This window comes from Azospirillum sp. SYSU D00513, from assembly GCF_017356015.1.
Taxonomy (GTDB): domain Bacteria; phylum Pseudomonadota; class Alphaproteobacteria; order Azospirillales; family Azospirillaceae; genus Azospirillum.
In genome coordinates this window covers 54,308-109,261 of the sequence record NZ_JAFIQV010000019.1, presented here as the reverse complement: position 1 = coordinate 109,261, position 54,954 = coordinate 54,308, and the positions used below count along the sequence as shown (strand labels likewise).

The window sequence follows — 54,954 nt, the reverse complement described above, 5'->3', positions numbered from 1 at the left end:
CCCGTCAACGTAACGGTGCGCTGCTGGCGGACGCCCGCGACGTTGGCGACCGAGAAGGAGCCGGTCATCGCGTTCGCCGCCGGCGAGGAGTTGTCGACGTCGTGGGAAACCAGGGTGAACCCGCTGCCCGCCGTGTTGTCCTGGATCGACAGGACGTTGTTGGTCACCGAAGCCGTGACGCCGAGGCCGGCCGCGTTGATGCGGTTCGCCAGCTCCTGGACGACGCCCGTGGTGTTGCCGTAGGTCGCGTAGGTCTGGGCGCGGATGGTCACGGCGATGTCCGTGGGCGTGCCGTTGTCGATGCGGACCCGGAACACGTCGCCGATGTCGATCTGCGGCTGCGGGAAGGTGATCTTGGTGATCGCACCCGCCGTGGAGCTGGCCGGGGTGGTCACCGCGGGGGTCACGGTGTTGTTCGTCGGGGTGACGGACTGGACGCTCTGGCTCACCCTGAAAGGCGTGCCGGCGTTGCGCGCCACCAGCCGGATGGTGTCGCCGGCCACGGTCGCCATGACGGGGGCCGCGGGCGACGCCGAGTTGATCTGGTTCGCCAGCGCGCCGGCCAAGCCTGAGAAGGTGTTGATGGACGCGATGTTTTCGTTCGTAAGCTTCAGGCTGTAGACCGTGCCGTCGACATTGACGCTGTAGGTCTCGCCGACGCGCAGGTTGTCCTGACCGCTGGTGTTCTGGCCCGAGATGCGCACGGTATTGACCTGGGCGACGGCCGTCACGCCGGGGATGTTCTGGCCGAAGGCGATCGTGGCGGGATAACCCTGGAAGGTCCCGTCGACCGGCTTGGCGCTCGAACCCGGCGTGTCGATCGCCAGACGCCAGTCGCTGGCACCCTGCTGGCGCCAGTTGAAGTTGATGGTCCGCGGGTTGCCCTGCGTGTCGAAGATCTGGATGCTGGAGGTCGGGATCTTCACGCCCGGCGCCGGGTTCGCCGGCAGGTTGGCCGACAGGTCGATCTGGTTCGTCGCGACCGGCTTGTCGATCAGCGTGTTCACCTGGATCGGCGCGACCTGGTCCCGGCGCAGTTCGTTGGTGAGCGGATCGACCACCCAGCCGTTCAGCGCGTAACCGGCGCTGTTCACCAGGTACCGGCTCTTGTCCAACTCGAAATCGCCCGCGCGGGTGTAGAAGGTCGCCGAGGCGTCCACCGTGCCGGTCTGGGTCTGCACCGTGCCCGAGGTGTTGCCCTGGGTCGCAAGCTTGGTGACGCTGAAGAAGCCCTGCCCCTGGATGGCGATGTTGGTCGGGCTCTGCACCTGCGTCAGGCTGCCCTGGATGTTGTTCATGAAGACCGGCTGCGCGACCACGCCGCCGGGCGCGTGCAGACGTTGGCTGGACTGCAGCACGAGCGTTTCGAAGGCCGTGTTGACCCGCTTGTAGCCGGTGGTCGAGGCGTTGGCGATGTTGTCCGAGATGTGGCCAAGCGCTTTCGACTGGGCGTTCAGGCCGAGAACGGCGGTTGTCATCGAACCGAAGATGCTCATGGCCGGGGGTCTCCACGGGAAGGGCAAAAGAACGTTGCGCCCCTACAAGCAAGCCGGATGCCAACCGAGAGACATTTCGCAAGATGTTGGAATCTCTTGTTTTTATCCGCTCAATCCGTGTTGGCCTTCCGGAATTTGCCGACCACCGGGAAAGTTTGGCCTAGCGCGGGAGAGGCGGGACGGAAGAAAGCTCCTCCGGCGGCAAGGCAGCCGTCCTTGCGCGCCCCTTGCCGGCTGCGACGCCACGCAGGACCGCGGCGACGGTCGCCAGCGCCGTGTCCCAGTCGCCCGGGCGTGGCTGACGGAACAGCCGCAGGCTCGGGTACCAGGGACTGTCCGGCCGGTCGAGCAGCCAGCGCCAGTCGGGCGCGTAGGGAAGAAGAAGCCAGGCCGGCACGCCCAACGCTCCGGCGAGATGCACGACGGCCGTGTCCACGGCGATGACGAGGTCGAGATGCGCGAGGATTCCGGCCGTGTCGGCGAAATCCCGAACACCTTCCATCACATCGGTGACGGAGCCGGGCAGGCGGGGCAGGGCGGCACGCGAGGGCCCGGCCTGGAGGCTGAAGAAGCGCACCCCCGGCACCGCGAACAGCGGCCGCAGCCGCTCCGGCGCGATGGAGCGGTTGTGGTCGTTCCGGTGCTTCGGATTGCCTGCCCAGACCAGACCGACGCGCAGGGGCTTGGCGTCGCCTGAGGCCGCCTCGGCGTCGAACGGGGCGCCATCGAACCGGGCGCGGGCGCGCCGGACGTCGGACGGGTCGGCGGCGAGATAGGCCTTGGGCGCCGGAATGCCGTCCAGGTCCGTTCCGAAGGCGAGGGGAAGGGTTATCAGCGGGCAATGGCGGTCGTGCGGCGGCGGCTCCGGCCCCTGGACGACGGTTTGCACACCGGGGAGCACGCCCAGGAGGCGGTAGAGCGGGGCAGGGACCTCCAGCACCACCCGGCCACCGGCCTGTGCGACGAGCGGGACATAACGCGCGAACTGGATGGTGTCGCCGAATCCCTGTTCGGCGTGCAGCAGGATGGTCTCGCCCTTCAGCGGTTCGCCAAGCCAAGGCGCCGAATTGAAGCGCTTCCAGCGCCAGGATTCGAACAGCCGCCAGCCGCCGCGCAGGTCGCCCCGCACCAGCCGGCTCACCGCCAGCGCCATTCCGGCGTCGGTGGCGGTGGCGGTGGGGTGGCGGGCCAGGACGGAGGACAGCACCGCCTCGGCTTCCGCGAAGCGGCGCTGGTCGCGGAGGACCGTGCCCAGATTGGTGAGGGTCGCGGCATGGCCGGCGCGCAGGAGCGCCGCGCGCGACAGCCACGCCACCGCCGGCCCATAGCAATTCTCCGCATGGTCCACCGTACCGAGCGTGTCGAGCCCGTCGGCCTGCGTCGGGTCCAGTGCCAGCGCTCGGCGGAGGGCGTGCCTGGCCTCCACCATCCGGCCGAGGCTCCGCAGGGCGCCGCCGAGATGGGCGCAGGCGGCGGCCGAAGAATGGAGGCGGAGGGAGCGCCGGATCCGCGCCACGGCGACGTCCGGCCGGCCGCGCTGGGCTTCCAGGACGCCATGAAGATGCAGGGCGTCGGGCTGTCCCGGCTCCACGGCCAGGACGAGCCGGTACAGCCGTTCCGCGTCGCCGAGGCGGCCGGCCACATGGTGATTGACGGCGGCGTCGAGAGCGTCCAGGAGTGTCGCCATGACCCATCTCTACATCGGGGAGCAATTCAAGGCGAGCGCCGTTTCCCGATGCGCGGGCACGGACCTCCGGATGCTCTGCAAGGTGAGATGCGGCCAAGGACGGACGGGTGCAGGAACGGAATGGACGAGCGGCTTCCCACGGGCCTCTGGGTAACGGCGCACATCCGCGCCGCCGATTCCCAGGGCGTGCCGATGATGGTCCTGCGCAAGGGAGAACCCGGCCGGGGCACCGTGATCCTGAAGATCAACAGGCTGGACGGACGCTTCGCCGTGCTGGTCCAGGTGCGCGAGAAGGAACGGCTGTCCTGGTCGCGCGGCACCGGTCCCGAACCGGTCGAGGAGTCGGTCGCCGATGCCTACATCGCGCGCCAGACGCGCTACGACCCCGACGTCTGGGTGATCGAGGTCGAGGATCGCCAGGGCCGGCACTGGTTCGAGGGCGAGGTCCTGTGACCAAGGCCCGGCAGCGTTCGCCCACCACCTACCCGCCTCACGATGTTTTCCATAATTATGCTTATGCGACTTTTTATCCGCAGCAGGGCGCGTCCGGTCCGGATCGGCGCGGGCGGCCTTTTCCATGATGGACATCGCCGCCTATGGCGGACTGTTCCTGACGGCCCTGCTGGCCGCAACGGTCCTGCCGGCCCAGTCGGAGATCCTGCTGGCCGGGATGCACGCGTCTGGCAAGTACGATGTCGCGGCGCTGGTCCTCGTGGCGACGGCGGGAAACGTGCTGGGCTCGGCCTGCAACTGGGCGATCGGCCGTTACCTCATGCATTTCCAGGACCGGCGCTGGTTCCCCATCCGCCCTGCCCTGGTGGAACGCGCGACCCGCTGGTACAACCGGTTCGGGCTGTGGTCGCTCCTGCTGGCCTGGGCGCCCTTCATCGGCGATCCGCTGACCCTGGTGGCGGGGATCCTGCGGGTGGACTTCCGGGTGTTCCTGCTGCTGGTCACGGTGGGCAAAGCCGCGCGCTACGCGGCGCTGGTGGCCGTGCTTTGACGGCCGCGCACTGATGGAACAGCTCCCCCCGGATCACGCCCACGGCCACCAGGACGCCGCTACAGGGTCCGAGGTGCCGGTCGGAACGGTGCCGCCGGTCCGTCGCCGTCTTTTCCTGGCGCTCGGCTACGCGTTCCTGGGGCTCGGCGCGGCCGGCGCGGCATTGCCGCTGCTGCCGACGACGCCCTTCCTGCTGCTGGCCGCCTGGGCCTTCACCCGGAGCAGTCCGGCCCTGCGCGACCGGCTGTATGCCGACCCGCGGTTCGGGCCGCTGATCCGGGACTGGCAGGTGCATGGCGCCATTCCGCGCCGGGCCAAGGCGGCAGCGCTGGCCGGGCTTCTGTCCAGCTGGACGGTCCTTCTGTTTTTGGGAAGCGGAACGCTGGTCCTCGCAGGGGTTGGCTGCGTGATGGCGCTGGTTGCCGCCTTCATCCTCACCCGGCCGGCAGGGCCGCCACCCGCCGGAAGCGGTTCCGAAGCAAGGCCGTAGCGCGAGCCAGCCGCCGGAGCGGCCGCGGCTGGCCGGAGCAAGAGACCTGCCCAAAGAGGGGGTAGTCTCTTTGCGGGGTTGCGGCGCCGACCACGCGCCTCACCTGAATAGCACCGGTGACGGATATCCGGCACGAGGGTGAGGCAAGCATGCTCTTCGATTTCGAGCCTTCGGGCATCAACGACACCTATCTGCGCCTCACGCGGCGCGGCCTGTCCTGCATCGTAGCACCCGCTGGCGTCTGGAACGGCCTGCTTCGGGTCAACTACATCGTCGCGGGCTCGCCGGGCGGCGCCGACCCGCACATGGTGTTCCGGTCGCCGGATGTCGGCTGGGACGACGGCCGCTTCTGCTGGAAGGGCCGCACCACTCCGGTGACGACCAGTGCCGCCATGGTGGAGATCATGCTGGAACGCGGGCTTGTCACCGATCAGGAGGCGGAGAGCCTGCTGTTCGGCGCGCCCGCCAGCGCCGGCGATGCCGCGACCGACGAGGCATTGATGTTGCGCGCGACACTGCGGGGATGCAGCTTCACGCCGCTTTATGGCGACCGTCCGCTGGCCGAGGGCCCGCCCCCCGTCGTCGGATACGCCCTGCGGACGCTCTCGGACAGCAGCGCCCTCGTGCTGGAGGCACGCGACGGGCTTCCCGTGCTTGATGAGGCCGCCCGTACCGCGTTGAAGCGGCAGCTCGCCTGAGGCCGTCAAGCCGGGCGCCCTGCCCGGCCCATGTCCCGATCAACCTTGCGCGCGGATCCGGCCGTCTATCAGCCGGTCCAGGTTGCGCAGGAGATCCTCCGGATCCCCGTAGACTTCGGCGCATCCTGCCTGCCGCAGTTCTTCCTCGGGGAAGCCGCCGCACAGCACGCCGATGATCGGAAGCCCGGCCTTGGTCGCCGCCTTGGCATCCCAAGGCGTGTCGCCGACCACGACGGCCTGGTCCGGCCCGAGACCGAGCTGTTCGAGTGCAGCCAGGAAGATGTCGGGATGGGGCTTGGAACGATCGGTGTCGTCGGAGGAGGTCTCCGCGTCCGCGAGGCCGGTGATGTCGGCCACGCGCTTGTAGTGCTCCAGCTCGTCCCCCTTGGCCGAAGAGGCGAGCGCGATCCGGATCCCGTCCCGGCGCAGCCGCTCGAACAGCGGGCGGACTCCCGGAAAGCCGCGGACGCGGTCCAGGTATTTCCGGGCGAAGAGGTCATGGCGGAAAGAATCCATGTCCTTCTCGATCCGCTCCAGATCCGCCCGCGGCACGAAGACGGGCATGAGCTGGTCGCCGCCCTTGCCGATCTGCGCCCGCACCTCGTTGAACCCGACCTCGTAGCCGAAATGGGCCAAGGCCTCCTGCCAGGCTTCGGCGTGCAGATCGACCGAATCGATCAGCGTTCCGTCCACATCGAAGATCACACCCCGGATCGCTTCCGCCATCACCCACTCCCCTTGCCGGTCTGCTGCGAACAGCGGGACAGGGCGCGGGTTCCCGCCCGGTGGGTTCCGTGCTACCGTCCGGCACCGATCCGTGTCACGACGCAGAGACCATGGCCGACATCCACCACTTCCGCCGCCCGGCGCCGCCCCGCCGGCCCTTCATCAACAAGGACAAGCTGGTCTGGCTGCTCCTGCTCGCCGGCGGCGTCGCCGCCACCGCCAGCAAGTTCCTGCCGCCGCTCGGGCTTTACAGCACGCTGATCGGCTGCGCGGTGATGTTCGGCGGCTACGCGGCGCTTTTCGACCGGACGCGCGGGTAAGTCCAGCGCCCCGACCGGCGGACTTGGCGCGGCCCCACCACGACGGTGAAATCGAAGCCTGCCGTCACATCGCTCCTTCGTAAGGAACTTGCCCGCCGGCCGGGGCGCGACGCGGAAGAAACCGGCCAAGAGAAAAAGCGGGCAAGAAAAAAGGCCGCTCCCTGCGGGACGGCCCATCACATTCGAATTTTCAAGGACTGGCCGGTCAAGGATTGGCCGGCGCTGGTGCCGGCTGATCCGGAAACTGGAGCGGGCGAAGGGATTCGAACCCTCGACCCCAACCTTGGCAAGGTTGTGCTCTACCCCTGAGCTACGCCCGCAAGCGCTCCAAGCTCCGGCGCGGACTTTCGATCCGCACCGTCCCGGCGTCTCCACCGGTGCGGTGCGGGGCTTATAGGCGGTGCCGAAGGGGAAGGCAAGCGGAAAAAACTACTTCAGTTCCTGGCTGCTCAGGTCCGACGGATTGCCCGACCGGGTCGGTTCCTGCGGGTTGTCCGGGCTGCTCGCCCAGCTGTTCGGGCGCGGCACCGGCCGGCCCTGGAGGTCCGGCGGCGCCTTGCGGACGGCGGCCAGGGCCTGCTGGAGGTCCATGGCGTCGGTGTTCTCCGCAGTCCCGGCGCTCGGCGAACGGACGCCCTGCGCGTTGGGACCGTCGGGCTGATTCTGCTGGACGTTCGGGTCCTTCGCCAGCTCCTGCCCGCGCGTCTCCTGCGACATGGCCGGGGAGATGGCCGAGGAGATGGACAGAAGGGCTGCGACGGTCAGGGACAGGACGGCGCGCACGGGAGATCTCCTTTGCATGACAGCCTCGCTCTCGGAAGAACAACGCGCGACCGCAACAAGTGTCCCGCGCGCGCGTTTCATTTCCGATCTTTTCCACGCGCCGCTCACGAGAATGGCCCCATCCATGTCTTCACCGGACGCCCTTCTGGACACCCCTTCCCTGGACGGAAGCGGCCTGCCGCAGCTTCCACCCTTGTTCCGGCTGGTGCCGCGGCGCGACGGCGGCGCCTTCGCCGCCGCCTGCCGCGATGCGGAGGCCGGTGCGGAGGCCGGAACGCTGCATTGGACGCGCCGGACCGACCTGCTCGACGCCGCCGTCGTGCTGGAACCGGACCGCCCGCTGGCGGACACGCGGCTTGCCCCTTGCGTGGCGATGCTGGCGCTCGCCGACGCGCTGGTGGCGCATGGGCCACCGAACGTGAAGATCGCTCTCGGCGGCCCGGAGGGCGCGCCGGACCGGCTGCTCGTCAATGGGGGGTGGATCGGCGGCGTGCGCTTCGCGGTGCCGGACGGCACGCGGGATCCGGACGTACCAGGCTGGGCGGTCGTCGGCTTCGGGGTGGACACGCTGGGCGACCCGGACGACGACTCGCCCGGCCGGGATCCCACCCGCACGGCCCTGCGGGAGGAGGGGTTCGGGGAACTGGACGCGGCCGAACTGCTGGAGAGCGTCGCCCGCCACTTGCTGGCCTGGATGGACGTCTGGGAGAATGACGGCGACGCGCCGATCCTGCGCGCCTGGAGCCGCGCGCTCGGCGGGAAGGCTGGGGCTGGAACGGCCGCCTTTCCCGCCCGGCCAAGCTGGACCCTGCCGGAAAGGAGCCCGCGATGGACCCGACCGAACGCATGAGCGTCGGCGTGCTGGTCGAGCGCCGGCGCATCGACAGCCTTTGGCAGCCGGAACGCTGGCAGGCCGTGACGGTCCTGCCCGACGCGCTTCCGCTGCCGCCCTGGACCATCCTGGAGGAGGGCGACGGCTGGACCCGCTATTACGCGGGCGCGGTGGAGCTGGAGCTGTTCCGCACGGAGACGGACAACTACAAGCACAATCTCGAAAGCACCCGCCCCTCCGTCTATGTGATCCTGCGCCGTGGCGGCGAGGGGCCGGGCGTCACCCTGCTGGAGGCGACCGTCGATCCCGGCGAGATCGACGCTCATTCCGACGCGGGCGACGACCTGATCGACGCCCTGCCCCTGCCCGCCCCGATCGCCGCCTGGATGCGGGACTTCCTCGCCCGGCACCATGTCGAGCGCCCCTTCCACAAGCGCCAGCGCGACCGCGCCGACACCGAGGCGCTGGGCCGGCGCGTTCCGGTCTCATTCCCGGAGGACGACGATGCCTGACAGCACGGAAGGTTTTCTCGACCGCTGGTCCCGCCTGAAGCAGCGGGCCAGGACCACCGAGGCCGAGGCACCGCTCCCCGCCCTGGTTCCGGACGGGGAAGCGGCGCGGGAGGAGGCCAGGGCCGTGCCGGCCATCCCGCCGGTTCCCGATGAAGCGATGGCCGATTCCGCGCCGGCCATTGCCGGTCCGGAAGCCCTGCCTCCCGTCGAAAGCCTCGGCGAGGGAAGCGATTACACCGCCTATCTCGCTCCCGGCGTGCCGGAATCCCTGAAGGTCGCCGCCCTGCGCAAGGCCTGGTGCAGCGATCCCAAGATCGCCGATTTCCGGGGCTTCGCCGAATATGACTGGGACTGCAACGCCCCCGGCTTCGGGCAGCTCCTGCCCTCCGACAACATCCAGGAGCTGCTGAGCAACTTCTTCCGCGAGGAGGAGCCGGAAGAGCCGGAAACGGCGCCGGCGGCCGAACCGGCGGAGGATCCGCTGCTGGCCGAGGCGGCGGGCACGGACGGCTCTCCCCTCTCCGATCCGGACTCCGATGGCCGGGCTTCCGAGGAGCTGGCCCCCTTGCCACCGCCGGACGGCCTGCCGATGGCCGGCGTCGAGATACCTCCGGAAGGCGATCCCGAAAGCGTTCGCCCAGCATGACCACGGCCGTGAAACCTTTGGGGCGCGGCGCTGTTTGCGCAAGCACGCGGAGAATCTTGGCATCCGGGGTGATGAATGGGGACGCTGGCCGATCATGAGGGCGCCATCGACGATCGCGCCGCGGGACTCGACGATGTGAGGGAGGAGTTCGGCGCGGATGCCGGTGCCGACGAGGCCGATCTGCTGAGGGCGCGGCTCTACACGCTCCTGGCCCAGCTCCTGGCCCGCCCGCCGTCGGCCGAACTGCTCGCCGCGGTCGGCGCGCTCCAGGGCGACGGCGAGACCCCGCTGGGGCGCGCCTTCGATGTCCTGGCGGCGGGTGCGCGCGGCGCCGACACGCAGGCGCTGGAGCACGAGTACAACGCCCTGTTCATCGGCGTCGTGCGCGGCGAACTGGTGCCCTACGCCTCCTACTACCGCACGGGCTTCCTCAACGACCGGCCGCTGGCGCGGCTGCGCGAGGACCTGAGCCTGCTCGGCGTCGAGCGGGCGCCCGGCGTCGCCGAGCCGGAAGACCACATCGCCAGCCTGTGCGAGGTGATGGCCGCCCTGATCGGGGGAGACCTCGGCCCGCCGGACCTGGACGTCCAGAAACGCTTCTACGACCGCCACATCGCCCCCTGGGCGGACCGCTTCTTCGGCGACCTGGAACGGGCGGCCGCGGCGGACTTCTATCAGCCGGTCGGGGTCATCGGCCGGCTTTTCCTGGAAATCGAAACGGACGCCTTTGCCCTGGTCCCGATCGGACCCGACGCGTCCGGCAAAGCAGAACGGCTGGAGGAGCACCCGTCATGAGCCGAGACGACAAGAAGCCGGGAATCGAACGCCGCGCTCTCCTGAAAGGCCTGGGGCTCGGCACCGCCGGCGCCATCGGCGCCGTCGCCGCGGTCAACGCCGCGGCACCTCCCGAGCCGCAGGCCGAAACCCCGGAGGAGCAGCTGAAGGCGCGCTACCGCGAAACCGACCACGTGAAGCGCTACTACGCGCTCAACCGGCTCTGAGGGGAGACGCCCGTCCATGTTGATCAAGCGCAACTCCGGCAAGGCCGCGCGCGGGTCGCTCGCCCGCACCATCGTGGCGGCATCCGCCGCCTCGTCCGAGGGCGGCGGCATCAACCGCCGCAGCTTCCTGCGCCGGTCCGGCATCGCCGCGGGCGGCATGGCGGCGCTGGGCGCAATGCCCGCCGTCATGACCCGCAAGGCGGAAGCCCGTGCCCTCATGCCCAACACCGAGGTGGTGACGCGCAAGAACATCTGCACCCATTGCTCGGTCGGCTGCACCGTCATCGCCGAGGTGCAGAACGGCGTCTGGGTGCAGCAGGAGCCGGGCTGGGAAAGCCCCATCAGCCAGGGCACCCACTGCGCCAAGGGCGCCTCGGTGCGCGAACTGACCGGCGGCGAGCGGCGCGTCAAATACCCGATGAAGCTGGTCGACGGCCGGTGGCAGCGCATCAGCTGGGAACAGGCGATCGAGGAGATCGGCAACGAGCTGATGGCCATCCGTCAGCAATCCGGGCCGGATTCCGTCTTCTGGCTCGGCTCCGCCAAATTCTCCAACGAGGGTGCTTATCTCTACCGCAAGCTGGCGGCCTTCTGGGGGACCAACAACGTCGATCACCAGGCGCGCATCTGCCATTCCACCACTGTCGCCGGCGTGGCGAACACGTGGGGCTACGGCGCCATGACCAACAGCTACAACGACATCCAGAACTCCAAGTCGCTGCTGATCATCGGCGGCAACCCGGCCGAGGCGCACCCCGTCTCGATGCCGCACATGCTGCGCGGCAAGGAGCGCAACCGCGCGCCCTTCATCGTCATCGACCCGCGCTACACCCGCACAGCCGCCCACGCCACCGACTTCGTGCGCATCCGCCCCGGCACGGACATCCCGATCATCTGGGGCCTGCTCTGGCACATCTTCAACAATGGCTGGGAGGACAAGGAGTTCATCCGGCAGCGCGTCTATGGCATGGACGAGATCCGCGCCGAGGTCGCCAAGTGGGATCCGGAGACGGTCGAGCGTGTCACCGGCGTGCCGCGCGAGCAGCTCTTCGTCGTCGCCGAGAAGATCGCCAAGAACCGGCCGGGCACGCTGATCTGGTGCATGGGCGCCACCCAGAAGACGGTGGGCACCGCCAACGTGCGCGCCTTCAGCATCCTGCAGCTCGCGCTCGGCAACATCGGCGTCTCCGGCGGCGGGGCCAACATCTACCGCGGCCACTGCAACGTGCAGGGGGCCACCGACCTCGGGCTCGACGTCTCCACCCTGCCCGCCTATTACGGGCTGGCCGAAGGCGCGTGGAAGCACTGGTGCCGCGTCTGGGACGTCGATTACAACTACATGCAGAGCCGCTTCGCCTCCAAGGACCTGATGGAGAAGAAGGGCATCCCGACGACCCGCTGGTTCGACGCCGTGCTGGCGCCGCGCGACCAGATCGAACAGCCCGACAACCTGAAGGCCATGGTCTGCTTCGGGCACGGCGGCAACACCGTCACCCGCATGCCGGAAATGGTGAAGGGGCTGGAGAAGCTGCGGCTTCTGGTCATCGCCGACCCGCACCCGACCTCCTTCGCCGCGATCCCGGAGCGGCGCAACGGCACCTACATCCTGCCGACCGCCACCCAGTTCGAGACGGACGGCTCGCGCACCTGCTCCAACCGCTCCATCCAGTGGGGCGAGAAGGTCGTCGAGCCGCTGTTCGAATCCAAGGACGACTACGAGATCATCCACCTGCTCGCCCGCAAGCTCGGCTTCGCGGACGAGATGTTCAAGCACATCACGGTCGAGAACGGGCGGCCGGTCCCGGAGGACCTGCTGCGCGAGATCAACCGCGGCGCGCTCGCCATCGGCATGACCGGCCAGTCGCCGGAACGGCTGAAGCTGCACATGAAGCATCAGGCCGACTTCGACAAGATCACGATGCGCGCCTCGACCGGCCCCTGCGCCGGCGACTATTACGGCCTGCCCTGGCCCTGCTGGGGCCATCCGGAGCTGCGCCATCCCGGCAGCGCCAACCTGTACGACACGTCCAAGCACGTGATGGACGGCGGCAGCACCTTCCGCGCCCGATTCGGCGTGGAACGCAACGGCGTCAGCCTGCTGGCCGACGGATCCTACTCCGTGGGTTCGGAGATCCAGGACGGCTATCCGGAATTCACCATGGCCGTGCTGAAGAAGCTCGGCTGGGACCGGGACCTGACACCGGAGGAGCGGCGCGTCGTCGAGCTGATCGGCGGCGACAAGATCGACGAGGTGAGCTGGCAAACCGACCTGTCCATGGGCGTCATACGCGTGGCGCTGAAGCACGGCTGCGTGCCGCACGGCAACGCCAAGGCCCGGGCGGTCGCCTGGAACCTGCCGGATCCCGTGCCGATCCACCGCGAGCCGATCTACACGCCGCGCACGGACCTGGTCACCGAATTCCCGGCCATTCAGGACCGGCGCGACTTCCGCCTCGTCCAGCTCGCCCAGTCGCTTCAGAAGAAGGCGGTGGACAGTGGCATCGCCTCGAAGTTCCCCTTCGTCCTCACCTCCGGCCGCCTGGTCGAGTACGAGGGCGGCGGCGAGGAGACGCGCTCCAACCGCTGGCTGGCCGAGCTTCAGCAGTCGATGTTCGCGGAGATCAATGTCAGGGACGCCGAAAGGCTGGGCATCCGCGACAGCGGCTATGTCTGGGTCTATGGGCCGGAGAACAACTCCAAGGCCAAGGTCCGGGCGCTTGTCACCGAACGGGTCGGGCCGGGCACCATCTTCATGCCCTTCCACTTCTCGGGCTACTGGCAGGGCGAGAGCCTGCGCGACCAGTACCCGCCGGGCACCGACCCCATCGTGCTGGGCGAACCGGTGAACGGGATCACGACCTACGGCTACGACCCCGTGACCTTCATGCAGGAAACCAAGGTGACGCTCTGCCGCGTCGAGCCGGCGTAAGAAAGGACCACTTCCATGGCCCGCATGAAATTCCTCTGCGACTCCGAGCGCTGCATCGAGTGCAACGCCTGCGTCACCGCCTGCAAGAACGAGCATGAGGTCCCCTGGGGCATGAACCGCCGCCGCGTGATCACGCTGCACGACGGCGTGCCGGGTGAACGGTCGATCTCGATGTCCTGCATGCACTGCAACGACCCGCCCTGTGCCGCGGTCTGCCCGGTGGACTGCTTCTATCAGACGGCCGACGGGGTGGTGCTGCACTCCAAGGAGCTGTGCATCGGCTGCGGCTACTGCTTCTACGCCTGCCCCTTCGGCGCCCCGCAGTTCCCGAAGACGACCAACTTCGGCGGGCGCGGCAAGATGGACAAGTGCACCTTCTGCGCCGCCGGCCCGATCGAGGACGTGACCCCGGCCGAGTACCAGAGCTACGGCTCCAACCGCCTGGCCGAGGGCAAGCTGCCGCTCTGTTCGGAAATGTGCTCGACCCGCTCGCTGATGGCCGGGGACGGGGACGTGCTGGCCGACATCTACCGGGAGCGCGTGCTGCGGCGCGGCTACGGATCGGGCGCCTGGGGCTGGACCACCGCTTACGGCGACCGCGACCAGGGCGATGCCTTCGCCCCCGGCGCCGGCACCGGCGCCACCTGACCCCGCCAGCGACGAGGAACCACACCATGAGGCAGCTTCGGCAATTCCTGGTCCTGGCGGCGCTCCTGACGGCGGCGCCCCTGCTGGCCGGACACCTGGCCCTGGCGCAGGAGGCCCGGGCGCAGGAAGTCCAGGGCGTTCCCAAGGTGCAGCAGCTGGGCAAGGACACGCCCAGCTCCACCGACAGCGTCGGCATCTACCGGGAGCCCGGCCCCAACTCCCCCGCCAATCCCGACGACGTGCTGCTCTACCAGCCGCCGACCGGCAAGGTGACGGGGCGCGTCTCCATCCCGGACGAGAAGCTGAGCGTCATCGTCCAGCCGGAAGGCCGGCTGTGGCGGGAGTTCCGCACCGTCTGGCTGCGCTACGGCATCGCCATCGCCGTCGGCGGCATGGCCGTGGCTCTGGCGCTCTTCTTCCTGATCCGCGGGACCATCCGGATCGAGGGCGGACGCACCGGCCTGACGGTGCCGCGCTTCAACGGCTTCGAGCGCTTCGCCCACTGGACGACGGCCGTCAGCTTCATCGTCATGGCGCTGACCGGGCTGGTCGTCACCTTCGGACGGTCCCTGCTGATCCCGCTGATGGGCCATTCGGCCCACACGGTGCTGGCCGAGGCCTCGAAGGTCCTGCACAACTTCTTCAGCGTGCCCTTCGTGATCGGCCTGTTCCTGATCTTCGTGCTGTGGCTGCGCGACAACATCCCGGAAAAGGCCGACTGGATCTGGATCAAGGAGCTGGGCGGGCTGCTGTCCAAGGGCGGCTCGCATCCGGAGACCGGCCGGTTCAACGCCGGGCAGAAGATCGTCTTCTGGTCGGTGGTGCTGGGCGGTGCCCTGCTGGCGCTGAGCGGCTATCTGCTGATCATGCCCTTCTTCATCACCGGCATCGGCGGCATGCAGATCATGCACGTAATCCACGGCGTGCTGGGCGGCCTGATGATCGCGGCGATCCTCGCCCACATCTACATCGGCACCATCGGCATGGAAGGCGCCTTCGACGCCATGGGCAAGGGCGACGTGGACGAGAACTGGGCCAAGGAGCACCATCTCGGCTGGTACGAGCAGGTGACTGGCCGGCGCGTGCCGCGCAACCACGGCACGCGGGTGCATCCGGCGGAATGAACGGGCGGGCCCGGCCGGATCCTCCGGCCGGGCCGGCAAGGAAGCCGACAAGGAAAGCGCGCGACGGAACACCGCCGCGCGCTTTCCTTTGCTCAGCTTCCGGCTTCGATCTCGCCCCGGCATCGCGCTATGGAGTGTACATATCTCCGAGGCAGAATATTCATGAAAACCAACCACTTAGCCGTCACCCCCGCGAAAGCGGGGGTCCAGGACATTTCCACAGCATTCGTTCAGCGGACTTCTGGATCCCCGCCTTCGCGGGGATGACGGAAAAGCGGTTGTCTTTCAAAACGTTACCGCTTGGCGAGACATGTACACTCCATAGCGGCCCCGCGCCGCAGGGCCGGTCACCTCACCTGTTCGGTGACGGGCGCGTCGCCGGAGAAGTGGCGGTGCTCGATGGAGCCTTCCACGCCGACCCGCACGCTCTCCCGCGCGAAGGCGGCGTCGGCGGGGACGGCGAAATACCCCTCCAGCACGTAGCCGGCCACGACGGCCATGGCCAGCACGAAGATCACGGATGAGATGAATGCTTTCATGGGAGTCCTCCTCGCGGAGGAAACACGTGAAAGGGCGCGGGGTTGCATGGGCCTGTTCCGCGACTCTCCCGAAACCCGTGGGCCAGGGCGGCTTAACACGCTTGAACAGACGGCCCGGCACCCCGACAGGCCGTGACGGTTGTCCTCGCGCGCTGTTGAGGCACCGACGGCTACCACCCGACGCGGGAGCAACGGGAGTGCGAATGGATAGGAGCGTTACCATTTCCACTCACGCTTGGACCGAATGCCTTGCGATGGCGTTTGAAACGACGTCGGAACCGCCAGAGCCCCGGACGATCATGCCCGGTGGCTTCCTTCAAGGCTAAACGGAGGCTTACAATGAAGAAATCGACCATCGTCATGGCCCTGGGCGCCACCCTTGCGCTGGGCGCCTGCGGCAGCTCCGTGGAGAACCGGGCCGGCACGGGCGGCCTCAGCGGTGCCGCGGCGGGCGCCGTGGTGGGCGGGCCGGTCGGCGCCGTGATCGGCGGTGCCGGCGGTGCTTATGCCGGCGCCACCATGGACGAGGGCGTTGAGAACAAGGTCCCGTCGGTTTCCGAGATCCGCAACGCCGTCACCGGCGACGGCGGCTCCAGCCAGGCCAGCTCCAGCCGCAGCGCTGGCAGCGGCCACGCGTCGCTGAGCCGCCAGGAGGTCCGCACCGTCCAGCGCGAGCTGCGCGAGGACGGCCACCGCATCGCGGTGGACGGCATCTGGGGTCCGAACACCCAGCGCGCCCTGCGCGACTTCCAGCAGGCCAACGGCCTCGACGCGAGCGGCGAGGTGGACGAGCGGACCATGGCCGCCCTGCGCGAGGACCGGCCGGCCAGCAGCGCCGGCACGACGGGCAACACCGGCGGCGGCACGGGCACCACGGGTGCCACCACGAGCAACACCACCACCGGCGGCACGGGCCCGGCCGGCGGCCCGCCCTCCAACAGCCCGACGGGCGGTTCGCAGCCGGGTGGCGCCAGCGGCGGTTCGGGCGCTGGCGGCAGCGCCGGCCAGTAAGGCGCACGGGCGGGCCGGACAGGCCCGCCTTTCAGCGCGCTTCTTTTCGAGCCCGTTTTTCAAGCCCTCGTCTCCGCCCTTGCCCGGCGGGCACGGGGGCTTTCCCGTTCCGGCCTACGTGCCCTCCTCCGCCGTTCCGGCGGCGGGCGCCGCGAGGCCGAGCAGGGCTTCCAGCCGCGCCAGATACGCCGCCGACAACCCATGTTGGCGCGCGCCGCTCAGCACGCGCTCCCCATATCCCGGCCGGCATCCGGGTCCGCATCGCCCGTCGGCGGCCACATACACGACCGCCGGCACGGTTCCGCCCGTCTCGACGATCCGCACCGGCTTGAAGGACCGCGCGTAGTGTCCGCTGGCCGTGCCCTCCCATATGTCGAGTTCATCGAGATCGTCGCCGGACAGCTCCCAGAGGACGCCCTCCACGCTGTCGTCCGGTGCCGGCACCACGGTCGCCACGCCGCGCCGGTTTATGAGGAACGCGTGCCGGTCCAGCACCCCGACCCCGACCAGCCGCGAGTCCCGGCAGCGCCGGGCCATCTGCACCGGATCCATGTTGGACCTGTAGGCGAAGTACAGCGGCATTCAGCGCCCCTCCCCTACGCCAGCGGCGGCCCGCACCGCCGAACCCGGCGCGATGTGCTCGACCCAGTCGCCATGCGCGATGGGCCGGAGCCCATGGGGTGCCCGCTCGACGCAGTACAGCCAGACCTCATGCCTCGCCACCGGGACCAGCCGCCGCGCGTAGTGGTCGGGGTGCCCTTCCAGCAGGTCGCATTGCCGCAGCGTCGCCGCGTCGATACTGAAAAGGTCGGCCACGATCCCGCCCGTCCCGCCCGGCACCGCATAGGGATAGGCCCCGCCGTCGAACAGCCGGAACCCGGCGATGCGGTGCGTCCCGAGATGAACGGCCCGAGGCAGGAACCGCCCCCAGTTCGGCTGGCCCAGGCGCAGGGTGCCGTAGGCGGCGAGTTTGATCGTGTTGGTCATTCCCTCTCCTTCATCAGCAGCGCGGAAGGCGGAGCTTCAGATAGAGAAGTGAGAGACTACGTGCCATCGCGTTGGACGTGATGCGTTCGAAAACAGTCGAATCGCAATGACCGACCCACACAGCCATCGGTTCGGGGCTGTCGCGTTGGCGGATGCAATTCTTTGAAAGATTCGCTTCCACCGGTCTTCATCGCCGACCGCTTGGGATCGGGAAGACCGCTGTTTCTGGCTGCGAGCAAACGCCTGTGAGAGTGGCGTCCCCTAGGGGATTCGAACCCCTGTTACCGCCGTGAGAGGGCGGTGTCCTAGGCCTCTAGACGAAGGGGACGTCGTCGGCGTGGGCCGGGTATGTAGCCCGGCCGGGCGGTGGGCGCAAGCCAAAAATGCGCTGTCCCGCCCGGCCCTTCGCTTTTTTCGTCAGGCCGCCTCGACGACCTCGAAATCGTGGGTCACCTCGGCGGTGGCGCCCAGCATGATGGTGGCGGAGCAGTATTTCTCCGACGACAGGGCGATGGCCCGCTCCACCTTCGCCGGATCGAGCTTGCGGCCGGTGACGATGTAGTGCAGGCGGATCTTGGTGAAGACCTTCGGGTCGGTCTCGGCGCGCTCGGCCTCGATCTCCACGACGCAGTCGGTCACCGGCTGGCGGCCGCGCTCCAGGATCAGCACCACGTCGAAGGCGGTGCAGCCGCCCATGCCGATCAGCAGCATCTCCATGGGGCGGATGCCCAGGTTGCGCCCGCCGGATTCCGGCGCGCCGTCCATGATGACGCTGTGGCCGCTGCCGGACTCGCCGACGAACATCTTGCCCTCAACCCACTTCACGCGCGCTTTCATGGTCACCTGCCAAGGCTTTTGGTCACGAACGGTTCGGGCCGCGAAGCTAGGGCCGATGCGGCGCGGGCGCAAGCGGACTGCATGGCCGGGAGGCCGTCACATATAGGGCAGAAGCAGCAGGATCAGCGGGATCGTGGCGAAGGACAGGGCGGTTGAGACGATCACCGCTCCGGCGACGTCCTGCGGCGCGTTGTTGTAGCGCAGCGCCCAGAGATAGTTGAAGACGGCCACGGGCATGCTGCTCTGCACCAGAACCACGCCGCGCATCATGCCTTCCAGCCCAAGGATTTCGGCCATGATCAAGCCGGCGGAGATCCCCAGCCCAAAGCGCAGGAGCGAGATGAAGAAGGCACGGGCGAGGCCGCCCGGCCTGAGGCTCGCCAGCGCGATGCCGAGCGCCAGCAGCAGCAGCGGCACCGTGCAGGCGCCGATGAGGGAGGTGGTGTTGGTCAGCCACAGCGGCGCGCCCAGGCCGCTCCGGTTCAGGATCAGCGCCGCGGCGACGGCGTAGATCATCGGCGCCTTCAGCAGCCGCTTCACGTCGGTGACGCCTGCGGCCATCGCCGGGCCGAGCGAGAATTGCAGTACCGACATGGTGCTGAAGAAGACCACCGCATAGACCATGCCGGCCTCGCCGAAGGCGAAGAGGCAGACCGGAATGCCCATGTTGCCCGCGTTCGGGAAGGCGAGCGCCGGCACATAGGGCCGCAGCGGCAGGCGGCACAGCGCCAGGATCGCCGCCCCGCCGATCGCCCCCATCGCCATCACCCCGGCGCTGGACAGCGCCATCGACAAGGCCCCATCCCCTTCGGCCGAGAGCTTCGACAGGCTGGTGAAGACCAGGCAGGGGGTCGAGACGTTGACCGTGAAGGTGGTGACGAAGGATCCGTCATAGGGGAGCTTCGCGCGCGCCCAATAGACGCCGATGGCGGCCAGGATGAAGACGGGGGCGATGACGGACAGGATGCCCGACAGATTGGCGACGGCGTTCAAGGGAAGGCACCTGGATCGGGGAGCGCGGGCGGCTCGCGGCGGGCGGGATCTTCACCATAACCGCGCGGGCATGCGCCGGTCACCGCCCTGCCCGCCTCCCGGCAATGCGTCCGGAGGATGGGTGCCATGCCGACTGTCCGCCCTCCCCGCGGCCCCGACGGCTCCTTTCGGTCAGCCCGGCGCCGCCAGGCTCTTCAGCACCATGCCCGTGTAAAGCTCGGTGATCTCGGCGGTGCCCAGCCGCCCCTCCGGGTGGAACCAGGTGCAGACCCCCGTGAGCATGGCGAGGATGCCGTAGCTCGCCGCCTGCGGATCGGACACGGCGAAGACCCCCCGGGCCACGCCGCGCTCCACGATTCCGATCACCTCCCGCTCGTAGCGGCGGCGCATCTCGACGATGGCGGCGTAGTTGCCGGGCTCCAGGCTGCGCAGCTCGAAGTTGGCGACATAGACGTCGCGCCGCCGGTCGATGTGGTAGGCGATGTGGAAGGCGACGAAGGCCTTCATCCGCGCGACGGGATCCTCGGCGTCGCGTTCGGCGGCCCGGCTCGCCTCCTCCCAGGCGCCCAGCAGCCCGTCATGGTGGGCGCGCATCAGCTCGAACAGGAAATCCTGCTTGTTGCGGATGTGGTTGTAGAGCGAGCCGACCTGGATGCCGACCTCGGCGGCGAGCTGGCGCAGGCTCATCGCCTCGTAGCCGTGCTCGTAGATCAGGCGCAGCCCTTCCTGCCGGATCGCCTCGAATGTGGTGGGCCCGTGGGACCCGGCGGTGCGCGCCATGACGGCCGGCTCTCCTCGCCTTCGGATGGTTCGCTCGTCTGATTGCTGTATAGCCGGATTGGCGGCTTGCCTCATCAGGAAAAAAACGTATGCTCGTTTCTATAAGGACGCCAGAGGCAATTCCAGACAGCTCCGAAGGGCGCCGACAGAGGGGACGGACATGCTGAGCAACCAACTTCCGACCATGAATTTCGACCTCGGGGAATCCGCGGACATGCTGCGCGATTCGGTGCGCGGCTTCTGCGCGGACGAGGTGGCGCCGCGCGCCGCCGACATCGACCGGGAGAACGAGTTCCCCGCCGACCTCTGGCGCAAGTTCGGCGACCTCGGCGTGCTCGGCATCACGGTGGAGGAGGAGTATGGCGGCGCCGGCATGGGCTATCTGGAGCATGTCGTGGCGATGGAGGAGATCTCCCGCGCCTCTGCCTCGGTGGGCCTCAGCTATGGCGCCCATTCCAACCTCTGCGTCAACCAGATCCGCCGCAACGGCACCGCCGCACAGAAGACCCGCTATCTGCCGAAGCTGATCACCGGGGAGTTCGTCGGCGCGCTCGCCATGTCGGAGCCGAACGCCGGGTCCGACGTCGTCTCCATGAGGCTGCGGGCGGAAAAGCGCGGCGACCGCTATGTGCTGAACGGCACCAAGATGTGGATCACCAACGGGCCGGACGCCGACGTGCTGGTGGTCTACGCCAAGACCGATCCCGACGCCGGCCCGCGCGGCATCACCGCCTTCCTGATCGAGAAGGGCATGAAGGGCTTCTCGGTCGCGCAGAAGCTGGACAAGCTGGGCATGCGCGGCTCCAACACCGGGGAGCTGGTCTTCCAGGACTGCGAGGTGCCGGAGGAGAACGTGCTGGGCGGCGTCGGGCGTGGCGTGAACGTGCTGATGAGCGGCCTCGACTACGAGCGCGCGGTGCTGGCCGGCGGGCCGCTCGGCATCATGCAGGCCTGCATGGACGTGGTGATGCCCTATGTCCACGACCGCAAGCAGTTCGGCCAGCCGATCGGCGAGTTCCAGCTGATGCAGGGCAAGCTCGCCGACATGTACACGACGATGAGCGCCTGCAAGGCCTACGTCTACACGGTCGCCAAGGCCTGCGACCGGGGCGAGACGACGCGCAAGGACGCCGCCGGCGCCATCCTCTACGCCGCCGAGAAGGCCACCTGGATGGCGCTGGAGGCGATCCAGTGCCTGGGCGGCAACGGCTACATCAACGAATACCCGACGGGCCGCCTGCTGCGCGATGCCAAGCTCTACGAGATCGGGGCCGGCACCTCGGAGATCCGGCGCATGCTGATCGGGCGCGAGCTGTTCAAGGAGACCGCCTGAACCATGGCCGAGCTGACCTCCTCCCTGGACACGCGCGGCGCGGAGTTCGCCCGCAACCGGGACGCCATGCGGGCCGTGGTGGACGAGCTGCGCGCCACCGTCGCCACCGTCCGCCAGGGCGGCGGCGCCAAGGCGCGCGAGCGGCACCTGTCGCGCGGCAAGCTGCTGCCGCGCGACCGCGTGCAGACCCTGCTCGACCCCGGCACGCCCTTCCTGGAGCTGTCCCAGCTCGCCGCCCATGGCGTGTACGAGGACAGCATCCCCGCCGCCGGGATCATCACCGGCATCGGGCGGGTGGCCGGCCGGGAATGCGTGATCGTCGCCAACGACGCCACGGTGAAGGGCGGCACCTACTTCCCCCTGACCGTGAAGAAGCACCTGCGCGCGCAGGAGATCGCGCAGCAGAACAACCTGCCCTGCCTGTATCTGGTCGATTCCGGTGGCGCCAACCTGCCCAACCAGGACGAGGTCTTCCCCGACCGCGACCATTTCGGCCGCATCTTCTACAACCAGGCCACCATGTCGGCGGCGGGCATCCCGCAGGTCGCCGTGGTGATGGGCAGCTGCACCGCCGGCGGCGCCTATGTGCCGGCCATGTCCGACGAGGCGGTGATCGTCCGCAACCAGGGCACCATCTTCCTGGGCGGCCCGCCGCTGGTGAAGGCCGCCACGGGCGAGGTCGTGTCCGCCGAGGATCTCGGAGGCGCCGACGTCCACACCCGCGTGTCCGGCGTCGCCGACCATTACGCGCTGAACGACGCCCACGCCCTGTCCATCGCCCGGCGCATCGTCGGAAACCTGAACTGGCGCAAGAGCTTGGGCGTCGCAGCTCAGATTCCGGTGGAACCGCGCCACGACCCGTCGGAGCTGTATGGCGTCATCCCCGCCGACCCGCGCAAGCCCTACGACGTCCGCGAGGTCATCGCGCGGGTGGTGGACAACTCCGAACTGGACGAGTTCAAGCCGCTCTACGGCACCACGCTGGTCACCGGTTTCGCGCGGATCTTCGGCTACCCGGTGGGGATCGTCGCCAACAACGGCATCCTCTTCTCCGAATCCGCGCAGAAGGGCGCCCATTTCATCGAGCTGTGCAGCCAGCGCGGCATCCCGCTGGTCTTTCTCCAGAACATCACCGGCTTCATGGTCGGCCGCAAATACGAGCATGGCGGCATCGCCAAGGACGGCGCCAAGATGGTGACGGCGGTCGCCTGCGCGAACGTGCCGAAATTCACGGTCATCATCGGCGGCAGCTTCGGCGCCGGCAATTACGGCATGTGCGGCCGCGCCTACGGCCCGCGCTTCCTGTGGATGTGGCCGAACGCCCGCATCTCCGTCATGGGTGGCGAGCAGGCGGCCAACGTGCTGGCCCAGGTCCGCCGCGACGGGCTCGAAGGCCAGGGCAAGAGCTGGCCGGCCGAGGAGGAGGAGGCCTTCAAGGCACCGATCCGCCGCCAGTACGAGGAGCAGGGCCACCCCTACTACGCCAGCGCCCGGCTGTGGGACGACGGCATCATCGACCCGGTCGACACGCGCATGGTGCTGGGACTGGGCCTGTCGGCGGCCCTGAACGCGCCGGTCGAGCCCACGCGCTTCGGCGTCTTCCGGATGTGAGGCGGGCCATGAGCGAAATCATTACAGAGATCGCCGCGAACGGGGTCGCCACGGTCACCATGAACCGGGGCGAAGTCCACAACGCCTTCAACGAGGGGGTGATCGCCGCCCTGACCGAAGCCTTCGAGCGGCTGGGCGGGGATCCCGCCGTCCGGCTCGTGCTATTGCGCGGGCGGGGCAAGAGCTTCTCCGCCGGGGCCGACCTGTCCTGGATGCAGCGGATGGCCGGCTACGGGCATGAGGAGAATCTGGCCGACGCCATGGGGCTCGCCGCCATGCTGCGCGCCATCGACCTCTGCCCCAAGCCGACCGTCGCCGTCGTGCAGGGACCGGCCTATGGCGGCGGCGTCGGGCTGGCGGCGGCCTGCGACATCGCCCTCGCGTCGGAGGCGGCGAGCTTCGCCCTGACCGAGGTGAGGCTTGGCCTCATCCCGGCGGTGATCTCCCCCTACGTCGTCGCGGCGATGGGGGAGCGCGCCTGCCGCCGCTATTTCCTCACCGCCGAGCGCTTCACGGCGGCCGAGGCGCACCGGCTGGGCCTCGTCCACGAGGTCGTCCCGGCGGACGGGCTGGAGACCGCCGTGGAAGGGCTGGTGGCGCGGCTGCTGGAATGCGGCCCGGCCTCCCAGGCCGCCGCGAAGGACCTGATCCGCGCCGTCGCCCGCCGGCCGACGGACGAGGCGGTCATCCGCGATACGGCCGAGCGCATCGCCCGGCAGCGCGCGAGCGCGGAAGGACGGGAGGGTGTCGGCGCCTTCCTGAACAAGCGCAAACCCTCCTGGAACCCCTCCTCGTGAAGCGGTGAACCGATGCTGTCGAAGATCCTGATCGCCAACCGCGGCGAAATCGCCTGCCGGGTCATCCGCACCGCGCGGCGCATGGGCATCCGGACGGTGGCCGTCTATTCCGACGCCGACCGCGACGCCCTCCACGTCGAGATGGCCGACGAGGCCCACCACATCGGCCCAGCCCCGGCGCGGGAGAGCTACCTGCGCGCCGACGCCATCCTGGAGGTCGCCCGGCGCGCGGGTGCGGACGGCATCCATCCCGGCTACGGCTTCCTGTCGGAGAACGCCGCCTTCGCCGAGGCCTGCGCCGGTGCCGGCGTCACCTTCATCGGCCCGCCGGCCTCGGCGATCCGCGCCATGGGCGGCAAGTCGGAGGCCAAGGCGCTGATGGAAGAGGCCGGCGTGCCGCTGGTCCCCGGCTATCACGGGGAGGACCAGGACGCCGCCCTGCTGCTGCGCGAGGCCGAACGCATCGGCTGGCCGGTGCTGATCAAGGCCTCGGCCGGCGGCGGCGGCAAGGGCATGAAGGTGGCGACCGGCGCTGGGGAATTCGCCGGCCAGCTCGCCAGCGCCAAGCGGGAGGCCGCGGCCTCCTTCGGCAGCGATCGGGTGCTGCTGGAACGCTATCTGGAACGGCCCCGCCATGTGGAGATCCAGGTCTTCGCCGACGGCCGGGGCGACTGCGTCTACCTGTTCGAGCGGGACTGCTCCATCCAGCGCCGCCACCAGAAGGTGATCGAGGAGGCGCCCGCCCCCGACCTGCCGGATACAGTCCGCCGGGCCATGGGCGAGGCCGCCGTCGCGGCGGCGCGGGCCATCGGCTATGTCGGGGCGGGCACGGTGGAGTTCCTCTACGATCCCGCCGATTCCTCCTTCTTCTTCATGGAGATGAACACCCGTCTTCAGGTGGAGCATCCGGTCACGGAGCTGATCACCGGGAAGGATCTGGTGGAGTGGCAGATCCGCGTCGCCTCCGGCGAGCCGCTGCCCTTGCGCCAGGAGGATCTGCGGGTCAACGGCCACGCGATCGAGGTGCGGCTCTACGCCGAGGATCCCGACCGCGACTTCCTGCCCCAGACCGGGCGGCTCGACCATCTCTCCTTCCCCGCGCCCGGCCCGCATGTGCGGATCGACGGGGGCGTGCGGTCGGGCGACGCCATCTCCATCCATTACGATCCGATGATCGCGAAGCTGATCGTCTGGGACCATGACCGCCCGGCCGCCGTGCGTCGGCTGCGCGCGGCGCTGGCGGAGACGCAGGTGGTCGGGCTGACCACCAACACGGCCTTCCTGGCGGCCATCGCCGGCCATCCCGCCTTCCTGGATGCCGAACTCGATACCCGCTTCATCGAGCGGCACCACGACGCCCTGCTGCCGGGTGCGGCCCCGGCGCCGGACCGGGTGCTGGCGCTGGCGGCGCTCGGGCTCCTGCTCGACCGCGCGGCCCAGGGCCGTGTCACGGCAGCGTCGTCCGGCGACCCGCACAGCCCCTGGGCCATGAACAACGGCTGGCGGCTGAACGGAGAGGCGGAGGAGGCTCTGACCTTCCGCGACGCCGGCGGCGAGCGGCGGGTGGGGGTCACATACCGGCGTGATGGGTACGGGCTGTCCCTGCCCGGCGGCGAGACGCTGGAGGCGCGGGGCAGCCTTGGGCCCGACGGCACGCTGAAGGCCGAACTGGGCGGCGTTCGGCTGACGGGTCGCTGGGTGCGGCGTGGGCTGGAGATGACCGTCTTCACGGGTGGCGTCGCCCACCGGCTGTCGCTGGTGGACGCGCTGGCCGAGGCGGCCGGCCATGACGGGCCCGGCGGCAAGCTCACCGCCCCCATGCCCGGCAAGGTGATCGCCCTGCTGGTCGAGCCCGGCGCCGCGGTCACCGCCGGCACGCCGCTGATCGTGCTGGAGGCCATGAAGATGGAACACACGCTGAAGGCGCCGAAGGACGGCACCGTCACCGGCATCCGTTATGCCGTCGGCGACCAGGTCGAGGAAGGCGTGGAGCTGATCGAGTTCGAGAGCGAGTGAGGAGCCGGACCATGCCCCTTCCCCAACGCGTCCGCATCGTCGAGGTCGGCCCGCGCGACGGCCTCCAGAACGAGGCCGTCACCGTGCCCACCGCCGCCAAGGTGGAGCTGGTGGAACGCCTCGCCGGGGCCGGCCTGCCAGCGGTCGAGGCGGGGGCCTTCGTCTCGCCGAAATGGGTCCCGCAGATGGCCGATTCCGCCGAGGTGCTGAAGGCCGTCCGGCGGCGCCCCGGCACGGACTATCCCGTGCTGGTGCCGAACCTGAAGGGGCTGCAGGCGGCGCTGGACGCGGGGGTGGAGGAGATCGCCGTCTTCGGCGCGGCGTCGGAGAGCTTCAGCCAAAGGAACATCAACTGCTCCATCGCCGAAAGCCTGGAACGCTTCGCCCCCGTCGTGGCCGGCGCGCTGGAGCGGGGCCTGCGCGTGCGCGGCTATGTGTCCTGCGTGCTGGATTGCCCCTACGAGGGGCCGGTCGCCCCGGAGCGGGTGGCGGAGGTCTCCGCCCGGCTGGCCGGGATGGGCTGCTACGAGGTCTCGCTCGGCGACACCATCGGCACCGGCACGCCGACGCGGGCGAGGCAAATGGTCGAAACGGTCGCGCGTTCCGTGCCCGTGGACCGGCTCGCCCTGCACTTCCACGACACCTACGGGCAGGCTGTCGCCAACATCCTCGCTTGCCTGGAGACGGGTGTCGCGGTGGTGGATTCCTCCGTGGCCGGGCTCGGCGGCTGCCCTTACGCCAAGGGAGCCTCCGGCAACGTCGCGACGGAGGACGTGGTTTATCTGCTGCACGGGCTGGGCATCCAAACCGGCGTGGACCTCCAGGCGGTGGCCGAGACCGGCCGCTGGATTTCCGGCATCCTGGGGCGCGAGACGGCGTCGAAGGCCGGACGGGCGCTGGCGGCGCGCGGGGCCTAACCCTCGACGCGGGCGGCGGCGCCTGCCACACTCCGGCACTCGCCTCTGGCGCTCGCACGCTGCAACGGGACATCGATGAAGCGCTTCTTCCGCAAAGCCCTGACGGTTGTCGGGGTCCTTTTCGTTGCCGGCCTCGTGATCGTGGCCGCGGCCGTGGCCGCCCTGCCCTGGATCGCCGGCAAGATGCCGCTGGAGCTGTCCCGCCTGACCCTGACCGACGGGACGCGGCAGGTGCAGATGCAGGGCATGGCCCATCTTGGTGAGCCTCGCTTCTACAAGGAGGTCGCCGACCTCGTCGCCGCCCGGCGGGCCGAGGGCTGGCTGGTCTTCTACGAGGAGGTGAAGGCGGACATGGCCGACCCGAAGGCCGGCATGGCCGACGTCATGAGCCGGCTCGGGGCGGAATGGAAGCCCACCGACGACCGCCACCCCTATGAGATCATCGGCGCGCTGCTCGGCAAGGATCTGGTGCTCCAGAACAACCGCGAGATCCTCGGCAGCCCGGGACCGGAGGTGCGCAACGTGGACGTGACGCTCTCCCAGCTCCTTGCCGCCCTGCCCCCGCCGGACGGCGAGAAGGAGGATCTCGACCTCGCCGAAGCCCGCCGCATGTTCGACGAAGCGCCCGGCTGGATCCAGGAGCGCATCCGCGCCGCCGTGCGCATCGCCCTGTCCATCGCCAGCTCGACCGAAATGGCGCGGGAGCAGCTTCCCTCCGCCCTGACCAACGAACGCGAGGATCTGGTGGCCGAAGCGATCCTGGCCGAGGCGGACCGGAACATCCTGATCCTCTACGGGCAGGCCCACATCGACGCGATCCGGCAACGGCTTGAACGGGCCAGGCCCGGCTGGCGGGTCGCCGCCGAGGAAACGACGCGGGCGTTCTGACCGGCGCCCTCTGGAACCGCGTCCCGGAAGCTGCGCGAAAAAAGGGGACGAAGGCATGGCCTTCGTCCCCTTGATCATTCCGGCGCCCGTAACGGACGGGCCGGCGCCGCGGGAGAGCGTTTCGCGCCGGCCCAAGCCTCTTGCGCGGCCCTCAGGCGGCCCGCACGCGGCCGATGAAGGCCTTCACTTCCGACTTCAGGACGCCGGCCTCGCGGCTGAGTTGCGTGGCGGCGGCGAGCACCTGGGAGGAGGCGGCGCCCGCCTCGTTCGCCGCACCGCTGACGCCGGCGATGTTGCTCGCGACCTCCTCGGTGCCCCTGGCGGCCTGCTGGACGTTGCGGCCGATTTCCTGGGTGGCGGCGCTCTGCTCCTCCACCGCGGCGGCGATGGCGGCGGAGATGTCGCTCACGCCCGTGATGGTCTGGCCGATGTTGCGGATCGCCTCCACGGCACCTTGGGTCTGGGATTGGATCTCGGCGACCTGGGCGGCGATCTCCTCCGTCGCCTTCGCGGTCTGGCTGGCGAGGCTCTTGACCTCGCCGGCGACGACGGCGAAGCCCTTGCCGGCCTCGCCGGCGCGTGCCGCCTCGATCGTCGCGTTCAGCGCCAGAAGGTTGGTCTGGCTGGCGATGCTCTGGATCAGGCTCACCACGTCGCCGATGCGCTGGGCGGCCGTGGCCAGCCCCTCGACCCGGTGGTTGGTCTGCTCCGCCTCGACCACGGCCTCGCCGGACATGCGGGCGGATTGGCTGACCTGGCGGCTGATCTCGTCGATGGAGGCGCCCAGCTCCTCCGAGGCGGCGGCGACGGTCTGCACGTTGCTGCTCGCCTGCTCGGTCGCGGCGGCGACGGCGGTCGCCTGGTTGGTGGTCTGGGCGGCGATGGCGGACATGCTCTGTGCGTTGGACTGGAGCTGGGTGGCGGCGGCGGAAACGGTTTCCACGACACCCTGCACGGTCGCCTCGAACTCGTCGGCCAGACGCATCATGGCCGCGCGGCGCTCCTGTTCGGCCCGCTCCTCGGCGGCCTTTGCCTCCTCCTCGAGTTGCCGGGTGCGCAGCAGATTGACCTTGAAGACCTGCATGGCGTCGGCGACCTGCCCGATCTCATCCTTGCGGCCGGTGCCGTAGATCTCGACCGACAGGTCGCCGTCGGCGAGCGCGCGCAGGGAGGTGATGGAGCGGGCCAGCGGGTTGCCGATGGTGAAGCGCGCCAGCGCCCAGCCCGCGATGATGCCGCCGGCCAGTCCACCGAAGGCGACGAGCATCATGACTCGCTCGGTGCGGGCGCCCGTGACATGCGCCTCCTCGGCGATCTGGGTGGAGCGTTGGGCCGCATGGTCGGCGTAGGCGCGCACGGCCGTCTGCAGGTCGCCGGCGGCCTTGCGGCCCTGGAGGGCTGCTTCGCGGATCACGCGCTGGGCTTCCGACACCTCGACCTTGCCGCCCTGGGCGCGGGCGGCTTCCAGCGTCAGGTCGAGCTGGCGCTCGTAGGCGGCGTAGGCCCGTTCGATCTCCTGGAGCATGACGGCCTGCTCCGGGTTGGCGGTTTCGCGCAGCCTCGCCACGCGCTCGTGGAGCTGGGTCTTCTGCTCCTGGATGATGGCTTCGATGTTGCGCACCTGATCGGCCTCGGGGAAGGCCGCAAGGCCGAACTCCGACCGGTTGAGCGCGATGACGTTCTGGTTGACGCGGGCGCCGATCAGCGCCTCCTCGCCCGTGGAGTCGATCCGCATCGCGGACTCCTCCAGCAGCCGGATTCCCGAGATGCCGGTGAGGCCGACCACAAGTGTGACCATGCTCAGCAAGCCAATCAGAAGGAAAATTTTCTTCGCAATTTTCCAATTCGCAAGAAACATCCGTGCTCTCCCGCTCACGTAAATGCGCGCATGCATGAGCATGCCTGTGCAGTGTTGCCGGGTGGGAGGTGCCTCGCCCGCCGGGCGATTACTCGCCGGATGCGGTACCCCCTACCACCTTATTGATCATGAATACGCGCGGGCTGGATTTTCGGATTTTGAATTTATTGCCTATGCGCTCAGTAATAAGAGAGCATCTCTCCTTCGGGAGAGGGAATAATGACATGTCACACGCATGACGCGCCGTAACGAAATTCCCGTTCCGGGTCCGGATCGATCCGCGACCTTGAAAACTTATGGCCTTTTTGCAGCGCACGCGACCGAGGGTTGACGCGTAGTATTTTCTTAACAATTTTGCGCTAAAGCTTGTCTTACGGAATGAGGGTATAACTGACCGTCCGGAATTGGGCGGCGCCGTGCCGATGGGGGGACCGCATGTGGAAGCCGTTCGCGTCTAAGAAGAAGTACAACGCGTTGAAGGATCGCCACGCGGAGCTTCAGACCTGGTTCGAATCCGCGATGATGATGATCGACTGCGTGCCGGTGCCGCTGCTGTGGTGCGACACGTCGCAGGGATTCACGGTCACCTACATCAACACGGCCGCCAAGGAGCTGATCGGCCGGCTCGGCGACGCCTTCCCGGCGACCGCCAAGAACGTGATGGGACGTCACGCCGCCGACCTCTTCCCCGCCATCGCCGCGGATCTCCGCGCGAAGCTGCCTGATCCGTCGGCCCTGCCCTACAAGTGCCGCCTGCAGATCGGCGAGGAGTGGATCGACCTCAGCTTCATTGCCGTGCTCGACAAGAAGAAGACCTATTGCGGCGCGATGCTGAGCTGGCAAGCGGTCACCGAACAGGTGCGCATGGCGCAGAACTTCGAGGCGACCATCAAGCAGCTCGTCGGCAGCGTGGCGTCCGCCACCACCGAGCTGGAGGCGACCGCCCAGAGCATGTCCGCCATCGCGGAGGAGACCAGCCGGCAAGCGACCGCTTCGGCGAGCGCGTCGGAGCAGACCTCCACGAATGTCCAGACGGTTGCCGGCGCCGCCGAGCGCATGGCAATGGCGTTGCGGGATATCTCCACCCATGCGGCAAAATCCTCGGGCATCGCCGGCAACGCCGTGCAGGAGGCCGCGCGCACGAACAACACCGTCGCCGGCCTGACCGAAGCCGCGCACAAGATCGGCGAGGTGGTCCACCTGATCCAGAGCATCGCCGAGCAGACCAACCTGCTGGCCCTGAACGCCACGATCGAGGCGGCCCGCGCCGGCGAGGCCGGCAAGGGCTTCGCCGTCGTCGCCAGCGAGGTGAAGCAGCTTGCCAACCAGACCGCCCGCGCCACCGAGGAGATCGGCTCACAGATCACCTCCATGCGCGACGTCGCGGGTCAGGCGGTGACGGCGATCCAGGGCATCGGCGACACCATCGCCGCGATGAACGAGATCACCGCCACCATCGCCTCGGCCATCGAAGAGCAGAGCGCGGCGACCGTCGAGATCACGCGCAACGTGCTGGAGGCATCGAACCGCACCATGGAGGTGTCGAGCAACATCTCCGAGGTGCAGAAGGCCGCCAGCGAGACCGGCGCCGCCGCCTGTCAGGTGCTCGGCGTCACCGGCGAGGTGTCGCGCCAGGCCGAGGTTCTCCAGGGCGAGGTGGAGCGCTTCCTCCAGCGCATCCAGGTCCGCTGAGGCTCGTTGCCCCGCAAGGCCTGGGTCAGACCTCGGCCGTGTGTCCGGAACCCTCCGCCCTGGCGATCCCGGCCATCAGCCGGCGCAGCCACAGATGGGCTGGCTGCCGGTCATGGCGGTTGTGCCAGATCATCGACATGCGGGAGAGCGGCACCGGCAGGGGCGCGGGCCGGACGGCCAGCCCGAAGGCCCCGGCGAGCGAGCGCGCCACCTGTTCCGGCATGGTGCAGAACAGGTCGCTCTGCTGAAGGATCGGGCCGGCCACCAGCAGGTGCGACACCACCGCCCGCAGGTCGCGCCGGCGCCCGGCCTCGGCCAGGGCGCGGTCGATGGCGCCGACCCGGCCCGCCGTGGCCGACACCAGCAGGTGCGGGAAGGCCAGGAACCGCTCCAGATCGAAAGCACCCTCGGCCGCCGGGTGGCCGTCCCTCATCAGCGTGACCAGCGGGTCGCGCGGCAGAAGGATCCGCGTCATCCGGGCCGGTGCCTCCGGCAGCATGCCCACGGCGATCTGGATCGCGCCGGAATCCAGCAGCTCGAAGGCCGTGCCCTTGTCGCAATGGCGGATCGTCAGTTCGACCGCCGGGGCGTCCCGTGCCACACTGGCGATCAGCGGCGGACCAAGCACCAACTCCGCATGGTCCGACATGCCCAGCGTGAAGGAGGCGGCGGCACGCGCCGGCTCGAAGGGCAGGTTCAGGGCGACGGCAGCCCGCACCCCCTCCAGCGCGGAGCGGATGGGACCGTACATCTCCTCCGCCAGTGCCGTCGGCTCCATCCCGGCGGCGGAGCGCATGAACAGATCGTCGCCGAAGGCACCCCGCAGCCGGGTCAACGCGTTGCTCACCGCCGACTGGGTCAGGTGAAGCCGTTGGGCGGCGCGCGTCACGCTGCGTTCCTGGAAGACCGCCTCGAAGACGCGCAGCAGATTCAGGTCGAACCGGGCGATGTCCATGGGATATTCATTGCATGAATGATCGCCATTGGCATCGATGATTTCCTGAATGGCAGCTTGGCGCGCATGCTCCACGGCAACCGAACCCACCAGAGACCCGAGGTTGCCATGATCGATGTCCGCACCGCCGCGTACGGCGCCTTCCTCCTGCGCGTTTCGCTGGGCGTGCTCGCCCTCGCCCACGGGCTGACAAAGGTTTTCGTCTTCACCATCCCCGGCACGGTCGGCTATTTTGAAAGCATCGGCTATCCGGGCTTCCTGGCCTATCTCGTCATCCTGGGCGAGGTCGGCGGCGGGCTGGCGCTGATCGCCGGCGTCTGGACCCGCGCCATTGCGCTGGCCCTCGTGCCGATCCTGGTCGGCGCCACCCTGCAGCACCTGCCCAACGGCTGGGGCTTCTCCTCGCCCAACGGCGGCTGGGAATATCCGGCCTTCTGGACGGTGGCCCTGCTGGTCCAGGTCCTGCTCGGCAGCGGCGCCTTCGCCCTGCGGGTGCCCGGCCTGACCGACCGCTTCGGTTCGGCCGAGCCGCAGCGCACCTACTGACGAGTTTTGATGCGGCACCGTGCCTTCCCGTCGCTGGCGGGGAGGCACGTGCGTGTCTCAGTGTTTATATGGAGAATAGGCGCGTTATTCCGTCATCCCCGCGAAAGCGGGGATCCAGAAACTCGCAGAGCAAGTCTCTAGGCAAAGCTCTGGACCCCCGCTTTCGCGGGGGTGACGGCTAAGTACCTGTTCTTAGCGTAAGTATTGCCGCGGAACGTCTGAACACCCTCCAAGCTGGGGAGTCATCCCATGCCCTCCACACCCGCCCTGTTCCTGTCGCACGGTTCCCCCATGCTGGCGCTGGAGGAGAACGAGGCGCACCGTTTCCTGAAGGGCTTCGGCGCGCAGCTCGGCAAGCCGCGCGCGATCCTGTCGGTGTCCGCCCATTGGGAGACGCAGATTCCGGTCGTCTCGCTCGCCGAGACGCCGGAAACGATCCATGACTTCGGCGGCTTCCCCCAGGCGCTCTTCGACATGCGCTACCCGGCGCCGGGATCGCCGGAGGTCTCGGAGCGGGCCGGGCGCCTGCTGCTGGAGGCGGGCTTCGACGTGCGCGCCCACCCGAGCCGCGGGCTGGACCATGGAAGCTGGGTGCCCCTGTCGCTCATGTACCCGCAGGCCGATGTGCCGGTTGCCCAGCTTTCCATCCAGCCGGACGAAAGCCCGGAGCACCATTACCGGCTCGGCCAGGCGCTGCGCCCACTGCGGGATGAAGGCGTTCTGATCCTCGCCTCGGGTTCGCTCACCCACAATCTGCGGGCACTCTTCTCAACCCGGCGCGAGGGCCTGATCGAGGCGCCGGACTGGGTGGTCCGCTTCGGCGACTGGATGGCGGAGGCTGTCGCGGAACAGCGGGTGGACGATCTGCTGAACTACCGCAGCCGCGCGCCCTTTGCTGCCGAGAACCACCCGACCGACGAGCATCTGCTGCCGCTCTTCGTGGCGTTGGGCGCTGGCTCCCCCGGTACGGCGGGTGTTCCAGTCCACCGCAGCCACACCTACGGTGTGCTGGCAATGGACGCCTACGCCTTCTCCTGAGGCATCTCAACCGAAGCCCGAAAACAGTTCGGGGCCGATGCAGCGAATGAAACGCGCATCGACCCCGAACTGTTTTGCATTCGCAGTACCCCGCCCCTTTTTATCAAGGTGGTCGTCGGCACCGCCACTTTTTTATTTGCCCTTCCGGGCGTCCTCCCCAGACCATCAGGCCGTGGGTCTTTCATTAACAAACTTTGTTCTCTATGACAACAGTTTTTTCATGAAGCCATCAGGGATGCCTTGTTGTTCAAAGCCCCCGGAACGGTGAAACCCCTGCCTTTTCGCGCCTGACATGCGCTTGCATGACCGCCCAGAACGCGGACTCGCATTTTTGCAATGCAGCCATGCTGAACCTGCAACTCGCAATTTTTGCGATGCATCATTAGAATCAATCCAGATCGTCCTGTGGGACGTTTCCTCCCTAGACTTGAAGGCCGCCCGGCAACCCGGTGCGGCCTTTTCTTTTGCCCGGCTTACAGCCTTTCCGGCTCCCCGGACAGTGCACGATAGAGCGCCGGGCGGCGGTCGGCGAGGAAGCCGCTGACGGCCCGGGCGGCGGCGAGCGCCGCCGGGTCCAGCTCGGCCACCAGAAGCTCCTCCCCCTCCCCGCCGCGCGCCAGCACGGCGCCGTCCGGCCCGGCAAGGCAGCTCAGCCCGCAATAATCCAGCTCGCCCTCCACGCCCGTGCGGTTGGCGTAGGCGACGAAGATCTGGTTCTCGAAGGCACGGGTCGGCACCACGCAGCGGGTCACGATGTCGAAGGGCTTCATCAGAGCCGTGGGCACCAGCACGGCGTCGGCTCCGGCCAGCGCGTGGCGCCGGACCAGCTCGGGGAACTCGACCTCGTAGCAGATCAGCACGCCGATCCGCAGCCCGTCGATCTCCGCCAGCGCGAAATGGTCCTCGCCCGGCGCGAACTGGCTGCGGTCGAGGTCGCCGAACAGGTGGGTCTTGCGGTGGTTCAGCAGCGGCGTGCCATCCCGGCCGATCAGCCGCGCGGCGTTGTAGACGGCCCCGTCGCTTCCCCGCTCCGGATAGCCGTAGAGCAGGGCCACGCCGGTCCGGCGGGCGATGGCGGAGGCGCGGGCCGCCGAGGGGCCGTCCGCCGGTTCGGCGTGGCGGGCAACCTCCACCGCCCCGATGTTGTAGCCGGACAGGAACATCTCCGGCGCGATCAGGATTGCGACGTCCTGCCCGGCCGCCGCCTCGGCCGCCCGCTCCAGCCGGTCGAGGTTGCGGTCCGGCGCGCCGGTCTCGCTGGCGGCCTGGAAGAAACCGATGCGCATGAGGCTCACTCCGGCAGTTCGATGGGTTTCAGCGCGTCCCACTGGTCGCCCGGACCGGGGTTCTCCGGATGGGCCGCCCCGCCCAGATGGTTCATCACGCCCCACACGGCGTTCAGCGCGGTGGTCACCGCCCCCTCCGCCCAGCCGGCGGTCCAGGAGATGTCGTCGCCGGCCAGGAAGATGCCCTTTTGGCGCGAGGGCAGCCCCTCCTGCATGAAGTGGCAGTAAAGCCGGCGCTGGTAGCGGTAATGGCCCGGCAGGTTCGCCTTGAAGGCGCCCATGAAGTTCGGGTCGGACTCCCAGGACACCGTGATCGGCTCCCCGATGATGTGGGGGGCGATGTCGAGGTCCGGGTAGATCTGCTTCAGGCTGTGCAGCATCAGCCGCACCCGGTCGTCCACCGGCAGCGACAGCCATTTCAGCGCGTCGTCGTTCCAGGTGTAGGAGAGGCAGATCACGCCCGGCAGGCCTTCGCCGTTGTCGATCAGGTAGGTGCCGCGCGTCATGCGGTCGCTGAGCGTCATGCTCATCCGGTCCTGGCCGGTCCTGGGGTCCTTGTCCTTCCAGAAGGGCCGGTCCACCATGACGAAGGTCTTGGACGCCTGCATGTAATGCGACCGCTCCATCGCCATCCACATGGGATGGCTGAACAGCACCTCGTCGCAATGGATGCGCGCCGACAAGAGCCAGAGCTGCGTCGTCACCACCGCCGCGTCATAGTCACGCCGGTTGCCCCAGCGGTCGGTGACGGCGATGCGGTTGCCGGGTGCGGCCTCGATCCGGTCCACCCGCGGCCGCGGCATGCCGTTGTGCAGGCCGCACAGCGAGGTGCCCTCGGGCCAATGGGCCATCCCCTTGGGCGAGCGGCGCCACAGGGCGAGCGGAAGCTGCTCCACCCCGCCCACCACCATGCGGTGGTCGGAATCCGCGTCGGTGTAGACGACGCGCAGGATCTCCAGCATGGAGTTCGGGAAGTCCGTGTCCCAGCCGCCGGTGCCGAATCCGACCTGCCCGAAGACCTCCCGGTGCCGGAAGGACAGGCGGCGGAAGGCGGAGGATTCGCAGATGAAGCCATAGAAGGTCCGCTCGTCCCAGACCTCCACCAGCCGGTTCCAGATCCCCTTGATGGCCGCGACGTCGCGGGCCGCTATCGCCTTCTGCATGGCGGAGAAGTCGGCGGATTCCTCCAGCGCCTGCGCCCAAGCCTCCTGCACCTCCCGGAACAGGGGCGGCAGGTCGTCCGGCGTGGTCGCGTAGAGCTTTTCTCCCGCCAGCTCGATCACCGTGCTCGGCGTCGCCGAGGAAAGCGGGTTCGGAAAGGGCCGCGTCTCCAGCCCCGCCAGGTCGAAGTAATGGAACAGCGTCGTCGAGGAGGGCGGGAAGCGCATGGCCCCCAGCTCCGCGTAGACGCCGTCCCCGCCCTTGAAGGGCTCCGACCGCAGCCGCCCGCCAATCCGGTCCGCCTCGTAGAGGACGGGCCGCAGGCCGAGCTTCATCAGTTCGTAGGCGGCGACGATGCCGGCGATGCCGCCACCGATCACCGCCACCTCGGTCCCGTGCCGCGCTGCCGGGATGCGGCCGAGCCCGGCGGGATGGCGCGCGTAACGGTCGAAGGCGAAGGGGAAATCCGGCCCGAACATGGTGATCGGGCGCGCGGACTCCTGCCCACCATGGTCCATGGCGGCGATGGTCATCGGCTTCCTCCCTGGAACGGTTTCGGGGTCTTAGCGCCCCTTGCGCTTCTCCAGCGCGTGGGTGGACAGGCACAGCAGCTCGAACAGCACCTGGGCCGCCGCCTGGGCCGTGTTGGTGGTCGCGTCGTACTGCGGGGCCACCTCCACCACGTCGGCGCCGATCACGTCCACCCCGACCAGCCCGCGCAGCAGCTGCAGCACCTCGCGCGTGGTCAGGCCTCCGACCTCCGGTGTGCCGGTGCCCGGCGCGAAGGCGGGGTCGAGGCTGTCCACGTCGAAGGAGACGTAGACCGGCCCGTCGCCGACCACCTTGCGCGCCGTCTCGATGATCGCCGGGATCCCGAGCTGCGGCACCTCCTCCGCGTGGATCACGGTCATGCCGGATTCGTAGGAGAACTCCCACAGATACTCGGCCCCGCCACGGATGCCGATCTGGATCGTGCGCTCCGGGTCGAGCACGCCATCCAGCACCGCCTGGCGGAAGGGACCGCCATGGTGGAACTTCGCACCCTCATAGGCGCCGCTGGTGTCGCAATGGGCGTCGATGTGGATCATGCCCACCGGCCGCTCGGCGGCGAGGCCCTTCAGGATCGAATAGCTGATGGAATGGTCGCCGCCGACCGACAGCGGCACCACGCCCGCCGCCGCGACCTTCGAATAGAAGGCCTGGATGTCGGCGTGGCAGGTCTCCAGGTTGAAGCGGCTGCTCAGGGGGACGTCGCCGACGTCGGCCATGGCGCAGGCCGCCGACGGCACCATGCGCAGGACATGCTCGTATGGGCCGATGCGCTCCACCGAGCGGACGGCGCGCGGCCCCAGCCGCGAGCCCGCGCGGTTGGTGACGCCCAGGTCCATCGGCACGCCGATCAGCGCGATCTCCAGCCCGCCGAAATCGGGCAGGCCCGGCGCGTCCGGCCGGTAGGGGGCGTCCAGCAGCGTCGAGACGCCGGAGAAGGGCTGCACCCGCTTGCCCCCCTGGAACTGGAGCGCTGCCACGCGCTTGAACTCCGGATCGTGGATGTCGTCGCCGCCGGACCCGCTGTAACGGGCGCGGAGCTGGTCGAGCTTCTTGGGATCGATCATGGGAGAGGTCTTTCGCTGGTGAGGCGGGAGCCAAAAATTCTTCGGAGTGTGCCACTCGGCGGGCGGACGGCCTCGCGACGCTCGGTCGTCATCCCCGCGGAAGCGGGGATCCAGAAGCTCGCTAGGCGGTCCCTCCGGGACGTCCTGGATCCCCGCTTTCGCGGGGATGACGGGAAGTGGCGGAAGAGGATCAAAGCGTTCAAGGGCGGATCTCCGGCGTTCAGTCGCTCTTCGACCAAGCGCCGAGCAGGCGCGGAAGGTCGCCGAAACGGGCGATCAGGCCGAAGATGACGGCGGTGATGGCGACGAACAGCACGGTCACGGAGGCCATGACCGGTGTGTAGCCGTAGCGCAGCGCGTTGAAGATCTTGATGGGCAGGGTTTCCATCGTGAAGCCGACGGACATGTAGGCGACGATGTACTCGTTCAGCGACAGCACGAAGGCGAAGGCGAAGCCGGAGATCATGTAGGGCCGCACCAGCGGCAGGATCACCGTGCGCAACACCGCGCGGTCGTCCGCGCCCATGGTCGAGGCCGCCTCCACGTAGGAGCGGTCCACGGCGGCGAAGCCCAGCGACAGCGTCACCAGCGGCAGCGTCACGAAGAACACCGCGTGGCTGACCACCGCCGTCCATTGCTGCCCATAGGCGCCGATGGCGCTCCAGAAGCTCAGGAACCCCAGCGCCGTGATGACCGGCGGCAGGATGAAGGGCGTCATGCCCAGGATCTCAAAGGCGCGCGCCCAGGGGGCCTTCCAGCGCCACAGGAACCAGGCCAGCGGAAAGGCGATCAGCACCGACAGGGCCGACGACAGCCCGGCGAGCGTGAGGCTGTTGACGAGCGCGCCGCGCCAGCCGGGATCGGTGAAGATCTCCGCGTACCAGGACAGCGAGAAGCCCTGCGGCGGGAAACTCAGCGTCTTCTTCGCGTTCACCGAGACGCCGGCCACCACGAGCAGCGGCACGGCGAGGAGAAGCGCCAGCAGGCCGGCCAGGACGCTGCCGATGGTAGCCGATCTCATTGCGAACCCTCCCGGCGGCCGAGGATGAGCGCCAGCCCGACGAGCGCCAAGCTGACGAGGACGAGGAAGACGGCCATCGCCGCCGCGAAGGGCATGTTCGACTGGTAGATGGCCTGGTCGGTGATCAGCACCGACAAGGTCCAGTGCTGCGGCCGGCCGAGAAGCTGCGGCAGCAGGTAGGAGCCCAGCGCGAAGACGAAGGCCATGATCACCGTGCCGACGATGGTGTTGCGCAGGGCCGGCACCAGCACCGTGAAGAAGGCCCGCGCGGGCGAGGAGCCCAGCGTGCGCGCCGCCTCCATCAGGCTGAAGTCGAAGCGGGCGAGTGCCGGATAGAGCACCAGCACCGTGTAGGGGAAGGCCTGGTAGACGAGGCCGGCGAGCAGCGCGCCGAAGCCGGGGCTCAGCGACTGCGGCGCCTCCATCAGCCCGACCGCGACCAGCAGGTTGGTGATGCCGGCCGTGCGGGAGAGCAGCGTGGACCAGGCGAAGCCGATGATGACCTCCGACAGGGAGAGCACCGACAGAAGGAACACCAGCCACCGCACCTGCGCCGGGTGCGGCAGCCGCACCAGCCGGTAGGTGAAGGGGAAGGCGATCGCCACGGCCACCACGGCGACCAGTCCGGCCAGCATCAGCGAGAAGGACAGGACGTTGCCGAAGAAGGCCGACAGGAAGCGCTCGTAATTCGCCAGGACGAAGTCCGGCTCGTAGAAGCCGCCCTGGACCCGGCGGAAGAAGCTGACCGCGATCATCAGCCCGAAGGGAATGACGAAGAAGACGATCAGCATCAGCGCCGGGAAGAGGATCGGCGCGTGCTCGGCGAGCGTGCGGGGCGGACGCCGGATCATGCGGCCCGCTCCGCATGGCCCGTGGCCAGCGGCAGCAGGACGCAGGCCTGCGGCGGCAGTTCCACCGTCACGGGGCTGCCGGGCGCCACGGAGGGGCGGTCCTTCGGGTGGGCCACGGCGACGATCTCCCGCCCTGCGACATCGATGCGCAGCTCGACCGAGGCGCCGAGGTCGCGCACGAAGGAGAGCCTGCCGGCCAGCCGGTTCGGCCCGCCTTCCGCGTTGCCGTGCACCACCACGTCCTCCGGCCGGATGGAGAGCAGGACGCGGCTGTTGCCGGTCATCTCCGGCAGGACCAGAGTGCCGCCGGGGACGGACAGGGTGCCGTTGCCGGCCGCCTCGCCCTCCAGCAGGTTGGTCATGCCGATGAAGTCGGCCACGAAGGCGTCGGCCGGGCGGCGGTAGACCTCCACCGGCGAGGCCGCCTGATGGATCCGGCCCTGCGACATGACGACCACGAGGTCGGCCATGGTCATGGCCTCGCGCTGGTCGTGGGTGACCACGATGGTGGTGATGCCGAGCCGCTGCTGGAGCTGCTTCAGCTCGATCTGCATGGCTTCGCGCAGCTTGGCGTCGAGCGCCGACAGCGGCTCGTCCAGAAGGAAGAGCTTCGGCGACAGGGCGAGCGCGCGGGCGATGGCGACGCGCTGGCGCTGCCCGCCGGACAGCTTGGACACCGGCCGGTCGGCCATGCCCGGAAGCTGCACCATGTCCAGAAGCTCGGCCGCGCGCTTGCGCTGGTCCGCGGCGGACACGCCGCGGATGCGCAGGGGATAGGCGACGTTCTCGCCCGCCGTCAGGTGGGGGAACAGCGCCAGGGACTGGAAGACCATGCCGAAGTCGCGCTTGTGCGCGGGCATCTCCGTGATGTTCCGGTCATCGATGAACAGCCGTCCGCCGGACGGCTCCTCCAGCCCGGCGATCATGCGCAGAAGCGTGGTCTTGCCGCAGCCCGACGGGCCGAGCAGGCAGACGAACTGCCCGTGGGGAATGCGCAGGGTCGCGCCATGAACGGCGACGACCGACCCGTAACGCTTGGCGAGGCCATCCAGGACGAGAGCGGACATGGGCGTGCTTTCCGGAGGAGGAGACGGGGAAGTGAGGGCGGGAAGACGGCCTGCTCCCTTTCCCCAAGGGGAGAGGGAGGGACCCGCGCGGCGGGAGGGTGAGGGAGTTGCCGGGGAACCGGACAGTCCGGCAACGCCGGCCCCCTCACCCCAACCCTCTCCCCGGAGGGGAGAGGGAGCCAGCGCTCGTCCGGCCTTGAAGCCAGCCTCAGCCGACGATCATCTCCGTCCACTTCTCGTTCAGCCAATCGGCCTTTGTCTGGTACATGTCGTAGCGCGGCACGATCGGTGCGATCTCGGAGGAGACGGCGCCGAACTCGGCGTCGGTCAGGTCGGTCTTGGCGCGCGGGATGGTGGGTGCCGTGCCGACCTTGCGCGACAGCAGCGCCTGGACCGACGGCTGGCTCATGTAGTCGATGTAGACATGCGCGAGGTCGAGCTTTGTGGAGGCGCGGGTGACCGCCCAGCTTCCGCTGTCGTTGATGCCGCCTTCCTTCGGGAAGGTGGAGCGGACCGGCTGGCCGTCGGCGACGGCGAGGCCGGTCACGTCGTGATAGTACTGGCCCATCGGGATCTCGCCCGATTTCAGCGCGGCCTCGAACTGGGCCTCGTCGCGGTACCAGAGATTCACGTTGTCCTTCAGCTCCGCCAGCTTCTTGAAGCAGTCGAGCTGGCCGGCCTCCGTGTCCAGATGCTTGGTACCGCCGAAGTGGGTGGCGGCGGCCACCTCCAGCAGGAAGCTGTTGCTGACCAGCGCCATCAGGCCGAGCTTGCCCTTGTTGGCGGGATCCCACAGCGCCGCCCAGCTCGCCGGGGCCTGCGGGTAGGACTGGGTGTTGGTGACCAGCGTGATGAACCAGGACACCGCACCGATGCCGGCGACGCGGCCGTCCGGGTACTTGTTCACGAGGTGCGGCAGCACATTGGCCGTGTTGGGCATCTTGCCCAGGTCGAGCGGCGCCCAGAGGTCGGCGCTCATGCCCTTCAGCATGGCAACCTGGGACATCATCGACACGTCGGCCGGCGCCTGGCGGGCCCGGGCGGCCTGTTCGAGCTGGACCAGCCAGGCCTCGCCGGTCGGCTCGGCGACGGACTCCACGGCGATGCCCGTGGCCTTGGTGAATTCGGGGAAGACGTGCTTGTCGAAGGATTCCTTGAAGTAGCCGCCATAGACGCCGACCTTCAGCGACTTGTCCTGGGCGCGCAGGATGTTCGGGAAGCCGGTCACGGTGGCCGCGGCGGCGAGGCCGCCGGCCCCCGCCAGCACCGCGCGGCGGCTGACGCCGCCCTGGAAGCGGGTCGTGTTCGTCGTATTCGTCATGATTCGCCCTTTCGTGAAGCCGTTGTGGCGCGCCTTTGCGGCGCCTTGCCGTCGTTCCCTGTCTCCGGCATTAGACGGCGGTTACAACTCCGAAAAAATGCCATTCTTTTGGAGCTTGCTTCGACAGGCGTCAAAGTGAGAGGGCCGCCGCCCTTGCCGTTCCGCGGGCATGCTGCAAGAGTGTCGCCCAGGCGGCAAGCCTTATCGGGATGGGTTGGATGAGCCTGGAAACCGTCGATCTGCGCCTGTTGCGCCTGTTCATGACCATCGTGGAATCCGGCGGCTTCACCGCCGCGCAAAGCGAGCTGAATCTGTCCCTCTCCACCATTTCCACGCATTTTTCCGACCTTGAGGCACGGCTCGGCGTGCGGTTGTGCCGGCGCGGCCGGTCGGGATTCCAAGTCACGCCGGAGGGCCAGGCGGTCTATGACGAGGTGCGGCGCGTGTTCGACACGCTCGACCGATTCTCCGCGCGGGTCCGGGGGCTGCGCGACCGGCTGACCGGGACGCTGAACCTCGGGCTGGTGGACAACACGCTGTCCGACCCGCAGGCACCGCTGGAACGCGTGCTCGCCCGCTTCACGGACGCGGCACCCGAGGTCTCCCTGTCCATCCTCACCCGCCCGCCGAACGAGCTGCTGCGCGACGTGGTCGGCGGCAACCTGCAGCTCGCGATCGCCAGCTTTCCCCGCATCGTGCCGGGCCTGTCCTATGTCGGTCTCTATCAGGAAACGAACCACTTCTACTGCGGGCGCGGCCACCCGCTGTTCGAGGCGGACGACCGGGCGCTGACCATCGACGACGTGCGCAACCACCGGCTCGTCGCCCGCGCCTACTGGGGCACCCGCGACCTGAAGATCTTCGCCATCGCCACCCCGAAGGCCACCGTCAGCGACATGGAGGGGGCGGCGCGGCTGGTGCTGTCCGGCTGCTATCTCGGCTACCTGCCCGACCATTACGCCGCGCTCTTCGTGGCCCAGGGAAGGCTGCGCGCGATCCAGCCGCAGCTCCTCTCCTACCGCGCGCCCTTCCAGGCGGCCTACGACCCCAACCGCGCCCGGAACCCGGTGGTCGATCTCTTCCTCTCCATCGTGAAGGAGGAGATGCAGCAGAAGCCGTCCCAGGCCAAGACCGGGCGCGCCATGCCCGCCACCGGCTGAATCGTCGCGTGTCAGGACGCCGGCACCGCTTCGGCTGCGGCCGCTTCCGCCTGCGCCATCCTGGCCTTCTTCTCGTCGAGGGGCAGGTTGTAGGTGATGGTGGCGCCGTAGGCGCCGGGGTCGGTCGGGTCGAGCCGGACCTTGTCGAAGGCCAGCACGCGGGTCGCCAGCGTGAAGCCCTCCTTCAGGTCGTGGGTGACCATGAAGACGGTCATCTTCTCCTCGGCCCACAGACGCAGCAGCAGCTCGTACATCTGCGCCTTGGTACCGGAGTCGAGCGCGCCGAAGGGCTCGTCCAGCAGCAGGATCTTCGGCTTGCGGATCAGCGCCTGGGCGATGGCAAGGCGCTGCTGCATGCCGCCGGACAGCTCTGCCGGGTATTTGTTCAGATGCGCGCCCAGCCCCACCGTGGCGAGGATCGACTTGGCCTCTTCCTCCGCCTCGCGGCGCTGGGCGCCGAACAGGCGGGCGAGAAAGCGGGAGGAGGCGAACTCCCGCCCGATGACGACGTTCTGCAGCGCGGTCAGGTGCGGGAAGACGGAATAGCGCTGAAAGACCACGCCGCGCTCCGGCCCCGGTTCGGCCACCAGCGGCTCGCCGTCCAGCAGGATGCTGCCGCGGCTCGGGCTTTCCTCGCCCAGCAGCATGCGCAGGAAGGTGGTCTTGCCGCAGCCGGACGGGCCGACCAGCGCGCAGAACTCGCCCGAGGGGATCTCCAGGTTCACGCGCTCCAGCACGACCTGGTTCGGGTATTCCTTCCAGACTCCGCGGACGGACACATGGCTCATGACGGACCCTTTCCGGCCTGCATCCAGGGGAAGAAGCGGCTGTTGAAGCGGCGCAGCAGATAGTCCGACACGAAGGCGAGCAGCGTGATCCAGGCGACGTAGGGCAGGATCACGTCCATCGCCATGTAACGGCGGACCAGGAAGATGCGGTAGCCGAGCCCTTCGGTCGCGGCGATGGCCTCGGCGGAGATCAGGAACAGCCAGGCCGGGCCGAGCGACAGCCGCAGGGCGTCCACCAGCCGCGGCACCATCTGCGGCAGCACGACGCGGACGACGATCTGCCAGCTCGACGCCCCCAGGGTCTGCGCCTTGATCAGCTGTTCGCGCGGGATCTCGCCCACCCGCCCCGCGAGGTCGCGGATCAGGAAGGGCACCACGCCGAAGACGATCAGCACCACCTTGGACAGCTCGTCCAGCCCGAAGACGATGAAGAGCACCGGCAGCACCGCCATCGGCGGGATCATCGACAGGATGGCGACGAAGGGCGCCAGCCCGGCCCGCACATAGGGGATCAGCCCGATGGCGATGCCCAGCACCAGTGCGATCAGCAGCGACACACCGAGCCCGAGCCCGAGCCGCTGCAGGCTCGCCGCCGTGTCCACCCACAGCAGATAGTCGCCGGTGCGGGCGTCGGGCGAGAAAGCGACGCGGGCGATGGCCTCGCCCAGCGCCGACAGCGGCGGCAGCAGCTTGTCGTTGGGATTGGCCGCCAGACGCATCGCCGACGCCACGGCATAGACGGCGCAGGCCGCCGCGAAGGGGAGGAGGCCCCAGAACAGAACCCCTCCCCGGCCCGGCCGCCGGTTGATGATCCGGCGCATGGATTACAGCTTCCCCTCGGCGGCTTCGGTCATGAAGCCGGCGTCGAAGCGCAGCTTCACGTTCTTCGCGTCGCCCAGCACCGTGCCGTCCGGGAAAGCGATGCCGACGGCGTCCACCGTGCGGGCACCCTCGCCCAGCAGCCCGTGGTCGAAGGAGAACTTGCGGACGAGGTCCATGCTCTTCTGGATCACCGGACCCTTGGCGAAATCGGCCGCCGCCCTGGCCTCGGAGAACAGGTTCGTGGTCGCGAGCTGGGCCTTGTAGCCGGCGAGGTCGGTGCCCGAGGCCTGGGCCATCGCGGTCAGGGCCTTTGTGCCGGCCTCGCCGTTCGCGGTCATCAGCCCCATGATCTCGTACCAGGCGCCGACGAGCGCCTTGCCGAGCTTCGGGTTGTCCTTCAGCACCGCGCTGTTGACGATCATCAGGTCGAGGATCTCGCCGGGGATGTTGCTGGAGTTGAACAGCTCGGTGGCGCCGGGGGCCTTCTTCACCTCGCTCAGCTGCGGGTTCCAGGTGACCACGGCGGTCACGTCGTCCGACGAGGTGAAGGCGGAGACGATGTCGGCGTCGGCCGTGTTCACCACCCGCACGTCGCGCTCCGTCAGCCCGGCGCTGTCGAGCGCGCGGGCCAGCAGGTAGTGCGACACCGACAGCTCGACCAGATTGACGCGCTGGCCCTTCAACTCGGCGATGCTCTTGCCCTTCTTGACCACCAGCCCGTCGTTGCCGTCGGAGAAGTCGCCGACGATCAGCGAGGTGGAATCCACCCCGCCCGCCGCAGGAATGGTCAGCGCGTCCATGTTGGTCATCACGCAGCCGTCGAAGGCGCCGGCCGTGTACTGGTTGATGGACTCGATGTAGTCGTTGACCTGAACGATCTCGACCTGGATGCCGTACTTGTCGGCCCACTTCTTCATGATGCCGCTTTCGGCGGCGTAGCCCCAGGGCATCCAGCCCGCGTAGATCGACCAGGCGACCTTGAAGGACGACTTCTCGGCGGCCGAGGCCGGCGACTGCACGGTGAAGACGGCGGTCGCGAGGGCGGCGGCAAGGACCGCGCGCTTGAAAAAGGTCCGCATGCGGGATGTTCCTTCCATGGGGGTCAGGGCGGGGTCAGGGCGGGTTCGGGCTGTCGGATAGGGTTAAGGCTGTCAGGCGCGGGCGAGCCAGTTGCGCCATCCGCCGAAGCGGGTGATCTCCTCCGCACCCTCCAGGGCGATGGGCTCGCACAGGAAGCCCTTCACCCGGCTGCCGTCGGCGAGTTCGACCGAGCCGATGGCCATGGGTGCCGGGACCTCGGCGACGAAGCTTCCGAAGGACGCGGTGTCCAGCTCCCAGACCTCCAGCTCGATCCCGCCGGGGCCGGCGGCGTCGCGGACGAGGCCTGGCTTGGCCGGCACCGTGCCGGGCAGCGAATAGAGCCGGTAGCCCGCGGCGCTGGCCGTGGTGGCGACAAGCCGGCCGTTGCGGCCGGTGAGCTGGTGGTTCAGCGGCTGGCCCGTCAGATGCGCGCCGACGACCGCGATGCGCACGGTGCCGGGTGCCGCGGCCTCCAGCGCATCCTCCAGAGCCGGGCCGGCGACCGGCTGGCCCGTGGCGCCGATGGTCGGGCCTTGGAGACGGTGGAAGCGGTCGGCCAGTGCGGCCAGCGCGCCGTCGGCGAAGGCGGCACCGACGAAGGTGACGCCGAAGGGCAGCCCGTTCTCCCGGAAGCCGGCCGGCACGGCAATGGCCGACAGGTCCATAAGGTTCACGAAGTTCGTGTAGTAGCCGAGATTCGTGTTCAGCCGGACCGGGTCGGCCAGCAGCTCCTCGATCGTGTAGGTCGTACCGGTGGTGGGCAGCAGCAGCACGTCCATCTTCGCCCATTCGGCCTCGGCCCGGCGGGTCAGCTCGGCCAGCCGGTACATGCCCTCGAAGGTCTCGACGGCGGTCTTCTCCTTCGCACCCAGGATGATGCCGCCGACCACGGGGTGCAGCGAGTCCGGCTTGGACAGCGCGAAGTCGCGGACGGCGGCCAGACGCTCCGCTACCCAGGGGCCGGCGTAGAGCAGCGAGGCCGCGTCGCGGAACACGGTGTAGTCCACCGGCACCGCCGTGCCACCCAGCGACTCCAGCCGGGCGACCGCCTCGGTGAAGAGGGCGGACGCGGCTTCGTCGCCGAAGAACTCCAGCCCTTCCCGGGGCACGCCGAAGCGGAAGCCCTTCGGCCAGTGCGCCGGACGGGCGGCGCCGGCGGGCGCGCAGCGGGAATAGGGGTCGGCGGCGTCGAAGCCGCCCGCCGCATTCAGCACCGCCAGCGCGTCGCCGCAGCTGCCCGCGAAGACCGACACCACATCCTGCGTCCGGCAGGCCGGCAGCACGCCCGCCGTGCTGATGAAGCCCTTGGTCGGCTTCAGCCCGACGACGTTGTTGAAGCCCGCCGGCACGCGGCCGGAGCCCGCCGTGTCGGTGCCGAGCGCGAAGCTGACAAGCCCCGCGCCCACCGCGACACCCGACCCGGCGCTCGACCCGCCCGACACGTAGCGCGCGTCGAAGACCGACGAGCAGATGCCGTAGGGCGATCGGGTGCCGACCAGCCCGGTGGCGAACTGGTCCAGGTTGGTCTTGCCGATCAGGATGGCGCCGGCCCCCACCAGCCGCTCCACCACCGTGGCGGAACGGTCCGGCACATGGGCGAAGTCCGGGCAGGCGGCGGTGGTCGGCATGCCGGCCACGTCGATGTTGTCCTTCACCGCGAAGGGGATGCCGAAGAGCGGCAGCTCCTCGCCCGCGTCCCGCCGCGCGCGGGCCTCGGCGAGCTTCCGTCCGGCCTCCTCGCGCGGAACCAGCGCGATCCAGACCGGCCGCTCGCCGCGCTCGGCGATCCGGCCATAGACCGTGTCGAGCACCGATTCCGGCGTCAGGGAGCCGTCGGCGTAGCCACGGGAGAGAACCGCGATTTCAAGGCTTTGCGACATGATCTTCATAGCTCCTGGCAGCTCTCAGGCGGGCACGACGGCGGAGGGGACGACGACGGCGAGCGTCTGGCCGAGGGTGACGGCCTGCCCCTCCGCGCAACGGATCTCGACGAGCGTCCCGTCGGCGGGCGCCGGAACGGTGATCTCCATCTTCATGGATTCCACGATCACCAGCGGCTCGCCCGCCTTGACCGTGCTGCCGGCCGCCACGGCGATCTTCCAGACGCTGCCCGGCACGGGGCTCGGGACCGCCTCGCCGCCCGGCGGCAGGTCGGACTCGTCGGCGGGCGCCTCGTCCGGCATCTCGGCGGCGTAGCCGATCTGGCCCGACGCCTCCCAGCGCGCCCGCTCCTCCTCGAAGGCCGTCTGCTGGCGCGTCTTGAAGGCCGTGATGCTCTCCCGGTTCTCCTCAAGGAAGCGGCGGTAGTCGCCGAGACGGAAGGTTTCCTCGGTGATGCGCAGGGACGCCCGCCCCAGCGGGAAGTCGGCGCGGAAGCGCATCAGCTCGTCATGGGAGACTGGGAAGAAACGGATCTGGTCGAAATGGCGCAGCAGCCAGGGCTTGCCGGTCTCGAAGGCGTCGGTGGTCCGGTAGGTGTTCCACATCTGGCAGGTCCGGCCGACGAACTGGTAACCGCCCGGCCCCTCCATGCCGTAGACGCACATGTAAGCGCCGCCGATGCCCACCGCGTTCTCCGGCGTCCAGGTGCGGGCGGGGTTGTACTTGGTGGTGACGAGCCGCTGGCGGGGGTCCAGCGGGGTGGCGACGGGCGCCCCGAGATAGACGTCACCCAACCCCATGACGAGGTAGCTGGCGTTGAAGACGATCTCTTTCACCGCCTCGATGTCGTCCAGCCCGTTGATGCGGCGGATGAACTCGATGTTGCTGGGGCACCAGGGAGCGTCGGCGCGCACCGACTGCATGTATTTGGCGATGGCGAGGCGGGTCGCCTCGTCGTCCCAGGACAGCGGCAGGTGGATGACGCGGCTCGGCACCTCGATGTCGTCGAGTACGGCAAGATCGTCCTCCGCCTCCGACAGCAGGTCGAGCAGGCGCTGGAGCGGCAGCTCGCGGCTCTCGTAATGGATCTGGAGGGAGCGGATGCCCGGCGTGAGGTCGAGGATGCCCGGAAGATCGCGCGCCTTCAGCCATTGCTGGAGCGCGTGGACGCGGAAGCGCAAGGTCAGGTCCAGCACCAGCGGGCCGTACTCGACCAGCAGGTACTTGTCGCCGGCCCGCCGGTAGACCACCGCCTCGCCGCCGTCGTGGGCCGGCAGGCGGCGCAGGACGGCGTCGTCCGCCCCGGTGCCGGGACGCGGCGGCAGGCCAGCGGGATCCACGGCCACCAGCGCCGAGATGGCCTGTTCCTGCGCGTCCTCGCGCGCGGCGGCCTCGGTCGGCGTCAGGCGGCGGAAGCGCAGCCGGTCGCCAGGGCGGAGCTGGCCGACCTTCCACAGCTCGGCCGCGACAATGGTCGCCGGGCAGACGAAGCCGCCCAGGCTCGGCCCGTCCGGCCCGAGGATCACCGGCATGTCGCCGGTGAAGTCGATGGCGCCGATGGCGTAGGCGTTGTCATGGATGTTGGAGGGGTGCAGCCCGGCCTCGCCGCCGTCGGTGCGCGCCCATTTCGGCTTCGGCCCGATCAGCCGGACGCCGGTGCGGCTGGAGTTGTAATGCACCTCCCAGTCCGCGTCGAAGAAGACCGCGATGTCCTCGTCCGTGAAGAAGTCCGGCGCACCGTGCGGCCCGTACAGAACGCCGATTTCCCAGCTTTTCCCGATGGTTGGGATGAGGTCTTCAGGAACCGCCTGAACCTCGCCGGCCGGCGCGTCTCCCAGCGGCAGCATGTCGCCGGGCATCAGCGCCCGGCCGCCGTGGCCGCCGAACTTGCCGAGCGTGAAGGTGGATTTGCTGCCGAGATAGTCCGGCACGTCGATGCCGCCCCGCACCAGCAGATAGGCGCGGCAGCCGGCCTCGGTCGCGGCACCGATGCGCAGGGTAGCGCCGGCGGGAACCGTGACCGGCGTCCAGAAGGGAACCGCCTCCCCGTCCAGCGTCGCCGGCATGGCGGCACCGGTCAGGCAGACCACGGCTTCCGTGTTGAACCGCAGGGTCGGGCCGGAGACGGTGATCTCCAGGCCGGCGGCATCGTCGGGGTTGCCGAGCGCCTTGTTGCCGAGCCGGAAGGCCAGCGGATCCATCGGCCCCGACGGCGGCACGCCGACCTCCCAGTAACCGACGCGGCCGGGATGGTCCTGGACCGTGGTCATGGTGCCGGGCGTCACCACCTCGACCGTGCGGGCCTTGTAAGCCACGGTCTCCAGGTAGCGGGTGGTGATGCCGCCCTCGGCGAAGACCGGGTCGGCGGCGAGCTGGCGCAGGTAGCCGAGGTTGGTCTCGATGCCGGCCAGGCGGCAGCGCGCCAGCGCGTCGCGCAGCTTTGCGAGCGCGTCTGCCCGGTCCGTGCCCCGCACGATCACCTTGGCGACCAGCGGGTCGTAGAAGGGCGTGACCTCGCTGCCGCGCTCCACCCAGGTCTCGACACGGGCGTCCTCGGGGAAGGTCGCTTCGGTCAGGATGCCCGAGGAGGGGCGGAAGTTGCGGCCGGGATCCTCGGCATAGACGCGCACCTGGATGGAGGCCCCCTTGGCCGTCCCTGCATGCGCGGCGAGCGGCAGAGGCTCGCCGGCGGCCTGCCGGATCATCCATTCCACAAGGTCGATGCCGGTCACCTCCTCGGTGACGCCATGCTCGACCTGGAGGCGGGTGTTGACCTCCAGGAAATAGGCCTCGCCCGCCGCCGCGTCGTAGACGAATTCCACGGTGCCGGCGGACTGGTAGTTCACGGCGCGGCCGAGCCGTTCGGCCGCGTCGAACAGGCCGCGGCGCAGCTCCTCGGAGATGCCCGGCGCCGGGGTCTCCTCGATGACCTTCTGATTGCGGCGCTGGGCCGAGCAGTCGCGCTCGCCAAGCGCCACCACGCCGCCCTTGCCATCGCCGAAGATCTGCACCTCGATGTGGCGCGCCTGTTCGACGAACTTCTCAAGAAAGACGCCGATGTCCTTGAAATTGTTGCGGGACAGGCGCAGCACGGCCTCGTACTGCGCGGCCAGCGTCTCGGGGTCGCGGCACAGCGACATGCCGATGCCGCCGCCGCCGGCCGTGCTCTTGATCATCACCGGATAGCCGATGCGCGCGGCCTCGGCCTTGGCGTGTTCGGCATCGGTCAGCAGGCCGCTGCCGGGGGACAGCGGCACCCCGCTCCGCTCCGCCAGCTCGCGCGCCGTGTGCTTCAGGCCGAAGGCGCGCATCTGCTCCGCGGTCGGGCCGATGAAGGTGATGCCGGCCTTGGCGCAGGCCTCGGCGAAGCCCGGATTCTCCGACAGGAAGCCGTAGCCGGGATGGATGGCCTCCGCGCCCGTGGCGCGGGCCGCCTCCAGGATGCGGTCGGCGTTGAGGTAGCTCTCCGACACGGCCGCCGGGCCGATGAGGACGGCCTCGCCGGCCAGCGCTACATGCAGGGAATGGGCGTCGGCCTCGGAATACACCGCGACCGAGGCGATGCCCATGCGGTCGAGCGTGCGGATCACGCGGCAGGCGATCTCGCCACGGTTCGCGATCAGGACTTTCTTGAACATCAGGCGGCGTCCCAGATCAGAACTTCGATGGGCGTGGGGTTGTAGGCGTTGCAAGGGTTGTTGAGCTGCGGGCAGTTGGAGATCAGGACGGTCACGTCCATCTCCGCGCGCATCTCCACGTATTTCCCCGGCGCGCTGACGCCGTCGGCGAAGGTCAGGCCGCCATCGGGGGTGACCGGGACGTTCATGAAGAAGTTGATGTTGTGGGTGATGTCGCGCTTGGTCAGCCCGAACTCCTCATGCTCGGTCACCGCCAGCAGGTAGCTGTCGCGGCAGGCGTGCATCGTCTTCTTTTCAAGGGCATAGCGGACGGTGTTGGATTCCGTTGCGCAGGCGCCGCCCAGCGTGTCGTGGCGGCCGACCGTGTCGGCGACGATCTCCAGCATCGGGTTGCCGGCGGTGGACATCAGCTTCGTGCCGACCGTCAGATAGACGTTGCGCTGCTCCCGGATGGTGTCCACGGCGCTGTAGCGCTCGGCCGGATCGGCGGCGCTGAAGAAGAGCGTGTCGGCGGCCTGGTTGCCCTCCAGGTCGAGGATGCGGAAGACCTGCCCCTTGACGACCGTGTGGATCCAGTAGTCGCCGGCCGGGACCACCTTGCGGTAGGAGGCGTCGGCGGGGTTGAGCGTGCTTTCCTTGATCATGGTGTTTCGCCCTTCCCGTCAGCAGCCGTGACCGTGGCCGTGGCCACAGAGGTGATAGAGGCGGTTGTTCTCGAAGCCGCGCCCGTTCTCCGGGCGGGAGAGGCGGCAGCGGTCGTCCTCCGCCACGGGAGCGGCCTCGCGGAGCTGGTAGGCGATGGGCTTGCGCGGGTAGTCCGCCGCCGGGTTCAGCGGGTGCGGGCAGCTGTGGAACAGCACCAGCGTGTCCATCTCGAAACGCAGGTCGACGTACGCGCCGGCCCTGGCGTGGGAGGGATCGAAGACGAGCGTCCCGTCCTCCTCCGTATGGACCTTGCTGAACCAGTTCACGTTCGCGGCGAGGTCGCGCTTTCCCAGCCCGTACTTGGCGGCTTCCACGAGGAAGCTGTCATGGCCGTTCAACGTCCAGTCGTTGCGGAACTCCTGGTAGCTTTTGGCACCCCAGCGTTCGGCCACCATCGCCCGGGTGCTGTTGCCGCAGACCGTGTCGTGCCAGCCGGACGTGTCCTCGGTGATGGAGCAGAAGATGCGCCCCATGTCGGAATAGAGGCAGTGCCCGGCGGTCAGCTTGAAGGTGTGCTGGCACTTCAGCGTGTCGGGCGCGTTGTAGCGCTCCAGCAGGTTCTGGGGGTTGTAGAACAGCATGCCCACGTTGGCGCCGCCCTCCAGGTCGATCAGCCGCAGAACCGTGCCGCGCTTGACCGTGAGGGACCAGTGCTTGCCACCGGGGATCTCATCCTCGTACAGGACGTCTTGAGCGCTCATCCCAGCCTCCTTGCGCGACGCCTCATGCATCGCGCGGTCGGTATTCGGGGTGAGGCTGCGAACGTGGGCGGTCCCACGTGACAGCAGCGCGCCGGCGGCCGCACCCCATCCAGGGAGGAATGCCGCACGGAGGGGGAGTCCCACCGGAGCCGCATTTCTCCGTGAAGACCTCCCGGGCTTTTGTCCCGCCGTGTGCCCGCCCGCTGTTCACCGGGTGGGTCGCCGTTCTCGGACCAGGCGCCGGACCCGTGCGATTGCGCGGACCGGCCGGAACCCTAGCTGCTTTTCATGCTGCTGATCGCAAGCCCCGTGCCAAGCACCGAAAGCGCGGGAAACCAGGGGCTGCGGGCGTCGGGACGAAACATGGGAAAGCCCTATTCTGCCTATTTTGAGGGCTTTTGCACGCGCTCGGCACGTTCATGCCAATGATTTGTGCAGCTTAGCCGTCGGATAAGAGCATTTTCCGTAGCGTCTGCGGTATCTGCGCAATGAAACGGCAGTGGGTTCGCCGTTGCCTGGAAGGAGCCGCGCCTTGCGGTGGCTTTACTGGCCTTCGGTATAGGACGCCTACCGATTTGGCAGTGCCGGGCGGGGGTGACAGGCCCGCCTTTGTATGGCATTTTTCTGATATACAAGATCGAGATACCCCGAATGCTTACACACCGCCTTCGTCACGACCACCAACGCCACGCATCGATGGCCGGCGCGCCCGTGCGCCCGCCGGTGGCCGCGACGCAGGCCGACGGCAGCGGCGGTGCCGCCGGGGTGGCGAGGCCCTTCCGGATCCTGGTGGTGGAGGACGAGGTGATCACCGCCATGGACCTCGAGGCGCAGCTCCTGAGGCTCGGGCACGAGGTGGTCGAGCTGGCGGATTCCGCACCCGAGGCGGTCCGGGCGGCGCGCGTTCACAAGCCGGACCTCGTGCTGATGGACATCCGGCTCGCCGATGGGACGAGCGGGATCGACGCGGCCCGTCAGATCCACGACCAGCTCGGCATCCGCTCCATTTTCGTGACGGCCCATTCCGACCCCGGCCTGCGCCGGTTGGCGCTGGAAGCGAACCCGCTGGACTTCGTGATCAAGCCCTACTCCGCGCCCCAGATCGCGGCGGCGCTGAAGGCGGCGGCCGAGCGGCTCGGATCCGCCTCCTCCTGACCGCCGGCGGTCAGAGGCGCGTGGAACGGCTGAGCAGAATGCTTCCGCCCAGGTGCGGGAGACGTTCGTGCCAGGCGATCGGCGCCCGCGCGGTCTCCTCGAATCCTTCCGAGGCGTAGAAGGACCGCGCTGCTTCGTTGTCGGCCCAGACGTGAAGCGTCAGGCGGTCGTAGCCGCCGTCGCGCGCGCGGCCGTACACCCACTGCATCAGCCGGCCGGCGATGCCCCGGCGCCGGTAATCCGGCTCGACGGCGAGCGCCGACAGGAAATAGCTGCCCCAGTCCTGAGTCCCGTGAAACGGCTCAAGATGGGCCATGCGGTCGGGCGGAAGGCCGCTGTGATCCTCCATCCGCATCCAGTCCACGGGATAGGCATGCGCGACCCCGACCACCCGCCCCCCGGCCTCGGCCACGCCGATCTGCCGGTGGGAAAAGCTGCCCGAGCTGCCGGCCAGCCCCGGCATCAGCATCTCCGCGGGCTCCATGCCCGGCACCAGCCCGTCCAGCAGGAAGCGGTACACGCCCCCCCCCGCCATGTCGATCAGCGGGGCGACCTCCGGCGCGTCGTCCGGGCTCGCCGGACGTATGGTCACCGGGTGCGTGGTCTGGGGACTGCCGGTCATGCTCTTCCTTCCGGCCCGCGCGAGGGTTGACCCCGCGCGGGCGCAACGCTAACGTCGGCGGCATGATTGGACAGCCGCTTGCCATGGGTCTGCGAATTATCGGCCCGGTTCTCTTGTGAGAGCCGGGACAGTTTCCGTCTGATTCGCCGAACAGCATCCAGGTAAGCCGAAGCCATGTCCACCGTCCTGATGACGGCGGCGCCCGCCGCCCGCACCGCGTCCGTCCAGCCTGCGCCCGCCGAAACCCGCCCCGTCGATCCGTACCGCTGCGTCGCCTTCACGGTGCGCGCGGACGCCGATCCCGGCACCCTGCCCCGCCTGCTGGAACTGTTCGCGAAGCGCGGGCTGGTGCCCGCCTCGGTGACCAGCCGCCTGCATGGCGACGC

The 54,954-nt window shown here is 69.0% G+C and carries 53 protein-coding genes, 2 tRNA genes and 1 riboswitch (2 of these 56 only partly in view); of the genes, 26 read left to right on the top strand and 29 right to left on the bottom strand.

Going from position 1 to position 54,954, the window contains the following annotated elements:
- Together JUB11_RS15880 and JUB11_RS15875 are read right to left on the bottom strand one after the other, a co-directional pair.
- Positions 1-1,496, bottom strand: partial view of a flagellar hook-basal body complex protein gene (locus tag JUB11_RS15880; protein WP_207459531.1) — the 5' portion only. It extends 1,144 nt beyond the left edge of the window; 1,496 of the gene's 2,640 nt are visible here — the first part of the coding sequence; it begins with the start codon at positions 1,494-1,496; its stop codon lies off the left edge, out of view.
- A gap of 160 nt (positions 1,497-1,656) precedes the next feature.
- Complete coding sequence (locus JUB11_RS15875) at positions 1,657-3,183, bottom strand: tetratricopeptide repeat protein (RefSeq protein ID WP_207459530.1); 1,527 nt, start codon at positions 3,181-3,183, stop codon at positions 1,657-1,659.
- Between the two features lie 120 nt (positions 3,184-3,303).
- Between JUB11_RS15875 and JUB11_RS15870 the strand changes: the two genes are divergently transcribed.
- The 4 genes from JUB11_RS15870 (at position 3,304) to JUB11_RS15855 (ending at position 5,374) form a co-directional block, all read left to right on the top strand.
- Positions 3,304-3,636 (top strand): DUF1491 family protein, encoded by a 333-nt coding sequence (locus JUB11_RS15870; RefSeq protein WP_207459529.1) that lies wholly within the window; start codon positions 3,304-3,306, stop codon positions 3,634-3,636.
- Positions 3,637-3,760: 124 nt separating this feature from the next.
- Positions 3,761-4,186, top strand: a complete 426-nt coding sequence (locus tag JUB11_RS15865) for a YqaA family protein (RefSeq protein WP_207459528.1) — start codon at positions 3,761-3,763, stop codon at positions 4,184-4,186.
- Between the two features lie 13 nt (positions 4,187-4,199).
- Positions 4,200-4,676, top strand: coding sequence for a YbaN family protein (locus JUB11_RS15860; RefSeq protein WP_207459527.1), 477 nt, complete (start codon positions 4,200-4,202; stop codon positions 4,674-4,676).
- A gap of 149 nt (positions 4,677-4,825) precedes the next feature.
- Positions 4,826-5,374: a hypothetical protein gene (locus tag JUB11_RS15855; RefSeq protein WP_207459526.1), complete on the top strand. Its 549-nt coding sequence runs from the start codon at positions 4,826-4,828 to the stop codon at positions 5,372-5,374.
- Positions 5,375-5,413: 39 nt separating this feature from the next.
- Here the strand turns inward: JUB11_RS15855 and JUB11_RS15850 are convergent, their stop codons facing one another.
- Positions 5,414-6,100: an HAD family hydrolase gene (locus JUB11_RS15850; protein WP_207459525.1), complete on the bottom strand. Its 687-nt coding sequence runs from the start codon at positions 6,098-6,100 to the stop codon at positions 5,414-5,416.
- 110 nt (positions 6,101-6,210) lie between these two features.
- Between JUB11_RS15850 and JUB11_RS15845 the strand changes: the two genes are divergently transcribed.
- The gene (locus JUB11_RS15845; protein WP_207459524.1) at positions 6,211-6,420 is read left to right on the top strand and encodes a hypothetical protein; all 210 of its coding nucleotides are present in this window, start codon (positions 6,211-6,213) and stop codon (positions 6,418-6,420) included.
- Between the two features lie 245 nt (positions 6,421-6,665).
- Here JUB11_RS15845 and JUB11_RS15840 read toward each other — a convergent pair.
- Both JUB11_RS15840 and JUB11_RS15835 read right to left on the bottom strand, forming a co-directional pair.
- Positions 6,666-6,740 (bottom strand) — tRNA-Gly (locus tag JUB11_RS15840).
- Positions 6,741-6,849: 109 nt separating this feature from the next.
- Positions 6,850-7,203, bottom strand: a complete 354-nt coding sequence (locus JUB11_RS15835) for a hypothetical protein (RefSeq protein ID WP_348771438.1) — start codon at positions 7,201-7,203, stop codon at positions 6,850-6,852.
- Positions 7,204-7,327: 124 nt separating this feature from the next.
- On the opposite strand from JUB11_RS15835, the gene JUB11_RS15830 reads away from it, so the two are divergent.
- From JUB11_RS15830 to JUB11_RS15795, 8 genes are all read left to right on the top strand, one after another.
- Positions 7,328-8,053 (top strand): biotin/lipoate--protein ligase family protein, encoded by a 726-nt coding sequence (locus JUB11_RS15830; RefSeq protein WP_247887093.1) that lies wholly within the window; start codon positions 7,328-7,330, stop codon positions 8,051-8,053.
- Positions 8,032-8,547 (top strand): DUF3305 domain-containing protein, encoded by a 516-nt coding sequence (locus JUB11_RS15825; RefSeq protein ID WP_207459522.1) that lies wholly within the window; start codon positions 8,032-8,034, stop codon positions 8,545-8,547. Before JUB11_RS15830 ends, JUB11_RS15825 begins: the two co-directional genes overlap by 22 nt.
- Positions 8,540-9,193 (top strand): DUF3306 domain-containing protein, encoded by a 654-nt coding sequence (locus JUB11_RS15820; RefSeq protein ID WP_247887092.1) that lies wholly within the window; start codon positions 8,540-8,542, stop codon positions 9,191-9,193. The genes JUB11_RS15825 and JUB11_RS15820 overlap by 8 nt, the downstream gene beginning before the upstream one ends.
- A gap of 75 nt (positions 9,194-9,268) precedes the next feature.
- On the top strand, positions 9,269-9,988 hold the full coding sequence (locus JUB11_RS15815) for a molecular chaperone TorD family protein (RefSeq protein WP_207459520.1): 720 nt from the start codon (positions 9,269-9,271) through the stop codon (positions 9,986-9,988).
- Complete coding sequence (locus JUB11_RS15810; protein WP_207459519.1) at positions 9,985-10,194, top strand: hypothetical protein; 210 nt, start codon at positions 9,985-9,987, stop codon at positions 10,192-10,194. The genes JUB11_RS15815 and JUB11_RS15810 overlap by 4 nt, the downstream gene beginning before the upstream one ends.
- 16 nt (positions 10,195-10,210) lie before the next feature.
- The gene (locus JUB11_RS15805) at positions 10,211-13,123 is read left to right on the top strand and encodes a formate dehydrogenase subunit alpha (RefSeq protein ID WP_207459518.1); all 2,913 of its coding nucleotides are present in this window, start codon (positions 10,211-10,213) and stop codon (positions 13,121-13,123) included.
- Between the two features lie 15 nt (positions 13,124-13,138).
- Positions 13,139-13,771: a formate dehydrogenase FDH3 subunit beta gene (gene fdh3B / locus JUB11_RS15800; protein ID WP_207459517.1), complete on the top strand. Its 633-nt coding sequence runs from the start codon at positions 13,139-13,141 to the stop codon at positions 13,769-13,771.
- Positions 13,772-13,797: 26 nt separating this feature from the next.
- Positions 13,798-14,895 (top strand): formate dehydrogenase subunit gamma, encoded by a 1,098-nt coding sequence (locus tag JUB11_RS15795; protein WP_207459516.1) that lies wholly within the window; start codon positions 13,798-13,800, stop codon positions 14,893-14,895.
- Positions 14,896-15,242: 347 nt separating this feature from the next.
- Here JUB11_RS15795 and JUB11_RS15790 read toward each other — a convergent pair whose 3' ends face one another.
- A complete protein-coding gene (locus JUB11_RS15790; protein WP_207459515.1) occupies positions 15,243-15,434 on the bottom strand; it encodes a hypothetical protein in 192 nt (63 codons plus the stop codon).
- A gap of 339 nt (positions 15,435-15,773) precedes the next feature.
- On the opposite strand from JUB11_RS15790, the gene JUB11_RS15785 reads away from it, so the two are divergent.
- Positions 15,774-16,445 carry a peptidoglycan-binding domain-containing protein gene (locus JUB11_RS15785; RefSeq protein WP_207459514.1) on the top strand — a complete coding sequence of 224 codons (672 nt, stop codon included), beginning with the start codon at positions 15,774-15,776 and terminating at the stop codon, positions 16,443-16,445.
- Positions 16,446-16,559: 114 nt separating this feature from the next.
- Here JUB11_RS15785 and JUB11_RS15780 read toward each other — a convergent pair whose 3' ends face one another.
- The 6 genes from JUB11_RS15780 to JUB11_RS15755 all read right to left on the bottom strand — a co-directional run bounded on the left by JUB11_RS15780 (position 16,560) and on the right by JUB11_RS15755 (position 20,042).
- Positions 16,560-17,027, bottom strand: a complete 468-nt coding sequence (locus tag JUB11_RS15780) for a gamma-glutamylcyclotransferase family protein (protein ID WP_207459513.1) — start codon at positions 17,025-17,027, stop codon at positions 16,560-16,562.
- Positions 17,028-17,432, bottom strand: a complete 405-nt coding sequence (locus JUB11_RS15775; RefSeq protein WP_207459512.1) for a gamma-glutamylcyclotransferase family protein — start codon at positions 17,430-17,432, stop codon at positions 17,028-17,030.
- A 252-nt stretch (positions 17,433-17,684) separates the two neighbouring features.
- Positions 17,685-17,760 (bottom strand) — tRNA-Glu (locus JUB11_RS15770).
- Between the two features lie 89 nt (positions 17,761-17,849).
- Entirely contained in the window at positions 17,850-18,269 is a 420-nt protein-coding gene (locus JUB11_RS15765; RefSeq protein WP_207459511.1) for an OsmC family protein, read from the bottom strand.
- A 96-nt stretch (positions 18,270-18,365) separates the two neighbouring features.
- A complete protein-coding gene (locus JUB11_RS15760; protein ID WP_207459510.1) occupies positions 18,366-19,262 on the bottom strand; it encodes an AEC family transporter in 897 nt (298 codons plus the stop codon).
- A 171-nt stretch (positions 19,263-19,433) separates the two neighbouring features.
- On the bottom strand, positions 19,434-20,042 hold the full coding sequence (locus JUB11_RS15755; protein ID WP_207459509.1) for a TetR/AcrR family transcriptional regulator: 609 nt from the start codon (positions 20,040-20,042) through the stop codon (positions 19,434-19,436).
- Between the two features lie 160 nt (positions 20,043-20,202).
- Here JUB11_RS15755 and JUB11_RS15750 point away from each other — a divergent pair, with 160 nt between their 5' ends.
- The 6 genes from JUB11_RS15750 to JUB11_RS15725 all read left to right on the top strand — a co-directional run bounded on the left by JUB11_RS15750 (position 20,203) and on the right by JUB11_RS15725 (position 27,604).
- Entirely contained in the window at positions 20,203-21,375 is a 1,173-nt protein-coding gene (locus JUB11_RS15750; RefSeq protein ID WP_207459508.1) for an isovaleryl-CoA dehydrogenase, read from the top strand.
- Positions 21,376-21,378: 3 nt separating this feature from the next.
- Complete coding sequence (locus JUB11_RS15745) at positions 21,379-22,986, top strand: carboxyl transferase domain-containing protein (RefSeq protein ID WP_207459507.1); 1,608 nt, start codon at positions 21,379-21,381, stop codon at positions 22,984-22,986.
- An 8-nt stretch (positions 22,987-22,994) separates the two neighbouring features.
- Positions 22,995-23,783 (top strand): enoyl-CoA hydratase/isomerase family protein, encoded by a 789-nt coding sequence (locus tag JUB11_RS15740; RefSeq protein ID WP_207459506.1) that lies wholly within the window; start codon positions 22,995-22,997, stop codon positions 23,781-23,783.
- 12 nt (positions 23,784-23,795) lie between these two features.
- Positions 23,796-25,799: an acetyl/propionyl/methylcrotonyl-CoA carboxylase subunit alpha gene (locus JUB11_RS15735; protein ID WP_207459505.1), complete on the top strand. Its 2,004-nt coding sequence runs from the start codon at positions 23,796-23,798 to the stop codon at positions 25,797-25,799.
- A gap of 11 nt (positions 25,800-25,810) precedes the next feature.
- Positions 25,811-26,716 (top strand): hydroxymethylglutaryl-CoA lyase, encoded by a 906-nt coding sequence (locus JUB11_RS15730; RefSeq protein ID WP_207459504.1) that lies wholly within the window; start codon positions 25,811-25,813, stop codon positions 26,714-26,716.
- Between the two features lie 75 nt (positions 26,717-26,791).
- On the top strand, positions 26,792-27,604 hold the full coding sequence (locus JUB11_RS15725; RefSeq protein ID WP_207459503.1) for a hypothetical protein: 813 nt from the start codon (positions 26,792-26,794) through the stop codon (positions 27,602-27,604).
- Positions 27,605-27,755: 151 nt separating this feature from the next.
- On the opposite strand, the gene JUB11_RS15720 is transcribed toward JUB11_RS15725, so the two are convergent.
- On the bottom strand, positions 27,756-29,462 hold the full coding sequence (locus tag JUB11_RS15720; RefSeq protein ID WP_207459502.1) for a methyl-accepting chemotaxis protein: 1,707 nt from the start codon (positions 29,460-29,462) through the stop codon (positions 27,756-27,758).
- Positions 29,463-29,897: 435 nt separating this feature from the next.
- Between JUB11_RS15720 and JUB11_RS33200 the strand changes: the two genes are divergently transcribed.
- Positions 29,898-31,154, top strand: coding sequence for a methyl-accepting chemotaxis protein (locus JUB11_RS33200; protein WP_207459501.1), 1,257 nt, complete (start codon positions 29,898-29,900; stop codon positions 31,152-31,154).
- 25 nt (positions 31,155-31,179) lie between these two features.
- Here JUB11_RS33200 and JUB11_RS15710 read toward each other — a convergent pair whose 3' ends face one another.
- A complete protein-coding gene (locus tag JUB11_RS15710) occupies positions 31,180-32,109 on the bottom strand; it encodes a LysR family transcriptional regulator (RefSeq protein ID WP_207459500.1) in 930 nt (309 codons plus the stop codon).
- 108 nt (positions 32,110-32,217) lie between these two features.
- Between JUB11_RS15710 and JUB11_RS15705 the strand changes: the two genes are divergently transcribed.
- Together JUB11_RS15705 and JUB11_RS15700 are read left to right on the top strand one after the other, a co-directional pair.
- Positions 32,218-32,655, top strand: a complete 438-nt coding sequence (locus JUB11_RS15705) for a DoxX family protein (RefSeq protein ID WP_207459547.1) — start codon at positions 32,218-32,220, stop codon at positions 32,653-32,655.
- A gap of 249 nt (positions 32,656-32,904) precedes the next feature.
- Positions 32,905-33,693, top strand: coding sequence for a class III extradiol ring-cleavage dioxygenase (locus JUB11_RS15700; protein WP_207459499.1), 789 nt, complete (start codon positions 32,905-32,907; stop codon positions 33,691-33,693).
- 473 nt (positions 33,694-34,166) lie between these two features.
- Here JUB11_RS15700 and JUB11_RS15695 read toward each other — a convergent pair whose 3' ends face one another.
- The 7 genes from JUB11_RS15695 to JUB11_RS15665 all read right to left on the bottom strand — a co-directional run bounded on the left by JUB11_RS15695 (position 34,167) and on the right by JUB11_RS15665 (position 42,016).
- The gene (locus tag JUB11_RS15695) at positions 34,167-34,979 is read right to left on the bottom strand and encodes a carbon-nitrogen hydrolase family protein (RefSeq protein WP_207459498.1); all 813 of its coding nucleotides are present in this window, start codon (positions 34,977-34,979) and stop codon (positions 34,167-34,169) included.
- A 5-nt stretch (positions 34,980-34,984) separates the two neighbouring features.
- Positions 34,985-36,673, bottom strand: coding sequence for an NAD(P)/FAD-dependent oxidoreductase (locus JUB11_RS15690; RefSeq protein ID WP_247887090.1), 1,689 nt, complete (start codon positions 36,671-36,673; stop codon positions 34,985-34,987).
- Positions 36,674-36,703: 30 nt separating this feature from the next.
- Positions 36,704-37,756 (bottom strand): agmatinase, encoded by a 1,053-nt coding sequence (gene speB / locus JUB11_RS15685; RefSeq protein ID WP_207459497.1) that lies wholly within the window; start codon positions 37,754-37,756, stop codon positions 36,704-36,706.
- A 220-nt stretch (positions 37,757-37,976) separates the two neighbouring features.
- The gene (locus JUB11_RS15680; RefSeq protein WP_207459496.1) at positions 37,977-38,777 is read right to left on the bottom strand and encodes an ABC transporter permease; all 801 of its coding nucleotides are present in this window, start codon (positions 38,775-38,777) and stop codon (positions 37,977-37,979) included.
- On the bottom strand, positions 38,774-39,628 hold the full coding sequence (locus tag JUB11_RS15675) for an ABC transporter permease (RefSeq protein ID WP_207459495.1): 855 nt from the start codon (positions 39,626-39,628) through the stop codon (positions 38,774-38,776). The genes JUB11_RS15680 and JUB11_RS15675 overlap by 4 nt, the downstream gene beginning before the upstream one ends.
- Positions 39,625-40,695 carry an ABC transporter ATP-binding protein gene (locus JUB11_RS15670; RefSeq protein ID WP_207459494.1) on the bottom strand — a complete coding sequence of 357 codons (1,071 nt, stop codon included), beginning with the start codon at positions 40,693-40,695 and terminating at the stop codon, positions 39,625-39,627. Before JUB11_RS15670 ends, JUB11_RS15675 begins: the two co-directional genes overlap by 4 nt.
- Before the next feature lie 208 nt (positions 40,696-40,903).
- Positions 40,904-42,016 (bottom strand): extracellular solute-binding protein, encoded by a 1,113-nt coding sequence (locus JUB11_RS15665; protein ID WP_207459493.1) that lies wholly within the window; start codon positions 42,014-42,016, stop codon positions 40,904-40,906.
- Positions 42,017-42,234: 218 nt separating this feature from the next.
- On the opposite strand from JUB11_RS15665, the gene JUB11_RS15660 reads away from it, so the two are divergent.
- Positions 42,235-43,176 (top strand): LysR family transcriptional regulator, encoded by a 942-nt coding sequence (locus tag JUB11_RS15660; protein WP_247887089.1) that lies wholly within the window; start codon positions 42,235-42,237, stop codon positions 43,174-43,176.
- Between the two features lie 11 nt (positions 43,177-43,187).
- On the opposite strand, the gene JUB11_RS15655 is transcribed toward JUB11_RS15660, so the two are convergent.
- The 7 genes from JUB11_RS15655 to JUB11_RS15625 form a co-directional block, all read right to left on the bottom strand.
- Positions 43,188-43,964, bottom strand: coding sequence for an ABC transporter ATP-binding protein (locus tag JUB11_RS15655; RefSeq protein WP_207459491.1), 777 nt, complete (start codon positions 43,962-43,964; stop codon positions 43,188-43,190).
- Positions 43,961-44,785 carry an ABC transporter permease subunit gene (locus tag JUB11_RS15650; protein WP_207459490.1) on the bottom strand — a complete coding sequence of 275 codons (825 nt, stop codon included), beginning with the start codon at positions 44,783-44,785 and terminating at the stop codon, positions 43,961-43,963. The genes JUB11_RS15655 and JUB11_RS15650 overlap by 4 nt, the downstream gene beginning before the upstream one ends.
- Before the next feature lie 3 nt (positions 44,786-44,788).
- Positions 44,789-45,865 (bottom strand): putative urea ABC transporter substrate-binding protein, encoded by a 1,077-nt coding sequence (locus JUB11_RS15645; protein ID WP_207459489.1) that lies wholly within the window; start codon positions 45,863-45,865, stop codon positions 44,789-44,791.
- A gap of 72 nt (positions 45,866-45,937) precedes the next feature.
- Positions 45,938-47,746, bottom strand: coding sequence for an allophanate hydrolase (gene atzF / locus JUB11_RS15640; protein ID WP_247887088.1), 1,809 nt, complete (start codon positions 47,744-47,746; stop codon positions 45,938-45,940).
- Positions 47,747-47,770: 24 nt separating this feature from the next.
- Positions 47,771-51,385 (bottom strand): urea carboxylase, encoded by a 3,615-nt coding sequence (uca, locus tag JUB11_RS15635; RefSeq protein ID WP_207459488.1) that lies wholly within the window; start codon positions 51,383-51,385, stop codon positions 47,771-47,773.
- Entirely contained in the window at positions 51,385-52,029 is a 645-nt protein-coding gene (locus JUB11_RS15630) for an urea amidolyase associated protein UAAP2 (protein WP_207459487.1), read from the bottom strand. Before JUB11_RS15630 ends, uca begins: the two co-directional genes overlap by 1 nt.
- 18 nt (positions 52,030-52,047) lie before the next feature.
- Entirely contained in the window at positions 52,048-52,791 is a 744-nt protein-coding gene (locus JUB11_RS15625; RefSeq protein ID WP_207459486.1) for an urea amidolyase associated protein UAAP1, read from the bottom strand.
- Positions 52,792-52,958: 167 nt separating this feature from the next.
- Positions 52,959-53,081: riboswitch (guanidine-I (ykkC/yxkD leader) on the bottom strand.
- A 361-nt stretch (positions 53,082-53,442) separates the two neighbouring features.
- On the opposite strand from JUB11_RS15625, the gene JUB11_RS15620 reads away from it, so the two are divergent.
- Complete coding sequence (locus JUB11_RS15620) at positions 53,443-53,946, top strand: response regulator (RefSeq protein WP_207459485.1); 504 nt, start codon at positions 53,443-53,445, stop codon at positions 53,944-53,946.
- Positions 53,947-53,956: 10 nt separating this feature from the next.
- Here the strand turns inward: JUB11_RS15620 and JUB11_RS15615 are convergent, their stop codons facing one another.
- Complete coding sequence (locus tag JUB11_RS15615) at positions 53,957-54,568, bottom strand: GNAT family N-acetyltransferase (RefSeq protein ID WP_207459484.1); 612 nt, start codon at positions 54,566-54,568, stop codon at positions 53,957-53,959.
- Positions 54,569-54,742: 174 nt separating this feature from the next.
- On the opposite strand from JUB11_RS15615, the gene JUB11_RS15610 reads away from it, so the two are divergent.
- On the top strand, positions 54,743-54,954 hold the 5' portion of the coding sequence (locus tag JUB11_RS15610; protein WP_247887087.1) for a hypothetical protein. It continues 160 nt past the right edge of the window; 212 of the gene's 372 nt are visible here — the first part of the coding sequence; the start codon lies at positions 54,743-54,745; its stop codon lies beyond the right edge, outside the window.

Excerpts from the sequence above, each read along its gene's own strand:
- JUB11_RS15875 (WP_207459530.1), bottom strand. The coding sequence starts at position 3,183 with ATGGCGACACTCCTGGACGCTCTCGACGCCGCCGTCAATCACCATGTG.
- JUB11_RS15870 (WP_207459529.1), top strand. The coding sequence starts at position 3,304 with ATGGACGAGCGGCTTCCCACGGGCCTCTGGGTAACGGCGCACATCCGC.
- JUB11_RS15865 (WP_207459528.1), top strand. The coding sequence starts at position 3,761 with ATGATGGACATCGCCGCCTATGGCGGACTGTTCCTGACGGCCCTGCTG.
- JUB11_RS15860 (WP_207459527.1), top strand. The coding sequence starts at position 4,200 with ATGGAACAGCTCCCCCCGGATCACGCCCACGGCCACCAGGACGCCGCT.
- JUB11_RS15855 (WP_207459526.1), top strand. The coding sequence starts at position 4,826 with ATGCTCTTCGATTTCGAGCCTTCGGGCATCAACGACACCTATCTGCGC.
- JUB11_RS15850 (WP_207459525.1), bottom strand. The coding sequence starts at position 6,100 with ATGGCGGAAGCGATCCGGGGTGTGATCTTCGATGTGGACGGAACGCTG.
- JUB11_RS15845 (WP_207459524.1), top strand. The coding sequence starts at position 6,211 with ATGGCCGACATCCACCACTTCCGCCGCCCGGCGCCGCCCCGCCGGCCC.
- JUB11_RS15830 (WP_247887093.1), top strand. The coding sequence starts at position 7,328 with ATGTCTTCACCGGACGCCCTTCTGGACACCCCTTCCCTGGACGGAAGC.
- JUB11_RS15825 (WP_207459522.1), top strand. The coding sequence starts at position 8,032 with ATGGACCCGACCGAACGCATGAGCGTCGGCGTGCTGGTCGAGCGCCGG.
- JUB11_RS15820 (WP_247887092.1), top strand. The coding sequence starts at position 8,540 with ATGCCTGACAGCACGGAAGGTTTTCTCGACCGCTGGTCCCGCCTGAAG.
- JUB11_RS15815 (WP_207459520.1), top strand. The coding sequence starts at position 9,269 with ATGGGGACGCTGGCCGATCATGAGGGCGCCATCGACGATCGCGCCGCG.
- JUB11_RS15810 (WP_207459519.1), top strand. The coding sequence starts at position 9,985 with ATGAGCCGAGACGACAAGAAGCCGGGAATCGAACGCCGCGCTCTCCTG.
- JUB11_RS15805 (WP_207459518.1), top strand. The coding sequence starts at position 10,211 with ATGTTGATCAAGCGCAACTCCGGCAAGGCCGCGCGCGGGTCGCTCGCC.
- fdh3B (WP_207459517.1), top strand. The coding sequence starts at position 13,139 with ATGGCCCGCATGAAATTCCTCTGCGACTCCGAGCGCTGCATCGAGTGC.
- JUB11_RS15795 (WP_207459516.1), top strand. The coding sequence starts at position 13,798 with ATGAGGCAGCTTCGGCAATTCCTGGTCCTGGCGGCGCTCCTGACGGCG.
- JUB11_RS15790 (WP_207459515.1), bottom strand. The coding sequence starts at position 15,434 with ATGAAAGCATTCATCTCATCCGTGATCTTCGTGCTGGCCATGGCCGTC.
- JUB11_RS15785 (WP_207459514.1), top strand. The coding sequence starts at position 15,774 with ATGAAGAAATCGACCATCGTCATGGCCCTGGGCGCCACCCTTGCGCTG.
- JUB11_RS15780 (WP_207459513.1), bottom strand. The coding sequence starts at position 17,027 with ATGCCGCTGTACTTCGCCTACAGGTCCAACATGGATCCGGTGCAGATG.
- JUB11_RS15775 (WP_207459512.1), bottom strand. The coding sequence starts at position 17,432 with ATGACCAACACGATCAAACTCGCCGCCTACGGCACCCTGCGCCTGGGC.
- JUB11_RS15765 (WP_207459511.1), bottom strand. The coding sequence starts at position 18,269 with ATGAAAGCGCGCGTGAAGTGGGTTGAGGGCAAGATGTTCGTCGGCGAG.
- JUB11_RS15755 (WP_207459509.1), bottom strand. The coding sequence starts at position 20,042 with ATGGCGCGCACCGCCGGGTCCCACGGGCCCACCACATTCGAGGCGATC.
- JUB11_RS15750 (WP_207459508.1), top strand. The coding sequence starts at position 20,203 with ATGCTGAGCAACCAACTTCCGACCATGAATTTCGACCTCGGGGAATCC.
- JUB11_RS15745 (WP_207459507.1), top strand. The coding sequence starts at position 21,379 with ATGGCCGAGCTGACCTCCTCCCTGGACACGCGCGGCGCGGAGTTCGCC.
- JUB11_RS15740 (WP_207459506.1), top strand. The coding sequence starts at position 22,995 with ATGAGCGAAATCATTACAGAGATCGCCGCGAACGGGGTCGCCACGGTC.
- JUB11_RS15735 (WP_207459505.1), top strand. The coding sequence starts at position 23,796 with ATGCTGTCGAAGATCCTGATCGCCAACCGCGGCGAAATCGCCTGCCGG.
- JUB11_RS15730 (WP_207459504.1), top strand. The coding sequence starts at position 25,811 with ATGCCCCTTCCCCAACGCGTCCGCATCGTCGAGGTCGGCCCGCGCGAC.
- JUB11_RS15725 (WP_207459503.1), top strand. The coding sequence starts at position 26,792 with ATGAAGCGCTTCTTCCGCAAAGCCCTGACGGTTGTCGGGGTCCTTTTC.
- JUB11_RS15720 (WP_207459502.1), bottom strand. The coding sequence starts at position 29,462 with ATGTTTCTTGCGAATTGGAAAATTGCGAAGAAAATTTTCCTTCTGATT.
- JUB11_RS33200 (WP_207459501.1), top strand. The coding sequence starts at position 29,898 with ATGTGGAAGCCGTTCGCGTCTAAGAAGAAGTACAACGCGTTGAAGGAT.
- JUB11_RS15710 (WP_207459500.1), bottom strand. The coding sequence starts at position 32,109 with ATGGACATCGCCCGGTTCGACCTGAATCTGCTGCGCGTCTTCGAGGCG.
- JUB11_RS15705 (WP_207459547.1), top strand. The coding sequence starts at position 32,218 with ATGATCGATGTCCGCACCGCCGCGTACGGCGCCTTCCTCCTGCGCGTT.
- JUB11_RS15700 (WP_207459499.1), top strand. The coding sequence starts at position 32,905 with ATGCCCTCCACACCCGCCCTGTTCCTGTCGCACGGTTCCCCCATGCTG.
- JUB11_RS15695 (WP_207459498.1), bottom strand. The coding sequence starts at position 34,979 with ATGCGCATCGGTTTCTTCCAGGCCGCCAGCGAGACCGGCGCGCCGGAC.
- JUB11_RS15690 (WP_247887090.1), bottom strand. The coding sequence starts at position 36,673 with ATGACCATCGCCGCCATGGACCATGGTGGGCAGGAGTCCGCGCGCCCG.
- speB (WP_207459497.1), bottom strand. The coding sequence starts at position 37,756 with ATGATCGATCCCAAGAAGCTCGACCAGCTCCGCGCCCGTTACAGCGGG.
- JUB11_RS15680 (WP_207459496.1), bottom strand. The coding sequence starts at position 38,777 with ATGAGATCGGCTACCATCGGCAGCGTCCTGGCCGGCCTGCTGGCGCTT.
- JUB11_RS15675 (WP_207459495.1), bottom strand. The coding sequence starts at position 39,628 with ATGATCCGGCGTCCGCCCCGCACGCTCGCCGAGCACGCGCCGATCCTC.
- JUB11_RS15670 (WP_207459494.1), bottom strand. The coding sequence starts at position 40,695 with ATGTCCGCTCTCGTCCTGGATGGCCTCGCCAAGCGTTACGGGTCGGTC.
- JUB11_RS15665 (WP_207459493.1), bottom strand. The coding sequence starts at position 42,016 with ATGACGAATACGACGAACACGACCCGCTTCCAGGGCGGCGTCAGCCGC.
- JUB11_RS15660 (WP_247887089.1), top strand. The coding sequence starts at position 42,235 with ATGAGCCTGGAAACCGTCGATCTGCGCCTGTTGCGCCTGTTCATGACC.
- JUB11_RS15655 (WP_207459491.1), bottom strand. The coding sequence starts at position 43,964 with ATGAGCCATGTGTCCGTCCGCGGAGTCTGGAAGGAATACCCGAACCAG.
- JUB11_RS15650 (WP_207459490.1), bottom strand. The coding sequence starts at position 44,785 with ATGCGCCGGATCATCAACCGGCGGCCGGGCCGGGGAGGGGTTCTGTTC.
- JUB11_RS15645 (WP_207459489.1), bottom strand. The coding sequence starts at position 45,865 with ATGCGGACCTTTTTCAAGCGCGCGGTCCTTGCCGCCGCCCTCGCGACC.
- atzF (WP_247887088.1), bottom strand. The coding sequence starts at position 47,746 with ATGTCGCAAAGCCTTGAAATCGCGGTTCTCTCCCGTGGCTACGCCGAC.
- uca (WP_207459488.1), bottom strand. The coding sequence starts at position 51,385 with ATGTTCAAGAAAGTCCTGATCGCGAACCGTGGCGAGATCGCCTGCCGC.
- JUB11_RS15630 (WP_207459487.1), bottom strand. The coding sequence starts at position 52,029 with ATGATCAAGGAAAGCACGCTCAACCCCGCCGACGCCTCCTACCGCAAG.
- JUB11_RS15625 (WP_207459486.1), bottom strand. The coding sequence starts at position 52,791 with ATGAGCGCTCAAGACGTCCTGTACGAGGATGAGATCCCCGGTGGCAAG.
- JUB11_RS15620 (WP_207459485.1), top strand. The coding sequence starts at position 53,443 with ATGCTTACACACCGCCTTCGTCACGACCACCAACGCCACGCATCGATG.
- JUB11_RS15615 (WP_207459484.1), bottom strand. The coding sequence starts at position 54,568 with ATGACCGGCAGTCCCCAGACCACGCACCCGGTGACCATACGTCCGGCG.